Source organism: Ruegeria sp. S263 (genome assembly GCF_056780525.1).
Map to the genome: position 1 here is coordinate 516,445 of NZ_JBQUVJ010000003.1, position 56,109 is coordinate 572,553.

At 55.2% G+C, this 56,109-nt stretch carries 55 protein-coding genes (2 of these 55 cut by a window edge); 42 read left to right on the forward strand and 13 right to left on the reverse strand.

The window, feature by feature from the left end; genetic code table 11:
* The 4 genes in view from ACT2B1_RS21025 to ACT2B1_RS21040 are tightly spaced (at most 42 nt apart) and all read right to left on the reverse strand, a layout consistent with a single transcriptional unit that may run on beyond the window.
* Positions 1-460, reverse strand: the start of a protein-coding gene (locus ACT2B1_RS21025; RefSeq protein ID WP_481669119.1) for a malonate--CoA ligase. The gene continues 1,064 nt to the left of window position 1, outside the view; 460 of the gene's 1,524 nt are visible here — the first part of the coding sequence; its start codon is at positions 458-460; its stop codon lies beyond the left edge, outside the window.
* Positions 457-1,755: a malonyl-CoA decarboxylase gene (locus tag ACT2B1_RS21030; protein ID WP_171239199.1), complete on the reverse strand. Its 1,299-nt coding sequence runs from the start codon at positions 1,753-1,755 to the stop codon at positions 457-459. Before ACT2B1_RS21030 ends, ACT2B1_RS21025 begins: the two co-directional genes overlap by 4 nt.
* A 1-nt stretch (position 1,756) precedes the next feature.
* Positions 1,757-2,422 carry a GntR family transcriptional regulator gene (locus ACT2B1_RS21035; RefSeq protein ID WP_171239198.1) on the reverse strand — a complete coding sequence of 222 codons (666 nt, stop codon included), beginning with the start codon at positions 2,420-2,422 and terminating at the stop codon, positions 1,757-1,759.
* Positions 2,423-2,464: 42 nt separating this feature from the next.
* On the reverse strand, positions 2,465-2,851 hold the full coding sequence (locus ACT2B1_RS21040; protein ID WP_171126194.1) for a YciI family protein: 387 nt from the start codon (positions 2,849-2,851) through the stop codon (positions 2,465-2,467).
* 84 nt (positions 2,852-2,935) lie between these two features.
* Here ACT2B1_RS21040 and ACT2B1_RS21045 point away from each other — a divergent pair, with 84 nt between their 5' ends.
* The 9 genes from ACT2B1_RS21045 (at position 2,936) to ACT2B1_RS21085 (ending at position 10,792) form a co-directional block, all read left to right on the forward strand.
* Complete coding sequence (locus ACT2B1_RS21045) at positions 2,936-3,820, forward strand: fumarylacetoacetate hydrolase family protein (RefSeq protein WP_171239197.1); 885 nt, start codon at positions 2,936-2,938, stop codon at positions 3,818-3,820.
* Positions 3,817-4,482 carry a malonic semialdehyde reductase gene (locus ACT2B1_RS21050; RefSeq protein ID WP_171239196.1) on the forward strand — a complete coding sequence of 222 codons (666 nt, stop codon included), beginning with the start codon at positions 3,817-3,819 and terminating at the stop codon, positions 4,480-4,482. The genes ACT2B1_RS21045 and ACT2B1_RS21050 overlap by 4 nt, the downstream gene beginning before the upstream one ends.
* 147 nt (positions 4,483-4,629) lie before the next feature.
* The gene (locus tag ACT2B1_RS21055; protein WP_171239195.1) at positions 4,630-5,703 is read left to right on the forward strand and encodes a C4-dicarboxylate TRAP transporter substrate-binding protein; all 1,074 of its coding nucleotides are present in this window, start codon (positions 4,630-4,632) and stop codon (positions 5,701-5,703) included.
* 30 nt (positions 5,704-5,733) lie between these two features.
* Positions 5,734-6,285 (forward strand): TRAP transporter small permease subunit, encoded by a 552-nt coding sequence (locus ACT2B1_RS21060; protein WP_171239194.1) that lies wholly within the window; start codon positions 5,734-5,736, stop codon positions 6,283-6,285.
* Entirely contained in the window at positions 6,282-7,586 is a 1,305-nt protein-coding gene (locus ACT2B1_RS21065) for a TRAP transporter large permease (protein WP_170385124.1), read from the forward strand. Before ACT2B1_RS21060 ends, ACT2B1_RS21065 begins: the two co-directional genes overlap by 4 nt.
* A 10-nt stretch (positions 7,587-7,596) precedes the next feature.
* On the forward strand, positions 7,597-8,463 hold the full coding sequence (locus ACT2B1_RS21070; RefSeq protein ID WP_171239193.1) for a dioxygenase family protein: 867 nt from the start codon (positions 7,597-7,599) through the stop codon (positions 8,461-8,463).
* Between the two features lie 12 nt (positions 8,464-8,475).
* Positions 8,476-9,291 carry an amidohydrolase family protein gene (locus ACT2B1_RS21075; RefSeq protein ID WP_481669120.1) on the forward strand — a complete coding sequence of 272 codons (816 nt, stop codon included), beginning with the start codon at positions 8,476-8,478 and terminating at the stop codon, positions 9,289-9,291.
* Positions 9,288-9,665, forward strand: coding sequence for a FixH family protein (locus ACT2B1_RS21080; protein WP_171239191.1), 378 nt, complete (start codon positions 9,288-9,290; stop codon positions 9,663-9,665). The genes ACT2B1_RS21075 and ACT2B1_RS21080 overlap by 4 nt, the downstream gene beginning before the upstream one ends.
* Positions 9,666-9,673: 8 nt before the next feature.
* Positions 9,674-10,792, forward strand: coding sequence for a cytochrome-c peroxidase (locus ACT2B1_RS21085; protein WP_171239190.1), 1,119 nt, complete (start codon positions 9,674-9,676; stop codon positions 10,790-10,792).
* Here the strand turns inward: ACT2B1_RS21085 and ACT2B1_RS21090 are convergent.
* The gene (locus tag ACT2B1_RS21090; RefSeq protein WP_171239189.1) at positions 10,779-11,942 is read right to left on the reverse strand and encodes a pyridoxal-phosphate-dependent aminotransferase family protein; all 1,164 of its coding nucleotides are present in this window, start codon (positions 11,940-11,942) and stop codon (positions 10,779-10,781) included. The genes ACT2B1_RS21085 and ACT2B1_RS21090 overlap by 14 nt on opposite strands.
* Before the next feature lie 134 nt (positions 11,943-12,076).
* Here ACT2B1_RS21090 and ACT2B1_RS21095 point away from each other — a divergent pair, with 134 nt between their 5' ends.
* A complete protein-coding gene (locus tag ACT2B1_RS21095) occupies positions 12,077-14,953 on the forward strand; it encodes an FAD-binding and (Fe-S)-binding domain-containing protein (RefSeq protein WP_481669121.1) in 2,877 nt (958 codons plus the stop codon).
* Positions 14,954-14,962: 9 nt separating this feature from the next.
* Positions 14,963-15,637, forward strand: coding sequence for a GntR family transcriptional regulator (locus ACT2B1_RS21100; RefSeq protein WP_171239187.1), 675 nt, complete (start codon positions 14,963-14,965; stop codon positions 15,635-15,637).
* 42 nt (positions 15,638-15,679) lie between these two features.
* On the opposite strand, the gene ACT2B1_RS21105 is transcribed toward ACT2B1_RS21100, so the two are convergent.
* The 5 genes from ACT2B1_RS21105 to ACT2B1_RS21125 are packed head-to-tail and all read right to left on the reverse strand — an operon-like array spanning position 15,680 to position 20,422.
* The gene (locus ACT2B1_RS21105) at positions 15,680-16,756 is read right to left on the reverse strand and encodes an Ldh family oxidoreductase (protein WP_171239186.1); all 1,077 of its coding nucleotides are present in this window, start codon (positions 16,754-16,756) and stop codon (positions 15,680-15,682) included.
* A complete protein-coding gene (locus tag ACT2B1_RS21110) occupies positions 16,746-17,618 on the reverse strand; it encodes an ABC transporter permease (protein WP_170383463.1) in 873 nt (290 codons plus the stop codon). Before ACT2B1_RS21110 ends, ACT2B1_RS21105 begins: the two co-directional genes overlap by 11 nt.
* The gene (locus ACT2B1_RS21115) at positions 17,615-18,424 is read right to left on the reverse strand and encodes an ABC transporter ATP-binding protein (protein ID WP_170336353.1); all 810 of its coding nucleotides are present in this window, start codon (positions 18,422-18,424) and stop codon (positions 17,615-17,617) included. The genes ACT2B1_RS21110 and ACT2B1_RS21115 overlap by 4 nt, the downstream gene beginning before the upstream one ends.
* Positions 18,421-19,449: an ABC transporter substrate-binding protein gene (locus ACT2B1_RS21120; RefSeq protein ID WP_171239184.1), complete on the reverse strand. Its 1,029-nt coding sequence runs from the start codon at positions 19,447-19,449 to the stop codon at positions 18,421-18,423. The genes ACT2B1_RS21115 and ACT2B1_RS21120 overlap by 4 nt, the downstream gene beginning before the upstream one ends.
* 58 nt (positions 19,450-19,507) lie before the next feature.
* Entirely contained in the window at positions 19,508-20,422 is a 915-nt protein-coding gene (locus ACT2B1_RS21125) for a fumarylacetoacetate hydrolase family protein (protein WP_371808203.1), read from the reverse strand.
* 141 nt (positions 20,423-20,563) lie between these two features.
* On the opposite strand from ACT2B1_RS21125, the gene ACT2B1_RS21130 reads away from it, so the two are divergent.
* From ACT2B1_RS21130 to ACT2B1_RS21145, 4 genes are all read left to right on the forward strand, one after another.
* Entirely contained in the window at positions 20,564-21,244 is a 681-nt protein-coding gene (locus tag ACT2B1_RS21130; RefSeq protein WP_170611065.1) for a FadR/GntR family transcriptional regulator, read from the forward strand.
* A 194-nt stretch (positions 21,245-21,438) separates the two neighbouring features.
* Positions 21,439-22,122 carry a fumarylacetoacetate hydrolase family protein gene (locus ACT2B1_RS21135; RefSeq protein WP_171239183.1) on the forward strand — a complete coding sequence of 228 codons (684 nt, stop codon included), beginning with the start codon at positions 21,439-21,441 and terminating at the stop codon, positions 22,120-22,122.
* A 60-nt stretch (positions 22,123-22,182) separates the two neighbouring features.
* A complete protein-coding gene (locus ACT2B1_RS21140; RefSeq protein ID WP_171239182.1) occupies positions 22,183-23,718 on the forward strand; it encodes an acyl--CoA ligase in 1,536 nt (511 codons plus the stop codon).
* A 4-nt stretch (positions 23,719-23,722) separates the two neighbouring features.
* A complete protein-coding gene (locus ACT2B1_RS21145; protein ID WP_171239181.1) occupies positions 23,723-24,700 on the forward strand; it encodes a 2-dehydropantoate 2-reductase in 978 nt (325 codons plus the stop codon).
* Positions 24,701-25,199: 499 nt separating this feature from the next.
* Here ACT2B1_RS21145 and ACT2B1_RS21150 read toward each other — a convergent pair whose 3' ends face one another.
* Positions 25,200-25,874, reverse strand: a complete 675-nt coding sequence (locus tag ACT2B1_RS21150) for a TetR family transcriptional regulator C-terminal domain-containing protein (RefSeq protein WP_254428729.1) — start codon at positions 25,872-25,874, stop codon at positions 25,200-25,202.
* A gap of 88 nt (positions 25,875-25,962) precedes the next feature.
* Between ACT2B1_RS21150 and ACT2B1_RS21155 the strand changes: the two genes are divergently transcribed.
* The 12 genes from ACT2B1_RS21155 to ACT2B1_RS21210 all read left to right on the forward strand — a co-directional run bounded on the left by ACT2B1_RS21155 (position 25,963) and on the right by ACT2B1_RS21210 (position 39,452).
* Positions 25,963-26,832, forward strand: a complete 870-nt coding sequence (locus ACT2B1_RS21155; RefSeq protein WP_170549885.1) for an ABC transporter permease — start codon at positions 25,963-25,965, stop codon at positions 26,830-26,832.
* A complete protein-coding gene (locus tag ACT2B1_RS21160; protein WP_170752062.1) occupies positions 26,829-27,617 on the forward strand; it encodes an ABC transporter permease in 789 nt (262 codons plus the stop codon). The genes ACT2B1_RS21155 and ACT2B1_RS21160 overlap by 4 nt, the downstream gene beginning before the upstream one ends.
* Positions 27,614-28,711: an ABC transporter ATP-binding protein gene (locus ACT2B1_RS21165; protein ID WP_170752059.1), complete on the forward strand. Its 1,098-nt coding sequence runs from the start codon at positions 27,614-27,616 to the stop codon at positions 28,709-28,711. The genes ACT2B1_RS21160 and ACT2B1_RS21165 overlap by 4 nt, the downstream gene beginning before the upstream one ends.
* Positions 28,712-28,730: 19 nt before the next feature.
* A complete protein-coding gene (locus ACT2B1_RS21170) occupies positions 28,731-29,792 on the forward strand; it encodes an extracellular solute-binding protein (RefSeq protein WP_234899375.1) in 1,062 nt (353 codons plus the stop codon).
* Positions 29,793-29,852: 60 nt separating this feature from the next.
* Complete coding sequence (locus ACT2B1_RS21175) at positions 29,853-31,916, forward strand: oxidoreductase (protein ID WP_481669122.1); 2,064 nt, start codon at positions 29,853-29,855, stop codon at positions 31,914-31,916.
* Positions 31,913-33,145, forward strand: coding sequence for an aromatic ring-hydroxylating oxygenase subunit alpha (locus ACT2B1_RS21180; protein WP_171125941.1), 1,233 nt, complete (start codon positions 31,913-31,915; stop codon positions 33,143-33,145). The genes ACT2B1_RS21175 and ACT2B1_RS21180 overlap by 4 nt, the downstream gene beginning before the upstream one ends.
* A complete protein-coding gene (locus ACT2B1_RS21185) occupies positions 33,138-34,700 on the forward strand; it encodes a trimethylamine methyltransferase family protein (protein ID WP_481669123.1) in 1,563 nt (520 codons plus the stop codon). Before ACT2B1_RS21180 ends, ACT2B1_RS21185 begins: the two co-directional genes overlap by 8 nt.
* 52 nt (positions 34,701-34,752) lie before the next feature.
* Positions 34,753-36,057 (forward strand): aminotransferase class III-fold pyridoxal phosphate-dependent enzyme, encoded by a 1,305-nt coding sequence (locus ACT2B1_RS21190; RefSeq protein ID WP_481669261.1) that lies wholly within the window; start codon positions 34,753-34,755, stop codon positions 36,055-36,057.
* Between the two features lie 383 nt (positions 36,058-36,440).
* The gene (locus tag ACT2B1_RS21195) at positions 36,441-37,784 is read left to right on the forward strand and encodes an arylsulfotransferase family protein (RefSeq protein ID WP_481669124.1); all 1,344 of its coding nucleotides are present in this window, start codon (positions 36,441-36,443) and stop codon (positions 37,782-37,784) included.
* A 15-nt stretch (positions 37,785-37,799) separates the two neighbouring features.
* A complete protein-coding gene (locus ACT2B1_RS21200; RefSeq protein WP_481669125.1) occupies positions 37,800-38,051 on the forward strand; it encodes a hypothetical protein in 252 nt (83 codons plus the stop codon).
* 8 nt (positions 38,052-38,059) lie between these two features.
* The gene (locus ACT2B1_RS21205) at positions 38,060-38,437 is read left to right on the forward strand and encodes a hypothetical protein (protein WP_481669126.1); all 378 of its coding nucleotides are present in this window, start codon (positions 38,060-38,062) and stop codon (positions 38,435-38,437) included.
* Complete coding sequence (locus tag ACT2B1_RS21210; protein ID WP_481669127.1) at positions 38,418-39,452, forward strand: sulfotransferase; 1,035 nt, start codon at positions 38,418-38,420, stop codon at positions 39,450-39,452. Before ACT2B1_RS21205 ends, ACT2B1_RS21210 begins: the two co-directional genes overlap by 20 nt.
* Positions 39,453-39,835: 383 nt before the next feature.
* Here ACT2B1_RS21210 and ACT2B1_RS21215 read toward each other — a convergent pair whose 3' ends face one another.
* Positions 39,836-40,708 carry an amidohydrolase family protein gene (locus ACT2B1_RS21215; protein ID WP_171124874.1) on the reverse strand — a complete coding sequence of 291 codons (873 nt, stop codon included), beginning with the start codon at positions 40,706-40,708 and terminating at the stop codon, positions 39,836-39,838.
* The gene (locus ACT2B1_RS21220; RefSeq protein WP_171124872.1) at positions 40,705-41,718 is read right to left on the reverse strand and encodes an ester cyclase; all 1,014 of its coding nucleotides are present in this window, start codon (positions 41,716-41,718) and stop codon (positions 40,705-40,707) included. Before ACT2B1_RS21220 ends, ACT2B1_RS21215 begins: the two co-directional genes overlap by 4 nt.
* 151 nt (positions 41,719-41,869) lie before the next feature.
* Between ACT2B1_RS21220 and ACT2B1_RS21225 the strand changes: the two genes are divergently transcribed.
* The 15 genes from ACT2B1_RS21225 to ACT2B1_RS21295 form a co-directional block, all read left to right on the forward strand.
* The gene (locus ACT2B1_RS21225; RefSeq protein ID WP_171124870.1) at positions 41,870-42,916 is read left to right on the forward strand and encodes an ABC transporter ATP-binding protein; all 1,047 of its coding nucleotides are present in this window, start codon (positions 41,870-41,872) and stop codon (positions 42,914-42,916) included.
* Between the two features lie 74 nt (positions 42,917-42,990).
* The gene (locus ACT2B1_RS21230; RefSeq protein ID WP_171124868.1) at positions 42,991-44,202 is read left to right on the forward strand and encodes an ABC transporter substrate-binding protein; all 1,212 of its coding nucleotides are present in this window, start codon (positions 42,991-42,993) and stop codon (positions 44,200-44,202) included.
* Positions 44,203-44,269: 67 nt separating this feature from the next.
* Positions 44,270-45,292, forward strand: coding sequence for a carbohydrate ABC transporter permease (locus tag ACT2B1_RS21235; RefSeq protein ID WP_171124866.1), 1,023 nt, complete (start codon positions 44,270-44,272; stop codon positions 45,290-45,292).
* 1 nt (position 45,293) lies between these two features.
* Complete coding sequence (locus ACT2B1_RS21240; RefSeq protein ID WP_171239175.1) at positions 45,294-46,448, forward strand: carbohydrate ABC transporter permease; 1,155 nt, start codon at positions 45,294-45,296, stop codon at positions 46,446-46,448.
* A 127-nt stretch (positions 46,449-46,575) separates the two neighbouring features.
* Positions 46,576-47,106 (forward strand): ester cyclase, encoded by a 531-nt coding sequence (locus tag ACT2B1_RS21245; protein WP_481669128.1) that lies wholly within the window; start codon positions 46,576-46,578, stop codon positions 47,104-47,106.
* 10 nt (positions 47,107-47,116) lie between these two features.
* A complete protein-coding gene (gene hisD, locus ACT2B1_RS21250) occupies positions 47,117-48,448 on the forward strand; it encodes a histidinol dehydrogenase (RefSeq protein WP_171124860.1) in 1,332 nt (443 codons plus the stop codon).
* On the forward strand, positions 48,445-49,500 hold the full coding sequence (locus ACT2B1_RS21255; protein WP_481669129.1) for an ester cyclase: 1,056 nt from the start codon (positions 48,445-48,447) through the stop codon (positions 49,498-49,500). The genes hisD and ACT2B1_RS21255 overlap by 4 nt, the downstream gene beginning before the upstream one ends.
* The gene (locus ACT2B1_RS21260) at positions 49,497-50,261 is read left to right on the forward strand and encodes an SDR family NAD(P)-dependent oxidoreductase (protein WP_171124856.1); all 765 of its coding nucleotides are present in this window, start codon (positions 49,497-49,499) and stop codon (positions 50,259-50,261) included. Before ACT2B1_RS21255 ends, ACT2B1_RS21260 begins: the two co-directional genes overlap by 4 nt.
* Positions 50,261-51,304, forward strand: coding sequence for a LacI family DNA-binding transcriptional regulator (locus ACT2B1_RS21265; RefSeq protein WP_217351012.1), 1,044 nt, complete (start codon positions 50,261-50,263; stop codon positions 51,302-51,304). Before ACT2B1_RS21260 ends, ACT2B1_RS21265 begins: the two co-directional genes overlap by 1 nt.
* Complete coding sequence (locus tag ACT2B1_RS21270; protein WP_171124854.1) at positions 51,301-52,290, forward strand: nuclear transport factor 2 family protein; 990 nt, start codon at positions 51,301-51,303, stop codon at positions 52,288-52,290. Before ACT2B1_RS21265 ends, ACT2B1_RS21270 begins: the two co-directional genes overlap by 4 nt.
* A gap of 154 nt (positions 52,291-52,444) precedes the next feature.
* On the forward strand, positions 52,445-53,404 hold the full coding sequence (locus ACT2B1_RS21275) for a cupin domain-containing protein (protein ID WP_171124852.1): 960 nt from the start codon (positions 52,445-52,447) through the stop codon (positions 53,402-53,404).
* A complete protein-coding gene (locus ACT2B1_RS21280) occupies positions 53,401-53,757 on the forward strand; it encodes a class I SAM-dependent methyltransferase (RefSeq protein WP_171124850.1) in 357 nt (118 codons plus the stop codon). Before ACT2B1_RS21275 ends, ACT2B1_RS21280 begins: the two co-directional genes overlap by 4 nt.
* 74 nt (positions 53,758-53,831) lie before the next feature.
* The gene (locus ACT2B1_RS21285; protein WP_171124849.1) at positions 53,832-54,956 is read left to right on the forward strand and encodes a cobalamin-independent methionine synthase II family protein; all 1,125 of its coding nucleotides are present in this window, start codon (positions 53,832-53,834) and stop codon (positions 54,954-54,956) included.
* Positions 54,953-55,648 carry an alpha/beta fold hydrolase gene (locus tag ACT2B1_RS21290; protein WP_171124848.1) on the forward strand — a complete coding sequence of 232 codons (696 nt, stop codon included), beginning with the start codon at positions 54,953-54,955 and terminating at the stop codon, positions 55,646-55,648. The genes ACT2B1_RS21285 and ACT2B1_RS21290 overlap by 4 nt, the downstream gene beginning before the upstream one ends.
* Positions 55,645-56,109: the 5' portion of an RraA family protein gene (locus ACT2B1_RS21295; RefSeq protein ID WP_171124847.1), read on the forward strand. The gene runs 231 nt beyond the window's last position; the window shows 465 of its 696 coding nt (coding positions 1-465); it begins with the start codon at positions 55,645-55,647; the stop codon falls past the right edge of the window. Before ACT2B1_RS21290 ends, ACT2B1_RS21295 begins: the two co-directional genes overlap by 4 nt.

Genomic DNA, 56,109 nt, shown 5'->3' on the forward strand with positions numbered 1-56,109 from the left:
CCGGAGCGCGATCCACGGTTTCGAATACGCAGGGCTGCGCGTCGGCCTCGCTGCTCAGGCTAGGGTAAACGCCGCCGAGTGTCCGCAGCTTCGCCCCAGACCGAGCCGCCAATTTTCCGACTTCAATTTCGTCTCTGCTATCGCAAACGATCATCGAAGGTTGGGCATCAGAGATGAAATAGTCCAACTCTGCCAATGTGTAGGCAGTGTTAAGCGGCAGATAGACTGCACCTGCCTGTACCGAAGCGGCGTAGAGGGCAATCGTATCGGCCAACTTGGGCGCTTGCACAACGATGCGATCGCCTGGTGAAACGCCGTTGTTTTGCAAAACATGCGCGACCTGCGCGGTGCGCTTCAAAAACGCGTCATAGGACACAACCTGGTCATCGTCGAGTTGCAGGAACGGAGCCTCGTTGCCCTCATGCCGGGCAAACAGGCTGTCGTATAGAGTGTTGGTCACGCGGTATTTTCCCTTGGCTTGGTCGCAAGCGCAGCGGTTGAGGCCGCGCGAACAGAACGCGAGGCTTCGATCGTCGCATGTGTCGCGAACTCTTCGTGATGACGTTCTGTTTTGTTTAAATCGTACAGGTAGTTCACCATCGCACCGCCGGATTGTGATCGTCCGTTCGGTGACAAATCGGCTTCGGCGTGCAACTCGTGCAACTCGGCACCGTTTCCGAGGTGAAAGCGGGCCACGGGATCCAACGGCATCCCATCCTCGCGCTTGGCGAACAACAGGTACCGGGCGGCCATTGCGCGCAAATCTTGCGGCGAGGTTGTTGCCGCAAGTACGGCCTCGGCGGCGTGGCCGTGCTCAGGATTGTCTGTTTCGCCCTCTAGCCAACGGTTCAGTCCCGGTATCGGCGACAAGGTCACAAATGTATCAAGCCCCTCAAGTTCTCGCGACAGCTCAGTTACAACCTGTTTGATCAACAGATTGCCAAAGCTGATACCGGTTAAACCTTTCTGGCAATTCGAGATAGAGTAGAACGCCGCGACTTTCGCTTGTTCGGTTTCGATCGGTTCCCGATCTTCGGACAAAAGCGCATCGATTGCGTCTGGAACTTCAGCCGTCAGAGCAACTTCGACAAAAATCAGCGGCTCATCTGGCATCGAAGGATGGAAGAATGCAAAGCAACGACGATCCGGCGGGTAGAGCCTGCGTCGCAGATCATCCAGATCGTTGATTTGATGGACCGCTTCGTAGGCAACGATCTTGTCCAAAACGCGGGCAGGGGTATCCCAACTGATTTGTTTGAGGACAAGAAAACCCCGATTGAACCAACTTCTCAGCAAATGAACGAAATCAATATCTGTTCGTTTGAGCTCGGGGTTGGATTTAAGAAAGCGCAATAGGTCAACGCGCATTGCTACGAGTTCTTGTGTCGCGCCGGATGGTTGGTTCAATCGGCGCAACAACTCTTGCCGTTTGGGTTCCGCGAATTCGCTAAGCTTTTGATATAAATTGACACTTCTGTCGTTGGCATAGAGGCCTGCCGCTTCGGCAAGCTGATCCGCGTCTAGCTCAAGTTGGTCATTCAAATAGGCAAAAAACTCCAATTTCTCGGGGTCTTCTAAGGTCTGGTACCGATCAAGAATTGTGGAGGCGAGGGTGAAGCCTGATACTTCGCCTTCGGCGGACAACAAGGCCTCACAAAGCTCTGCAATGGATCGATAGTCATCGTTGCCGCGCTTTTTGCCGGGACGATCGAACAGCTGATTCAGCAGATCGCCCAGAAACCAGTTCCGCTGCATTTCAGGACTCCATCTGACTGCTCAGGTACTTACCCGTCCGGCGGTAGTGGTTGAGCAAGTGCCGGGTCGCGCTGTCTGCATCGTGGTCGAGTGCGGCATCCAGGATTTGCTGGTGTTCGGCAGCGATATCGCGCTTTTTGTAACTGGGCCCTCCCGCCGCCAGATAACGATAGCGAATGTTGAGGTCATAAAGCTGCGAGCAATACCGTAGCAGCAACGGCAGTTTTGCATTTTCCAACAAGGCCATATGAAACACTTTGTGGGCGTCTTCGAAGTCTGGTGCACTTTTGTGACTGGCCTTTTTCATATGGTGATGCCGCAAAACAAGCCTGTCCTCCCAAGCTCCATCTGCTTTAGCGATGGAAGCGCGCAGCGCTGTTTCCTCGAGGTTGCATCGGAGCAACAGTATTTCCTCGAAGTTGGATTTGCTGACTGGCGCCGCCCGAAATCCGCGCTGATCAATCCGCTCGACCAGCATGTCAGACGTCAGGAGGCTAAGCGCCTCCCGAACCGGGCTTGCGCCCGTATCCAGAAGGCCACGGAGTTGTTCGATCTTGAGCTTCTGTCCGGGCGGCAACTCGCCTGTGAGGATCATATCGCGCAGCCGTCGATACGCACCATGAGTGGCTGATTTCTCTTTGCCCTCGGTATCAAGCATGACGTCCATATCCGACTTTTCCTCTTTGAATGCGCAATCTTTGAAGTGCTTTTAACTGAGGGCGCTTGTTCCGGTCGATAGGCCGACTGTCAGGTTCAGTGAGCCTTCGTTGATCATCCAGCGCCGAAGAACAAAACTGCGCGCCCCGCTTTTATGCATCGGGTCGTCCTCGGCTAGATTTCGAGCGGCCTCAAGGCTGTCGGCGCGGTAGATGATCAGGCCCATTCCCTGCATATGCTCACCGGTTTCATCCGACATTGGTCCGGCAAAAGCCAGCTGACCCGAACGTTCAAGCTGCGCCTGATATGCCAGGTGATCAGGAAGTGACGCCTTCACGTCTTCGGGCGCTTTGGCAGGCGTGCTGTGTGCAACGTAAAGCTCCAAAGCAAGTGCGCCGCGGCTCTGTGCTTCTGATTTGTAGTCTGCCCAGGCAACCATCTGCGCCCTCCAATAAAATCGATATTAATTGACATATGGCAAAATAATCGGCAAAAATCAAGCAAACTGATATGGATGATGAAAATGAAATACCTAGTGGGAGAGACTTTGGAAGGTACCGCGGTGTTTGCCGTGAACGGCGAAAAAGCAGTAAATTTAACTGCTTTGGACTCTGGTGTCGGCACAGATCTGATGGGGTTGATTGCCGATCCTGGTTTGAGCGACTCACTGGCCGATAAAATCTCAGCAGCGGTGCCTGTGCCAGTCTCGACTATCACGCCGGCATTGCCGGTGGCCGCCCCCGGTACCATTGTTTGCATGGGATTGAACTATACCGACCATATCAAAGAAGGTGGATACGACATTCCCGAGTACCCCACGCTGTTCATGCGCGGAAAGAACTCAATCATGGCGGCTGGCAAACCCATGGTGCGACCGGCGGCTTCCGAGCATTTCGATTATGAAGCGGAATTGATGCTGATCGTTGGGAAACGCGGTCGCCATATCTCGGAAGAAAAGGCGCTGGATCATGTGTTTGGTTATACCGTTTTCAACGATGGGTCGGTGCGGGACTATCAGCGCAAAACGGTTCAGTGGACGCCGGGTAAGAACTTTGACGACACGGGCGCAATTGGCCCCTTCACCGTGACTCAGGATGAGTTGCCCGAAGGCGCTTCGGGCCTCAAGATCGAAAGCCGCGTTGGCGATGAGGTTCTTCAAAGTTCGAACACCGCCAACATGATCTGGGGTGTCCGCCAGGTGATCGCGACAATTTCGGAATTCATGACCCTGGAACCGGGAGATCTGGTTGCATTGGGAACACCGCCGGGCGTGGGCCACGCCAAAAAACCCGACCCTCGCTGGTTGAAGCCGGGAGAAACCGTTGAGGTCGAGATCGAAGGTATCGGCGTCTGTTCCAGCCCGATCGTGGACGAAAAAGACAATAGGTCAAAGGTGGCAGCAGAATGAGCGCACCGACCGGGGCAGAGCTGGAGGCACTTCGCGCCAAGGCGCAGCAAGATCATCGCGATCTGCGCGCGCGCATTCCTCGTCTGTCGGATGACGCAATCGCCTTGATTCTGCGCGAGTCCCGGTCGCACTATGCGTGGACAAACAAGCCGGTTTCCGACGCGTTGCTTGAAGAGATTTACGACATCACGATCAACGGCGCGACCAGTATGAATACACTGCCTGCGCGGTTCATTTTCGTGAAAAGTGCCGAGGGCAAAGTGCGGCTTGCCAAGTCTTTGAAGCCAAAGAACGTGCCAAAGATGATGGGCGCGCCAGTCACGGCCATAATTGCCTACGACATGGAGTTCTGGAAGGAACTGCCCTTCCTTTTCCCACACGAAGATCGTCGGCCGTTGTTCGAAAACAATCCCGATTACGTTGCCGATACGGCGTTTCGCAATGGTACGCTTCAGGGCGCCTACTTCATGATCGCGGCACGGGCCGTTGGGTTGGACGTTGGTGCCATGTCAGGCTTTTCGAACAAGATTGTCGACGAGGAGTTCTTTGCAGGAACCACCCTCAAATCGAACTTTCTGTGCAATCTAGGTTACGCCGATGAAACGGGTTTGTTTCACAAACTGCCGCGATTTCCGTTCGACAAGGTTTGTTCTTATGCATGAGGAAATGACGCAAGTGGGCGGCCAATCGGCCAAGTACTTTGCCGTCGCAATGCTGCGCAAATCGGTTGGTGTGGAAAGGACTGACTGCCGGGGTTCAAGGCGAACAAATAAAGGGCAACAAGATCAAACTTTCTGGGAGGAGAGATAATGAAAAACTGGATCAAGTGCAGTCTGCTGGGTGTTGCCGTGGCAAGCACTATGGCACTGTCAGTCGCAGCGGAAGAGACCATTTCAGCTGTCGTAATTGATGGTTACCCAGACCGGGCCTTGTGGGTGAAAGAATTCACAAACTTCTTTATTCCTGAAGTGGATAAGCGGTTGGCCGAGTCCGGCAATTACAAGATGAACTGGCAGGAGAACTATGGCGGTTCTATTGTAAAACCCAAAGGTGTTCTGGAAGGCGTACAGTTGGGTTTGGGCGACATTGGTATCGTCACAACCATCTTCCATTCGTCCAAGCTACCCAGCCAGGGGATCTCGGGCTCGACACCATTCGTCGCGTCGGATGCTCGCGCAGTGGCCAAGGCGGTCGACGAGATCGCGCGAGAATATCCGGCGATGCAGAATGAGTTCGCTGCGCAAAATCAAGTCTATCTGGCGACAGGCGTTGTGCTCGACACATATCAGATGTTCTGCTCAGAGCCGGTCGAGAAAGTTGCAGACCTTGAAGGACGCAAGATCGCGGGTGCTGGTCTGAACCTGCGCTATCTCGAGGGTATCAAGGACGCGGCGGGCGTACGCGGAGGCCTCACTGATTTCTACAACATGGTTCAAACCGGCCTTGTCGATTGCGTAATGATTTGGCCGGAAGCTTCCAAGACGTTCAAAATCGTCGAAGTGGCCCCTTACATGTTGAAGGCAGACCTTGGTGCGGTGAATACAAAAACAGTCACCGTCAATGCCGACTACTGGGCGAGTCTGCCCGATGATGTCAAAGAAGTACTACAGGCCGTGGCTATCGACTACCGTGACCACGTGGCAGGTATTGCAATGGATCGAGCCGCTGCGTCGCGAGATGCATTTGTAGAAGCTGGCGGATCGATCATTGAAATCTCGGACGAAGACCGCGCTGCGTGGGCAAATGCGATGCCCAATGTTGCGCAGGAATGGGCCGCCACGCTGAATGAGAACGGCGAGCAGGGCACAGATATGCTGGCCGCTTATCTCGGCAAGCTTCAGGATGCTGGTTTCACTGGTGTGCGGGACTGGACGGCCGAATAATCGTTCGGCGACCCGAGAAAGGGGCCAGACATGCTGAAGACCGCAGTTGCCGTCCTGTCGCGGGTCGCCAATTCGCTTGCTATCGCCGCCAACGCATTGGGTACGCTTGTCGTCCTTGCGTTGGTGGTCATCCTGAATGTCGACGTCATAGCGCGCGGCCTGTTTTCGGCCCCATTGCGTGGAACCTATGAGATGGTTCAGTTCTCGGTCGTGATGATCGTTTTCCTGCAGTTGGCCGACGTGGTCAGGGTGGACCGGCTGACACGTTCAGACGGGTTCCTGAACCTGATGCACCATCGTCGCCCCGGCCTGACGGCCAACCTCAGGCGGATCATCAATGCGATCTCGGCGATCTTCATGGGATTGATCGCCTATGTGACCTTTCCGGAATTTCTTCATATGTGGGAGACGCAGGACTATTTCGGAGTGCCCGGTCTTTTCACATTACCATGGTGGCCGGTCAAACTGGTCATCGCGTGCGGGACTGCGCTTGCCTGCGTGATCTTCCTGCTCAAGGTCGTCACGGCGCAGGACCGCCCGCAACTTGTCCGCACCCCCGAGCATGACGAGGCCGCAGAATGACTCCGATCGAGATTGGCCTGATCTCGGTCGTTGCAATCGTTTTCCTGATTTACGCAGGCGTCTACATCCCGATTGCGCTGGGCGTCGTGTCGTTCGTGTCGATCTGGCTGATGCGGGACAACTTCACACTTGCGCTGAACCTGCTGAAAGTAGCGGTGGGCGACAGCGCGATGGAGTACAGTTTCGCGACCATCCCGTTGTTCACCTTTATGGGTCTCATTGTCTCGAAGGCCGGGTTGGGCAAGGACATCTACGAAGTCATGACCATGCGGTTTCGCAAGGTCAAAGGCGGCATCGGCATGGCAACCGTCGGAGCCAACGCCGTCTTTGCAGCCGTAACCGGGTCTTCAATAGCCTCCGCTTCCGTGTTCACCAAAGTCTCGGTTCCTCAGATGATGGCGCAGGCTTACAACCCGCGCTTTGCTGTCGGGGTGGTCGCCGGGTCTTCGGTCTTGGGTATGATCATCCCGCCTTCGGCCATGCTGATCATCTATTCCTTTGTCGCCGAACAATCCGTGGGCGACATGTTCCTGGCAGGCGTCATTCCGGGGATCATGCTGGCCATTGCCTACGTCGCCGCGATCTGGGTTATGGGCCGTTTTACACCAGCTTTTGTTGGCGGCCGGGTCGTGGAAGACACCGAATGGATGTCCGGCCGTGAGGTCGCGTCGAAAACCTTGCCGACACTGTTCATTATCACAGTCGTGCTCGGCGGGATTTACACAGGGTGGCTAACCGCAGTCGAGGCCGGTGCAGCCGGGGCGCTGGTTGCGCTTATCATCGCTGTGGCGCGCAAATCCATGACGCCCAGAGCCTTCTGGGACGCCCTGCTGGAAACCGGCCACATTACAGCGGCGATCCTGTTCCTGATCACTGCGGCTTCGATATATAGCCGGATGCTGGGGCTGGCCGGGTTGCCCAATCAGTTGCAGGACTTGCTTGCTGGGAATTCGGCGTCCTTCTGGACGATCATGCTGCTTTACGTCCTGCTGATGTTGTTTCTGGGAACACTGCTGGACACGGCGTCAATCATTCTGATTGTCGTCCCGCTGTTCCTGCCCATGGCCGAAGCCCTTGATATGTCCCTGATCTGGTTTGGCATCATCACCGTTGTCGGTGCTGAGATAGGGCTTTTGACGCCACCTCTGGGGATTTCCTGCTTTGTTATCAAGTCCACGATTAACGATGACCGGATATCACTAAAGGATGTGTTCATGGGCGCGCTGCCCTTTGCGTTTGTTATGCTGATCGTCCTGTTCATTCTGATCGAATTCCCGATCCTCAGCCTTGCCCTGATTTAAGGAGACCCAGATGCGCTCTGTCACCAAAGACAATATCACCGACGTGTTCATGGGATACCTGTCCAAAGACACCGATCCGAGGATGCGAGAAGTCATGGGGTCTCTGGTCAAGCACCTGCATGACTTTGCCCGGGAAACCAACCTGACGCATGAAGAATGGCGCGCCGGAATCGCGTTTCTGGAAGGGTGTGCCGCAGTGGAAACAGAGGACAGGCATGAATTCGTGCTGGCCTCGGACGTGCTGGGCCTATCGTCGCTGGTGGATATGCTGCATTCCAGCCCGGATGCGACCAGCTCGTCCGTATTGGGCCCGTTTCACGTCTCTGGCGCGCCTGCTTTGCCTATCGGTGGCGACATGAAACGCGACTACGGCGGGCCGGTGCTGCTTGCAGAGGGCGTCATACGCGATACCGAAGGCAATCCGATTGCCGGGGCCGAGCTTGATATCTGGCAAACGGCCCCGAATGGCCTTTACGCCAGTCAGGATGAAGAACAGGACACCTACTCTTTCCACGGGCTGATGACAGTTGGTGACGATGGCAGATACGCGTTCACCACAGTAAAGCCAGTTGAATACACTGTGCCGTCTGACGGGCCAGTTGGCGATATTCTGCGTGCTTGCGGTCGCCATCCGTGGAGGCCCTCACACCTGCACTTTATCGTCAAAGCCCCCGGCTATCGCTCACTCGTGACCGAGATTTTTCCGGAAGACGATCCCTATCTGGATCAGGATACGGTCTTTGGTGTTCGAGACGATCTGGTGATGACGTATGTTGAACGACCAGCTTCGGAATTTCCCGATGACATGGCACTTTCTGGTAGGATCACTGAACCTTACCTGCACGTGAATTTCGACGTCACGCTTGCTCGGGACTGAACGCTATGGAGGATGCTTGAAGTGCTAAAATACATATTCATTGTATATGCAGCGCTAGTCAGCGGAGTGGCCATCGCCGATGAGCGACCGATTTTCGATGCGCATATTCACTACAGCCATGATGCCGTGAAACTGGTTCCGCCCGAACAAGTGGCCAAAATCCTGCGGGATGCAGGCGTGCGGAAAGCCCTGGTTTCCAGCTCGGACGATAGCGGAACGCAACTGCTTTTGGCTGCAGCGCCGGACATCGTTGTTCCGGCACTTCGTCCCTATCGTCGTCGCGGTGAGATCAACACCTGGATGCACGACGAAACAGTAATCGATTATCTGGAAGCAAATCTGTCGAAGAACGACTACGAAGCCATCGGCGAGTTTCACGCCTATGGGGACGATGTCAAAACGCCGGTTATCCAGCGTATGATCGCACTGGCGAAGGAACGGAACTTAATTCTGCACCATCACGGTGATCGCGACGCGGTTGACCTGATCTTCGAAACCTGGCCGGAGGCTCGGGTACTGTGGGCACATTCTGGCTTTGACGATCCAGGAAAGGTTGTCGACGCTTTGAATGCGTATCCCCGGCTTTGGGCCGATCTGGCGTTCCGTTCCGACATGGTCTCGCGGGGCCGTGTCGATCCGGATTGGCAAGCTGCGTTCGAAGTGCATCCTGATCGGTTTATGGTCGGTACCGATACATTTGCGCCGGAGCGCTGGTATTACGTCGGCCCGCACGCAGATTTTTCACGCGAATGGCTGGATTTGCTTCCAGACCAGATAGCGGACAACATTGCCTATGCCAACGCAGAACGATTGCTGGCAACAAAATGATCCGCTGGCTCGTCTGGTTTCTGGTATCTTCCGGCGCTGCCGTCGCTTGTGAGGCGACCGGGCAACGGATGGGTTCGGAAATTCAGAACGCGCCTGCTGTGCATTTGACCGTCAACGAAATTCCGTTGGCTCAACCGTTTTCAATACTCCTCACTGTGTGCAGCGAAATTGCCGTGAGTGATATGCGCGTCGATGCAATCATGCCTGCTCACCAACACGGGATGAACTACCTTCCAGTCGTCACTGCAAAAGGCGACGGTGTGTTCCGTGTTGATGATATGCTGTTTCACATGCCGGGAATGTGGGAGCTTCAAGTGGACGTCGAATACAAAGGGCAATCGGTATCCTACACCTTTGACATTGCGCTGAAATGAAGTTGTGGGTGACAGCTGCGCTAGTCTTACTGACGAGTTCGGTGCGTGCAGAAGTCCTATTGTCAGAAGACGAAATCCAACAAACGCTGTCCTTTGGGCCGTGGCCACCATCATTCCAACCTGATCCAAGCAACAGGGTTTCAAACGATCCCCGAGCGATTGCGCTGGGCGCAGCGCTTTTCGACCATCCGGTGTTGTCGATTGATGGTGCATTTGCCTGTGCAAGTTGTCACGACCCCCAGCAGGCACTCACCAACTCCGAGGCACGAACATTCGGTCGCGTGATTTTGGATCGGAATACGCCATCACTGCGAAATCTGGCAGGTCTGCGATGGTACGGGTGGGGCGGAAAGAGCGATAATCTGTGGGCTGCCAGCTTGCATCCGATCATTGAAGAACAAGAGATGGCGCACAGCAAAGAAAGCCTAATGAGAGCCATTTCCGAGAGTACGTACATTGAAGATTTTGAGGTCATTTTTGGCGATGTTCAAAGCCAAGACACAGAGCAGGTCTTGGTAAACATTGCCAAAGCCCTATCAGCTTATCTGGAAACGCTGGTAACCGAGCGGACACAATTTGACGATTTTCGCGACGCGTTGGAGCGCAGCGATCTGGCAGAGGCTGCGAACTACCCCGAAGCTGCCCAGCGAGGGCTTCAGCTCTTCTTGGGGCGCGGGAATTGCGCGTTCTGCCATAATGGCCCGAGATTTTCCAACAACGAATTCCACGACGCGGGCGTGCCATATTTTCTGAGTGAAACCGAAGTCGACGATGGCCGGTTCGGAGGGCTGAACTTCTTGCTCTCCAGCCCTTACACATTGGACGGAGACTGGACTGACGATCCGGAAAAGCAAGGCGCGTGGGCGGTCCGAAATGTACGAAGGAGCCATTCCGATTTTGGAACCTTTCGTACGCCCAGCCTTCGAGGTGTGGCCGAAACCGCCCCCTACATGCATGACGGCAGCCTGGATGATCTGGACGCCGTGGTCCGACACTATAACGAAATTGATATAGAAAGGCTTCACGCCGATGGCGAAGCCATACTCTCTGAACTAAATTTATCCGAGCAGGAGATTGCAGACCTGGTTGAGTTTTTGGAGACTCTGTCCGGCGTTACGCGGCCTTGAGATACTCCAATGCAGCCTGAGTACCGCCTTTAGTGTGCGGCACGCCGCTTTTTGCGAGTCCCATTTCTACGCCTGAGAGTGTGCCCATCAACATCAGGTCGTTGAAATCGCCCAAGTGACCTATTCGGAATACCTTGTCGGCTACTTTGGATAGACCATTTCCGAGTGAGATATTATAGTGCTCCAGCGCCGTCGCACGAAAGGCATCAGCAGAATGCCCCTCAGGCACTTTGACAGCGGTCAGTACGCCTGACTCCTGACCTTGGCGGGCACACAATACCTCAAGCCCCCATGCTTGCACGGCAGCTCGAGTCGCGGCTCCGTGGCGGGCATGACGAGCGAATACGTTCTCCAGCCCCTCCTCGTGCAACATATCGATGGCCTCATTCAATCCATAGATAAGATTGGTGCCAGGGGTATAAGGGAAGAACCCTTTCTGGTTCGGCTCGACCATATCCTGCCAATTCCAATAGCTGCGTGGCATGGTCACGGATTTTGAATGTTCCAGAGCACGATCGCTCACAGCGTTGAAGCTGAGACCCGGCGGTAGCATCATCCCTTTTTGCGAACCGGAGACACAGACATCTACGCCCCATTCGTCAAACCTAAGATCGATCGATGCAAGGCCAGAGATTGAATCAACCAAAAGAAGGGCAGGGTGTTTCGCCGTGTCTATTGCCCTGCGCACTTCCTCAATAGGCGAGACTGACCCGGTAGAAGTTTCATTGTGGACGACGCATACCGCCTTGATCTCGTGCTGACTGTCCGCGCGCAAGCGGTCTTCTATCTGATTGGGGTCCGCACCGCCACGCCAATCCCCTTCAATCAACTCTGGCTGTAACCCTATTTTTTCAGCCAAGTTGCACCACATGTATGCGAAATGTCCTGTTTCGTACATGAGAACATTTCCGCCCGGCGACACTGTGTTCACAAGCGCAGCTTCCCACGCGCCTGTACCGGATGAAGGGTAGATAAAGACGTTTTGTTCTGTCTTGAAAATTGTTTTCATCCCAGCGAGGGCTTTGTGGCCTACTTCTGCAAAATCTGGCCCCCGGTGATCGATGGTCTGCATGCTTATGGCCTTCAGGATGCGTTCCGGCACGGCACTTGGCCCTGGGATTTGCAAAAAATGTCTGCCCGCCTGGCGCATCTGAACTGATCCTTCCGCTGGCGCCGAAACAGTGGCGCAATTACCTATTGGCAAAAGTTAATTATGAATTCATTATTCAGTCAACGGTGAAGTGAAGCTTCTAATTGGCTAGTTGGGAAGGGAAGGCGAACCCGATGCTTGAGAATGGATCGTTGCATCGCCGACTGATGTCTGACGTCCAAGGCGAGGTGGTGGCTGACCCGGCATCACGCGCACGATACTCGACTGACGCTTCGATCTATCAGATGATGCCGGACGCCGTGGTCATGCCCCGAAACAAAGAGGACGTGCAGGCCGTGATGTCTGTAGCGCGCGACGAAGGATGCTCCGTTCTTCCGCGCGGCGGCGGCACATCGCAATGTGGGCAAACGGTCAATCAAAGCGTTGTCTTAGACAACACCAAGCACTTGAATCGTGTTCTTGACGTGGACGTTGAGAACCGTGTCGCGCGTGTTCAGCCCGGCGTTGTTCTGGATCAGTTGAACCAGTCACTAAAGCAATATGGCTTATGGTTTCCCGTAGACCCCTCGACCGCGTCGCGTTGCACGCTTGGAGGAATGGCCGCCAACAACTCTTCTGGTGGAAAATCCCTGCGCTACGGGATCATGCGCGATAACGTCCGTGCAATAAGTGCAATCCTCAGCGATGGTATGGAAGCACGGTTCAGCGCCGATACGACGGCATCTGGCGATTATGCCGATCTTGTTGGGGACATGCGTGCTCTGGGGCGTCGCGAGGCTGCGGAAATTGACGCCCGGTTTCCCAATCTCCAGCGTCGTGTGGGCGGGTATAACATCGATGCGCTTGTCGGCAACGATGTCAACATGTCTCATTTGCTGGTGGGGTCAGAAGGCACTCTGGCCTATTTCGCTGAATTGGAACTGAACCTTGCTCACTTGCCGGGCGAGAAAGTTGTCGGCGTGTGTCATTTCCCGACGTTCCGTGCTGCGATGGAGGCAACACAGCACCTCGTGGCGCTCAAGCCGCAGGCGATAGAATTGATCGACGACACCATGATTGCGTTGGGGAGAGATATCCCATTGTTCCGCAGTACGATTGAGGCGTTTGTAGAAGGCAGCCCTGAAGCGTTGTTGTTAGTGGAATTTGCTGAGGGTAGCGCTGACGCCAATGCTGCAAAGCTGGTCGAGCTATCGCAACTGATGGGAGATCTCGGGTTTGATTTCAGTGGGACTGAAAACCGTTGGGGCGGGGTTGTATCAGTTACTGATACCAAACTGCAAAACTCGATCGCCGAATACCGAAAATCCGGGTTGAACGTTATGATGTCGATGAAGGAGGCCGGCAAGCCGATCTCTTTTGTGGAAGATTGCGCCGTCCCGTTGCCTGATCTCGCCGATTATACCGCTGGCCTGACCGAAATTTTTACCCGGCACGGCACAAAAGGGACATGGTACGCGCATGCCTCAGTCGGGTGTCTCCATGTTCGTCCTGTCCTGAACATGCGGCAGGACAAAGACGTCCGGACAATGAGGGCGATTGCCGAAGAGACCTTTGATCTAGTCAAGAGATACAAAGGGTCTCATTCAGGCGAACACGGTGATGGGATCGTGCGATCAGAGTTTCATGAAAAGATGTTCGGCCCTCGTATCGTTTCCGCGTTTGAACAGGTTAAGGCCCGGTTTGACCCTGCTGGGCTAATGAACCCCGGCAAAATCGTGCACGCGCCTGCCATGGATGATCGCCGCCTATTCCGCTACAGCCCGGACTACTCAGTTCCTGTATTCGAAACGGCGCTGGACTGGTCCGCTTGGCCGGGTGCCGGAGGAGGATTTCAGGGTGCCGTCGAGATGTGCAACAACAACGGTGCGTGTCGCAAGCTCAAGGGCGGAGTAATGTGTCCTTCCTTCCGTGCGACGAGAAACGAGCGTGATGCCACACGTGGGCGGGCAAACACGTTGCGTTTTGCCATCAGCGGGCAGTTGCCGGGTGGTTTAACTTCAGACGCAATGCAGGACACGATGGAATACTGCGTGTCTTGCAAGGCTTGCGCGCGTGAATGCCCGACTGGCGTCGATATGGCCCGCATGAAGATCGAAGTACTTTCAGCAAAGCGCAAAAAAGACGGGCTGACATTGGCTGAAAAATTAATAGCTTATCTGCCGAGATATGCACCAAAAGCTGCAAAAGTCGCGTGGTTATTGAATGCTCGGAACAAAATTGGGCCCTTGCGTACGCTGTTGGAGAAACCAACTGGAATTTCGGCGCGACGTGACCTGCCAGTGTGGTCCTCCGACCCGTTCCGGGATGTCGAGGCCCAAGACACAGATCCGCAGGTGCTTCTGTTTGCCGATGTGTTCAACCGATATTTCGAGCCAGACAATCTGCGCGCCGCTGTCCGGGTTCTGCGTGCGCTAGGGCTTCGGGTTGCCATAGCAAGAGATGACCAAACAGGAAAGTCGCTGGATTGCGGGCGCACTCTTTTGGCTAAGGGTTGCGTGGAAGAGGCGCGTCACGAGGCACAGCGTGTGATTGACGCGACGCGAGAAGCAGCTGCACAGGGCATACCGGTAGTCGGTCTCGAACCTTCTTCTATCCTTACATTCCGGGACGAATATTTGGCTCTTTGTCCGGGGCGGGATGCGGAGTTGCTATCCAAAGCCTCTCATACCTTTGAGGAGTTTCTGGCCAAACAGCCGGATCTGCCTCTCAAATCGGTAGATCGCCCCATTTATGTGCATGGTCATTGCCACCAGAAAGCACACGATGCGGTTACACCGATGCTCAACTTACTTAAGCGTATTCCCGCATCACAGGTTCACATGATCGAAAGCAGTTGTTGTGGTATGGCCGGGGCGTTTGGATACGCGCCCGGCACTATTGATGTCTCGATCAAGATGGCGGAACTCGACCTGTTTCCAGCTTTGGAGGCGGCGCCTGCGGATGCAATTGTTGTGGCGGATGGAACATCATGCCGCCACCAAATCGCCGAAGGTACGCAGCGCCAAGCGATGCACGTCGCGCGCCTGCTGGATATGGTCCTTGAATATTAGGATGTGGATATGAACCTGACGGATAGCATTAATCGCCCGACCCTACATGAAGAGTTGGTCGAACGCTTGCGTAATCTTGTCGTCGAAGACGTTTTGAAGCCGGGTGAGAAAGTGCCCGAGAAACAGCTTTGCGACTCATTGGGTGTTTCCCGGACACCATTGCGAGAGGCCCTAAAGGTTCTTGCATCCGAAGGCTTTGTGGTGCTTCAAGCCAACCGGGGTGCCCGTGTCGCGAGTGTTACGAGGGAAGAATTGGAAAACACGTTTCCAGTGCTCGCAGCGCTTGAGCAACTGGCGGGGGAAATAGCGTGTCAGCAAATGGACGTTGCGGAAATTCAACGGATTGAAAGTAGCCACAAGGATATGCTGAGCGCGTACGAAGCGCGTGATCGACAGGCGTACTTTAAAGCCAATCAAGACATCCATCAGGCACTTATAAAGGGTGCGCGAAACGACATACTGGAAAACCACCATAAGCTTTTGGCCGCACGGGTCCGCCGTGCACGTTTTTTGGCCAACTTGTCGGACGAGCGTTGGGCACAGGCAATTGACGAACATGAAACCATGATGGAGTTGCTCAAGGCCCGAAATGCAGATGGGCTTGGTAAGGCAATGAAACTTCACATGATGAACAAACTTTCGGCGCTTGTAAAAGAGCTGAAGCCAGAAGTGACGCCTCGCTAAAACCTGGTAAAAAGTGCAGTCCGGCTTCCCTCAGATATGCCGCTAGTCAGTGTTAACATCAGGAAACGGGGGAGTCAGTCCACAGTCCAGGGCGAGACTGTTGAGGTCTCGGCAAAGAGCGGAGTTGAGGCTTACACCGTCTTTGCGACGGGCCTCAGCTGCAGCCGTTTTTCCGTCTCCGGGCAGGCGTACCGGGTCATGACCGGGCAGGGGGGCGGATGCGCGCATTTCGGAGAAGACGCGGGCTGCATTCGAAGCAAAGTCTTTTTCCATTCCAAAGGCCGCCGGATCAAGCGCCATTACGAATTGCCCTGTGTTTGTGGGTGAGGTTGTGTCTGATGTGAAGTTGACTACGTCAGAGCCGAAGGCAGCGCCGTTCAAGACTCCGGACATCAACCCTATGGCCACGGAAAGGCCGAAACCCTTCGGACCTCCGATCGGCAAAAGAAACCCTTCTGATTTGCGGGCAGGGTCCGTTAACGGATTGCCATCACGCCCAACCATCCAACCTTCGGGCATAGGTTCGCCTTGCTGCAACAGGGTCTTGATCTTACCCATCGCGGCAACTGTCGTCGCCATATCAAACACAAACGGGTCGGGGCCAACGGCAGGCGCAGAGAAAGCGATAGGATTGGTGCCAAGAAGCAAGTCGCTTCCGCCATAGGGTGGAACGTGGTTAGCACTGCCCACCGCTGCGGCCATGCCAAGCATTCCAGCTTCGGCTTGTGGGCGCACATAAAGTGCCAAAGGTCCAGCATGATTGCCGCGCCGAACACCGACCCATCCGATACCTGCCTCTTTCGCCTTTTCTATCGCAAGATCTCGCGCCGCCGACATAGCCAAATGCCCAAGGCCGTCATCGCCGTCAATCAACGCGGTCGCGACAGACTGATGTATGACGGTAACGTTTGGTTTGGCGTTGCACCCGCCTCCGGCCAATCGGGCAAGATACTGGCGCAAGCGAAAGACTCCATGGGTGCCATATCCGAATATGTCGGCCTCAACCATCGTCGAGGCCACCTGATCTGCATCCGCTTTTGGAACACCTCGAGTTTCGAGCGCGCTCGCCACAAATTCACGCAAGATCTGGCAGTTTATTTTCACTGGCTCAGAAGTCATCTCTGCCAACCTGCTCTTTGTGCCAGAACACCAGTTTTCGCTGTGTCCAAACCACCGTCGCAAATACAGCGAGACCAACGAGACTTAGGTACAGGATCAAGGAGAACACGCGCGGAGTATTGAGCTGCGATGCCGCAACACGGATCAACTCACCAAATCCCTTACCGCCCCCTAGGAACTCTCCTGTGATCGCGCCTGCCATAACACCAACTGCTCCGATTTTAAGGCCGGTGAATATCTGCGGCAGACCGGTTGGCAGCTTCATCTTGATCAATGTCTGCATCCGGCTGGCGCCCATCGTCTTGAACAACATGCGCGCGTTTTCGTCGGCGGCGTGAAGTCCGGCCGCAGTCCCAACCACGATTGGAAACGTCGCGATAAAGGCCGCAAGTGCCACCTTGGATTCAATGCCGAAACCCAACCAAGCCACAAAAAGAGGAGCGAACGCGACTTTCGGCATCGTATCGATAGAAACCAAATAGGGCATTACTGCCTTCTCGCCAAAGGCTGTTTCGCCAACCAAAACACCCAGCGAAAATCCGATCGCGATTGCCAGCGCAAAACCATAGATGACCTCTTTGATGGTAATCCACAGTGCCCCAAGCATGTAGCCGCCGGTCAAAAGGTTTTGCCCTACGAAGATCATATCTTTGAGGGTCTCCATCGGCGTCGGTAGAATGATCGGAGAGACCAGCCTAAGGCTGGTCACAATTTGCCAAGTTCCGACAAAAACCACGAAGACAAAGGTCATCGCCAGCCAGCGAGGAACCGAGTCGATAAAGTGAACCTTCTGCTCCCATACAGTGTCTTCTGAGGGGGCAGCGTCTTTTACGGAAGGTGAGTAATTCTGAACTTCGCTCACATTTCTTCTCCCTTATCAAGGAGGCTGCGAATGTAGTCTACGATAGCGCCGAATTTGGGTGTCGTCATCATGTCGAGTGTTCGTGGGCGTGGCAGGTCGACCTCAACGATTTCAGCAATCCTGCCTGGGCGCGGTTTCAAGACGACGATTTCGTCAGACAAAATAACAGCTTCCTGAATTGAGTGCGTCACAAGAAAAGCAGTCGCATCCTGTTCCCTGCAAATCCGCTGCAATTCCATGTTCATCATGTCGCGTGACAACTCGTCGAGCGCGCTGAACGGTTCGTCCATCAATAGCACGGCTGGTTCCGTGATCAGCATTCGGCAGATCGAAGCGCGTTGTGCCATACCGCCTGACAATTCGTTCGGATATACGTTTTCGAACCCTTGCAAACCTACGATGTCCAAAAGTTCGTGCGCCTTGGCCATAGCTTGCTTGGCCGCCGCTTTTCCATCGCGGATCTCAATTGGCAAGACGATGTTTTCCACCGCTGTTTTCCAGGGGAAAAGCGTCGCTTGCTGAAACATCATACCGATGTCCCGGCGGGTCCCAGTGACTGGTTGCCCCTGAAGGATTACACGCCCTTTGGTGGGCGGGATCAGACCCGCCATGATCTTTAGTAGAGTTGACTTGCCGCACCCGCTGGACCCGATGACAGATGTGAAGCTTCCTTTCCGAAGCGTCAGATTGATGTCCTCGAGAGCGACAACAAGATTGCGTGCATAGGTCTTGCTTACATGGGTCAACTCATAGACCGGCGTGCCCAAAGGCGCGCCGGAAAACTCATGTGTGACTACAGCGTTCATTTGCTGACAGCCGCGTTTCCGATGGCAGCAAACTCGTTGGTCCAAGCAGCGCTCAGGTCATCCAACGGCCCTGGGATTTCGCCCCCTGCAACAAGTGCGTCTTGCCATTCCTGCCAAACTTCGGCGGGGTACCATCCCAGGCCATTGCTCGGATCCGCCGCGATAGTTTTCGAGCGTACGGCATCGAACAGTGCTGACTGGAACTCCTTGTCCTCGCCTTCCTGCGGGTTGCCATCCGCCAAATGCTTCAAAACAGCTTCACGGTTGGCATCATCCAGTGCAAATGCATGACCACGTGTGAACGCGCGGCTCCAAGCTTCGACCAATTCACGGTCGTTGGCGATTGTGTCAGCCATTGTGGCGATGCCGTTACCGAAGAAACGCCCGAACTCCGCAGGCGTGATGTCACGCACCGCCATTCCGCGCTGGTTCAGAATTGCCGTGTCAGCCGTCGAAGCAGAGTAAGCGTCGATTTCGCCGTTTAGGAAAGCCGCGGTCGCCGGGCCACCGTCGCCGACGGTAAGGAAGGTAAAGTCTTCACCCTCTTTCATGCCTGCTCCGGTCATCACGTTACGTGCAAAGCCTACTTCTGCGCCATCGGCCGTACCTGTTCCGATAACTTTACCTCGAAGCTCTTCAACACTTTGGATGTCAGAGTCTTCTGGCACGGCTATGCCAAAGTTGCTGCGTGCCGCAACGTTGTAGATGTGTACGGCATCTACATCCCGCGACCGTGCGGCAATTAAGGGGCCAGGACCGGGGCGACCGAAGTGAGCCTGTCCGGCGGACAATGCTTGAAGCACGGCTCCTGAGCCGTTGATCGCCTCGACGGTCACATCCAACCCTTCATCAGCGAAATAACCTTCGCCGATGGCGACAAAAACCGGAAATGAATTGATTGCCGAAGGGCTTGGCTGCACGAAGGTAATTTTACGCAAGTCCTGCGCAAAGCCCTGTGTTCCTAGTGCTCCTGCTACCGGAACCGCCGAAAGCAAGGACGCTGTGAAAGTCCTTCTGTTCATCATTTTAGTCTTCCTCCCTTGCATGGTTGGCAACCCGCAGATTCAGCTATGCAGGAGCCACTTAAACGACGCGCACGGTATTCCTGAGCGTGCCGATTTCTGAAATTTCACAAACCACAGTGTCCCCGTCTTTCAGGAACTGTGGTGGGTCCATGGCGTATCCGACACCAGACGGTGTTCCGGTCGCGATTACGTCGCCAGGTTCCAGGGTCATACCTTCTGAAAGGGATGCGATCAGCGTTGGAATGTCGAAAATCATGTCCGACGTCGATCCGTTTTGGCGCTGTTCGCCGTTGACTGTTAATCCGATTGATAGAGCGTGCGGATCGCTGATTGTATCAGCGGTCACTATGCAGGGGCCCAATGGGCAAGACCCATCTAAACCTTTGCCTTTGAAATACTGCCCACCATGTCGGCGTTGAATGTCGCGTGCGGTGATGTCATTGAGGATCGTATAGCCGTATACATGGTCGTATGCGTCAGCCTTGGCTATGTTTCGCCCCGGTTTTCCAATCACAACTGCCAGTTCAACTTCATAGTCAATGGCTTGTGAGACCGAGGGGAATATCAGAATGTCTGCCTCTGGCGCCACAATCGATGTCGGCGGTTTTGTGAAGAAGACCGGATGTTCTGTTACGCCAATTTTTTGGTTTTGGGCACGTTCGCCCTCGGCGATGTGTTCAGCATAATTGCGCCCGACACAGAAAACGTTCTTACGCGGGGAAGGAATTGGTGCCAGAAACGGCACGTCATCCGGGACCAGTGCGTCGTTTAGATTACCCGTTTCGGCCGATGAAACGAGGGTTTTCAAAACGCCAAGCGTTTCTTTTCCGCCTGCGATCAGATGCTGCATTGAACCTGCGTCCAGCGCTTCGCCAAGCACTTGCGCTGCGCGCAAAACGTCCAACTTGCCGCCATCGTTTAGTATTGCCACGCAAACGGCGTGGCCCTCTACGGAAACAGTTGCTAACCGCACTCGGCACTCCTCCCTCGTGCTTGTGTCAAGACGTGGTCACGGATCCTGTCCGGCGACTCGTTTCTTGCTTTCCTCTTGCCCTTGAGTTTTTTCCGACTTGGCGTTTCAATCAATCAACCAATCGCTAAATTGGGTGGAGATATGAGTGCACCAACCGAACTCGCGCACCGCGTACGCGACCTGATTAACAATGCCGGATACAGGCATAACGACAGGCTCCCACCTGAACGTGAGCTGTGTTCAAAACTTGGGACCACTCGCAATCAGTTGCGAAGAGCGTTGGCAGAGCTTGAGGCCCAGGGGCTGATCTGGCGTCATGTGGGGCGGGGAACATTTGTTGGATCCAGGCCGGTTCTCAACCTCACCGATGTAACTTATTTGGGCAACCAAATTAAACCTGAGCAGGTTGTATCCGTTAGATTTACGATCGAGCCGCAGCTTAGCCGCCTCGCAGCGCTCCATTCCACACGTTCCGATCGAGAGCAAATGAGGCTATGCGCGGACAAATGTCGTACCGCAGAGGATTGGCGCACGTACGAAGCTTGGGACAATAATTTGCATTACGCTATAGCCCGCTCCACTCGTAACCAACTCTTTTTATACTTCTTTGAGACTTTAAATTCGGTTCGAAGATCGATTGTTTGGGGGCAGCCACGCGAAACTTTAAAGCCCGCAGAAGACTATTCCAGCTTTAGCGAACATGATGTGATCGTGTCTGCCATAGCAAAGGGCGACTGTGAGCTTGCGGCCAGTGCCATGGTGGATCACCTGAAATCGGTTTATTCGCGGGTGCTGCCTACGAGCATCCAGTCCGACAGCTGAAGTAGCGCTGGTGCCCAACCAATTCGGGAAATGGTCGGGGCAGATTGTAGCCGTTGGTCTTGCAAAACAGCCTGAATTTTGGCGATGACTTGGTAAGCCGCCGCGTCCGTTTGAATGTGGCGTAGCATCGATCGGAAGGTAACTGACCGTTCGGAAATCCGATCTTTGGCAGTCAAGCGTTCAGGAGGAAAGCGATGTCCGATCATGTAATTCCCGCGCCGCAGGTGCATGTCATACCCGTATCGGGGGGCGGCACGTTCCCTGTCCGGCGTGTCTACTGCATTGGGCGAAACTACGCGGCGCATGCAATTGAAATGGGCCATGACCCGAACCGGGAACCTCCATTTTTCTTTCAAAAGAACCCAAACAATTTGGACCCTTCAGGGGAATTCCCGTACCCTCCGCACAGTTCCGACGTGCACCACGAAGCAGAAATGCTTGTTGCGCTCAAGTCCGGCGGCACGAATATCTCGGTGGACGATGCATTGGATCATGTCTTTGGGTACGGCCTTTCGCTTGATATGACCCGTCGCGACCTGCAAGGGCAGATGAAAAAGATGGGCCGCCCGTGGGAAATTGGGAAAGCGTTTGAGCGCTCGGCGCCATGCGGACCAATTCACAAGGCATTAGAGGTCGGGCATCTCGACAGAGGTCCGATTACTCTGACGGTGAATGGTGAAGTTCGGCAAGAAGGCGACTTGAACCAGATGATTTGGAAAGTCCCCGAGATGATCTCGTATCTGAGCGACTACTTCGAGCTTGCGGCCGGGGACGTTATCCTTTCAGGGACACCTTCTGGTGTTGGTCCCGTCAACCGAGGGGATGTTATGGTCTTGGCCGTCGACAAGCTGGGCAGCCTGAACGTACGCGTGACTTAGAACCTGCTGCGACGAGCTAACATTGCGAAAGAAACCGATGCTTGTGTAAACGGATAACAGATGCCCCATTTAGTCGTTGAATTGATTGCACACCATGCAGACACGGCAAATGCCATTGGCGCTCCTGGCCAGCCTTGGTTGAGCTACCTTGGTTTGCGCGAGCATTGCGCGAAGGTCAAAGAGGATCTGCATCAGATCGGAATAGGGCGCGGCGACAGGGTGGCAATTGTGTTGCCTAACGGACCAGAGATGGCGACGGCATTCATATCCGTCGCCCAAGTGGCGACGACGGCGCCTTTAAACCCTTCTTATACTATCGAAGAATATGTATTCTATCTCAAAGACTTGAAAGCCAAGGCTCTTGTAGTAAGCGAAAACGAAAGTGGCCCAGCCGTGCAAGCGGCGACTGAACTGGGTGTGGCCGTCTTGCGGATTTCTAGCGATAGTTCTAGTCCAGCTGGACAGTTTTCCGTTTTGGCCTGTGACCCAATTGGAGTGGCTGATACATCAGCGCCGGGTGAAGATGACGTCGCCCTGATACTCCATACATCAGGAACAACGTCGCGCCCCAAGATCGTTCCTTTGACGCAGGCCAATATCTACTCGTCGGCACGGAACGTGGCTTCGTCTTTGAAGCTGACAATCGATGATCGTTGTCTAAGCATCATGCCGCTGTTCCATATCCATGGGTTGATCGCAGCAGTCGCGGCTTCTTTAGGCGCCGGATCGCAAATTAGCTGCGCCCCTGGGTTCAACGCTCTTAGCTTTTTTTCACAGGTCGCTGAGGTTGATCCGACATGGTACACGGCGGTTCCGACAATGCACCAAGCTATTCTCGCCCGAGCCGCCCGAAACCAATCAGTCATTGAGCAATCGCGCTTGCGTTTCTTGCGGTCGTCTTCCGCGTCGTTGCCCGCGCCGGTCATGGAAGAGTTGGTGGCGACATTCAATGCGCCTGTCATCGAGGCCTACGGTATGACTGAGGCCACGCATCAAATGTGTTGCAACCCGCTTCCTCCACAAAAGCAAAAGCCCGGATACGTCGGAGTAGCAGCGGGCCCTGAAGTCAGAATTGCAGACGAAACGGAAAATGTATTGATCGCTTCGCGGGATGTCGGAGAAATCGTTATCAGCGGTCCGAACGTGACCCCTGGGTATGAGAGCAACCCGCAGGCAAATGCAGACAATTTCTTTGAAGCGGATGGAAAACTCTGGTTTCGCACCGGTGATCAAGGGTCGTTCGACGAAGAGGATTATCTGCGACTGACTGGACGCCTTAAGGAGCTTATCAATCGAGGTGGAGAAAAAATAAGTCCACTTGAAGTTGACGCCGTGCTTCTAAGCCATCCGGACGTTGCTCAGGCAGTTTGTTTTGCGGTTCCCCACGAGAAACTGGGCGAAGATATAGCGGCGGCGGTGGTGCTCTCAGAAGGAGCGACGATTGAAGGTCAGGACGTCCGGGATTTTGTTGGCGCACGGCTCGCAAAATTCAAGGTGCCGACTTCAGTGGTTATTCTCGAAGAGATACCAAAAGGTGCGACTGGTAAGATACAAAGGATTGGGCTGGCCGCTAAATTGGGACTGGCAAAGGCTTAGACACATGAAAGTTTGCATCTTTGGTGCCGGAGCTATCGGAGGTTACGTTGCCGCGAGGCTCGCGCAGACTGACGTCGACGTCAGTGTCGTTGCACGTGGCCCACATCTGGCTGCAATGCAAGAAAAAGGGCTGACTCTCCAAGAGGATGGGCAGGACCCAATCAACGTGCCAATACGCGCCTCGGACAATGCCGCCGATCTCGGCCCCCAAGACTATGTCTTTATCACACTGAAAGCGCATTCCGTTCCAGCAGTTGTGGACTCGATCCAGCCACTGATTGGGGATGAAACGACAATAGTGAGCGGAGTGAACGGGGTACCCTGGTGGTATTTCCACAAGCTGGGCGGTCCATTCGAGGGGACGAGATTGTCATCTGTAGACCCGGGAGACGCGCAATGGAACGGTTTCGGACCGGATCGTGTGCTTGGGTGTGTTGTTTATCCGGCCGCGGAAGTCATTGCTCCGGGATCGATCAAGCATGTCGAAGGCAATCGTTTTTCTTTGGGTGAGCCCGATGGCACTAAATCAGACCGTGCCTCCAACCTTTCGGCTGCATTGTCCACCGCCGGGTTGCGCGCGCCCGTAAGACCAAGAATACGGGACGAAATTTGGCTGAAGCTATGGGGCAACTTGTCGTTCAACCCGATTTCCGCACTTACCCACTCTACACTTGATGTCTTGTGTACTGATGAAGGTTCACGCTCCGTGGCACGTGGAATGATGCTAGAGGCTCAGGAAATCGGTGAAGAACTGGGGGTTAGGTTCCCGATTGATGTCGAAAAGCGCATTGACGGAGGAGCGGCTGTCGGAGCACACAAGACCTCGATGTGGCAGGATTTGGAGCTGAACCGACCTATGGAAATTGATGCCTTGGTCACTTCAGTACAGGAATTGGGGCAACTGACCGGGATCGCAACACCCACAATCGACACTGTTGCATCACTGATAAAACTGAGGGCAAAGGTCGCGGGTCTTTACTAAGATTCTGCTGGCGATCATCTGAAGAGATCAGTTCTGAGCGGGCGGGGAGCTGAATAGCGATCCGGCGCTACAAAACGCAGATCTTTCAAGCGTCTTGTCAGAAGAACTTTGCTTGGGCGGGGCAGGAGTTTTGCTTGCTTTTGCCCATGCCTAGACCTGCCTCTTTCAAATTCTTAAAACCAATCTCGAGATCATCCACCTTTCGGTGATGCTGTACATCCGCTTTGTCCGCAGAGCAGTCGTTGATGCAATACGCAGCGAACGTCTGCTCTGAGCCCAAAGGCGACTTAGGCTACGGGCGCAGCATTTGTCGTTTTGGGCGGAAAGCGGTCTTTCGCTGCACGTGCAATGGAAACCTTTCTTCGGGGGAAAGCGGGCGTTGGATTTCGTCCAATGCACGGGGGTGTTGCATTTAGACGCCAGGGAATTCGCCAATACCAGCAGTCGGCTTTCCAAGAACATGCTGTTTTTCTGTCTCAAATCTGAGCGTCCCGAAATCTCACAATTTAAATTTTTCGGGGAAAAGTCCGCACAAGAAACGTCTGATAAGATCAACAGAGCGTCGTCGTGAAAAACCCTGCATATCTGTTAGGTAATTGACCCACATACCTTCCAGCAAAGCCAGCGTTCCGGCAGTGGCATCGTCCACCAAGTTTGGGTCACGCTCGTTTTTTTGAGCTATCTCCTTAAACGCAAGCCGCAATGTCTCGACAAGTTTTTGATCCTGAGTGCTGCTGTAGCGGGCAATGCCTGGGTGTGAGCTCGCGATGCCGCGAAATGCATGCCAGATTTTTGTACTTCTTGGATTGAGCAGTGCTTCGGACAGATCCGCCTCGATCACAGCCATCACTCGGTCTTCGGGCGATGCATCCGAGCCCAGATCGGTCATTTTGTCCATCTCGGAATAATATTGGGCACTGAAATGCTGGGCTGCTGCCGTCAGCAAATTGTCCTTCCCGCCGAAATGCAAATGGATCATTCCGCGTGACAAACCAGAACGCTCGCAGATGCAGCTGACCGTCGTCTCGGTGACTCCAATATCCGCGATAGAGTCCAGAGTCGCCTTGATCAGAAGTTGCTTACTGGCATCTGGATCACGTTTCGAGCCACGTTTTCTTCCTCTAACGTTTTCCACTTTATTCAATAATTCCATTTCCTTGATGGCATCACTCAAGTCTTTCTCACAGGAAGATTGACACGAAAGACCGTTCTGGCGCAACATTTAATGGACGATCGTCCATTAGTGACTCGTGAAAATCCGGATGGGAGTTTGGGTAATCTTTCGTAGCGAAGCATCCCGGGGCTATACCCTCAGCGCACCAGCCACGGCTTATGTGGGCTTTCTGGTGGCGGCTCCGTTGTTGATCTTGATCGCCTATTCGTTCTGGACGCAAACCTACGTAACGCTCGACAAGACGCCGACACTAAAAAACTATAGCGACGCGTTTGCTGATCCTCTGGTTAGACACTTAATGCTAAGGTCGATCTGGATTGCCGGAGCAGTTACAGCAGTTACTGTCGCACTGGCATATCCCATCGCTTATTTCATCGCGATGAAGGCCCGTAAAAAGACCATCTGGCTTCTGCTCATCACCATTCCATTCTGGTCTAGCTACCTCCTGCGTGTATTTGCGTGGAAACTCATCCTGGGGTTCAACGGCGTAATGAATTCTGCACTGCTGATGCTTGGTCTGATCGACGAACCGCTCGACTTCCTTCTCTACAATGAATTTGCAGTCGTGCTGACGCTTGCCCATGCTTGGGCGCCATTTGCGATCCTGCCGATCTATGTCTCATTGCAGAAGATCGATCCGAGCTTACTAGAAGCCGCCACCGACCTCGGTAACAGCCCTTTTCAACGCTTCATGCGGGTGACGCTGCCACTAACCATCCCGGGGATCATTGCTGCTTGTCTGATCATATTTATTCCCACGGTAGGTGACTATGTGACCCCGGCACTGGTTGGCGGGTCGGATGGAAAGATGATCGCCAACCTTATTCAGGTGCAGTTCGGGGCCGCCAACAACTGGCCACTCGGCGCCACCCTTTCACTGATCGCGATGCTATCGGTTGGCTTTGTCGCTATAGTGTTTGTAATTACCGCCACCCGGCTAGGGAGGCGGATAAGATGAGACGCCCTTCGACCCTGACAGCCTACGCCTTTCTGTATTTGGTTTTTCTTTACCTGCCGGTCCTTTTTCTGCCCTTGTTTTCATTCAACAGCGGCACAATCGTTGCCTTTCCCATCAAGGGCTGGACGCTGGACTGGTATCGGAAGCTGGGCGAACAGGATACCTTGATCCAGGCCCTTTGGAATTCGCTTGGCGTCGGCACCGTCGTGGCACTTCTTTCTACCGCTATGGGATTGTTCGCCGCCCGCGCCTTTGTTCGGTACCGTTTTCGGGGTCAGCGTGCTGCCGAAGGTCTGGTGATGCTGCCTTTGGTTATACCGGGCATTATCGTCGCTTCTTCAATGCTGGTTCTGTTTTTGTTTATCGGTCTTAAGCCGTCTTTGCTGACCGTCGTTCTGGGTCATACATTTCTTGCGCTGCCGTTTTCCGTCTCGATCCTGAAGTCTGCGTTTGATGACTTCGATGCGTCGCTGGAGGAAGCATCATACGATCTAGGTGTCGGCGTGTTCGACACCTTCCGCCGCGTGACGCTTCCGGTCGTTTCCCCGGGTATCGTCGCAAGTTTGCTGGTCACTTTCACAGTCAGCTTCGACGAGTTCGTGCTCGCCTTTTTCCTGTCCGGCAACCAACCAACCTTGCCAGTCTACATCTGGAGTCAGATTCGTTTCCCCGCCAAGCTTCCAAACGTTTTGGCCTTAGGCTCTATCCTGCTGCTTTCATCGGTTCTACTTTTGGTGCTGGCCGAGTATTTCCGGCGCCGCTCATCCGCATCAGGGGTCCAATGACAGAAAAAAACATCATCGAACTCAGGGGCGTCGAGAAACGCTATGGCACTTTTCTTGCGGCTAGCGGGATCGACCTCGATCTCAAGGAAGGCGAGTTTTTCTCACTCCTCGGCCCATCGGGATGCGGCAAAACCACGGTATTGCGGATGATCGCTGGTTTCCAAGAGCCGACCAAAGGCACCGTACTGATCGACGGTCAGGATATGGATGGTGTGCCTGCCAACAACCGCCCGACGAACATGGTTTTTCAGAGCTACGCCATCTTCCCGCACCTGAATGTTGGAAACAACGTGGCTTATGGATTACGTGGCAAGGCCCCCAAGGCCGAAATCGACCAGCGTGTGGCCGAAGCCTTGGAAATGGTCGAGCTGGGCGGTCTTGAGGATCGCGGCGCAAGTGAGCTGTCAGGCGGGCAGCGGCAAAGGGTGGCGCTCGCCCGTGCGCTGATCATGCGACCCAAAGTATTGTTGCTGGATGAGCCCTTGTCGGCCTTGGACAAGAAGCTGCGCGAGCAGATGCAATTTGAAATGCGTAATCTGCAGCAATCGCTGGGTATCACCTTTGTGATGGTCACACACGACCAATACGAGGCGATGACAATGTCTGACCGCATTGGCGTGATGTTCAATGGGCGGCTAAAGCAGGTGGATACGCCAACAACGCTTTACGCCCGGCCCTGCGATCAGCAGGTTGCCAGTTTCATCGGTGAGATGAACATTTTGCCTGCCCAGTTGCTTGAGGAAAATGGCGATACGCTTTCAATCGACGCGAAGGCCTTTGGCCAAATGGAGATTGAAAAAAACCCCAACGTCGCAACCAGCGCCCGAGATATGAACATCGGTATTCGACCCGAACAATTGGAAATCACCTCTGAAAAACCCGAAGACTATCCATCAACTGTTCAGGGCAAAGTCAGCAACGTCGCTTTCTATGGCGAGAACATTCACTACCACATTCAGGTTGCGGAAACCGACAAGCCGATCTCGGTCTCGGTTCCGAACTACTTTCACACGGTTGATTTCAATCGCGGCGACGCAGTTTGGCTGGGAGTCCAAAGCGCCAGCGTGATCGATCTTGGCACTGACACAGAATAAGACAATGGGAGGAAAAAAATTGAAACTTCAGGGAATTGCGGCCTTCGCATGTGCGACGGCAATAAGTACAGGAAGCGCCAGCGCCGGTGGAGCTGATCTGACGGTATTTGACTGGTCGGGATATGAAGACCCGGGATTCTTTGCCAGCTACATGGAAAAATACGGGAATGAAGCACCGAGCTATTCCTATTTCGGTAGCCAGGAAGAAGCCTTTACCAAGCTAAGCTCCGGATTTACAGCTGATTTAGCGCATCCTTGTTCCGACGCGGTCAGAAAATGGGTCGCAGCCGATCTGATTCAGCCGCTGGACGAAAGCAAGCTGACCAATTGGGCGGATGTGCTGCCCGAGATCAAGGAGGTCGACGCCATCGTTCTGGACGGCCAGCTTTACATGTTGCCGTTCGAATGGGGGAACACGGGCCTTATCTATCGCACCGACAAGATCTCGGGGGACGATATCTCACTGCAATTGCTGGCCGACCCGGCTTATGCCGGTAAGATCGCTATCCCGGATGCCGCATCATCTGCTTATGCGTTAGCGGCGCTGGCTACTGGAAATGCTGACGACTACACCAACTTGAGCGATGAGCAGTTCAAGGAAGCGTCTGACTTCCTGCGCTCGATCCACCCGAACATGCGCTTTTACTGGTCCGACGCAGGTCAGTTTGACCAGGCCATGACCAGCGGCGAGATCGAATTCGGTTGGGCCTGGAACCAGTCAGAACTAAACCTGATCTGGAATGAGGTGCCTGCCGCGATGATGCGAGACGTCGACAAGGGTATCGCGACCTGGGCGTGCGGCTACGTGCATCTGAAATCATCCACGACACCGGTCGATCAGGTCTATGATCTGTTGAACGCGCTTACCGACCCGGCCAGCGGTCAGTACATCATCGACAACTGGGGCTACCCGCATTCGAACGCAAAAGCGTTCGAAGTTGCCGATCAGGCCAACATCGAAGCCTATGGTTTCTCCGATCCAAAAAGCTTCTTCGAGGGCAGTTTGTTCTTTGATGCGGTGAACCCCGAGCTTGAGGCAAAAATGCTGGCGGAGTTTGAACGGATCAAAGCCGGCTTCTGATTCAACAGTATCTCCGGGGCCAACCAGCCCTGGAACACAAACACAGGAAAACGCGTGAACATGTCAGACGCGAACCCATATGCTATGCTCTTGGAACCGGTTCAGATCGGGCCAGTCACTGCCAGGAACCGCTTCTATCAGGTGCCTCATTGCACCGGGCTGGGGCACCTCCGACCAAGGGCGGATGCTGCCGTTCGTGGAATGAAGGCCGAAGGCGGGTGGGCGGTGGTTTCCAATCAGGAGACCGAGATTCACCCGACTTCTGACCTTTCTCCTTACGCCGAAGGGCGGCTATGGGACGCGCGCGATGTGCCCGCGTTGCGGCTGATGACAGACGCAGTGCATGCACATGGTGCGCTGGCGGCTATCCAGCTGGTTCATAACGGCAATCATGCGCAAAACCTGCTTACCCGCGCCCCGGTTCTTGCACCTTCCGAAATGTCTGTCGACACTACACACCCCAAGCAGGCGCGGGCTATGGATAAAGCCGACATTCGGGAATTTCGCCGTTGGCACCGCGAGGCCGCCTTGCGCGCGAAAGATGCCGGATTTGACATCATTTATGTGTATGCCGGGCACAACATGACATTGGCGCAACATTTCATGCTGCCGCATATGAACCAGCGTAGCGATGAATATGGTGGGTCGCTCGAAAATCGCGTGCGTCTGACACGTGAACTGCTGGAAGACACTCACCAAGCCGTGGGCGACAGCTGCGCTGTGGCGTTCCGTTTTGCTATTGATGAGATGATGGGTGCCGGGGGCATGCAGGTAGCAGAAGAAGGCCGCGCCGTTGTCGAGCTTTTGGCCGATCTTCCTGACCTATGGGATGTGAATGTGGCTGACTGGTCCAATGACAGTGCCACGACTCGTTTTCAGCCAGAGGACGGATATCAGAACGCGTTTCTGTCCCACGTTAAACAGATCACCCAAAAACCTGTGGTTGGTGTCGGTCGCCTGACATCCCCCGACATGATGCTGTCGATGGTCAAAAAAGGAATTGTCGACCTTATCGGTGCCGCGCGGCCATCCATTGCGGACCCTTTCATACCAAAAAAGATCGGGGAAGGCAGGATCGACGAAATCCGCGAATGCATCGGCTGCAATATCTGCGTGTCGTCGGACAATCTGGGTATCCCGATCCGATGCACTCAAAACCCTACGATGGGTGAGGAATGGCGACGCGGTTGGCACCCCGAGATCATCGCGCCGAAAAAGAGCAACGCGGATACTTTGGTTGTTGGCGGTGGCCCTGCCGGTCTTGAATGCGCCATGCAGTTGGCAAGGCGAGGATATCAGGTGACCTTGGCCGAAGCGTCAGCCGAATTGGGCGGGCGGGTTACGAAGGAAAGCAAACTTCCCGGCCTCGCAGCTTGGTCCCGCGTCGTCGACTATCGTCTGCATGATTTAAAGCAACGCGGCAACGTTCAGCTTTTCACTGACAGCAGGCTTGATGGCGATCAAGTGGCAGAGCTGGGCGTCGAACACGTCTTTGTGGCCACCGGCAGCCTTTGGCGAACCGACGGCATGGGCCGTAACACCCAGCGCCATGTGCCCCAGATCGAGCAAAGCGCCAATGTGCTGACGCCTGATGACATAATGAATGGTGTTCTACCGCCTGATGGCCCGGTCATGATCTATGATGACGATCATATCTATCTGGCAGGAGTGATCGCCGAAAAACTGGCGACGGCAGGATACCAGGTGGTCTTTGTCACGCCGGAGAATTTGGTTTCAGCTTACTCCATCAATACTTTGGAGCAGCCTCGCATTCAGGCCCGTCTGATGGAGCTTGGTATCGACATTCGTTGCAATCAGGTGCTGACGGCGGTTCAAGGTGACATGGCCCGCATCGGTTGTGCCTTTACTGGTCGCGAAATGGATATTCCATGTGCCTCGACAATTCTGGTCACTGAACGTCAGCGTGAGACGACGCTATATGACAGCTTGCGCGGGCTCAGGTTGAAAACCGTCGAACTTATTGGCGATGCCGCTTCTCCAGGGCTGATCGTCGACGCAGTCTTCGCGGGCCACCGCGCGGCCCGTGATTTTGAACGCCCCAAGGCAGAAGCAGACCAGGATTGGTTTCGCCGCGAGATAATCGATTTGGAGGAAACGAGATGAACAGCCGACCGTTTGAGTTGGATGCGCTGATAGCCTCGCACCAGTACGGCCACGCCCTGCCGCGCGAATTCTATACCTCCCAAGACATCTATAACTATGACATCGCCCGGGTCTGGAACCGCAACTGGCTTTGGGCAGGTCACGTCAGTCAAATCCCAAGCCCCGGTGACTACTTCCTGTTAGACTATGGCCCGGAGAGCATTATCGTTGTTCGCGACCGCGATGGCGACATTCGTGCTCATTTGAATGTCTGCCGCCATCGCGGATCTCGCGTCTGCACTGAACAATCCGGCAACGCCCGCGTTCTTGTTTGCCCCTACCACGCATGGACATATGAGCTATCAGGAAAACTTCGTGCAAGTCACAATATGGGGGAACAATTCGACCCGTCAAAGTTTGGGCTTCTTCCCGTTCAGGTGAGTGTCTTCAAGGGCCTGATCTTTGTCTGTGCCGATGCAAACACCCCATCACTTGATCCTGTCCTCAGCAAACTTGAGCCACTCGTCGAACCCTATGGCCTGAACGATTTGAAAGTAGCGCATACCGCGTCATTTCCTGTTCCCGCGAATTGGAAACTAGCGGTTGAGAACTACCTTGAATGCTACCACTGCGGGCCAGCTCACAAAGAGTATTCTCGCTCCCATAGCTTGAAATCACCGCAAGACATGGCTGGTTTGGTCGAACCGCTAAAGGCTAGGGCTGTAGAAGCCGGGCTGTCACCCAATGAATTGACTCTTGTCGGCGACGCTGCGCTGACCCCATTTACCAGCGGGTACTATCGTCGCTATCCGCTTTACCAAGGCTACAAAACCGGCAGCCAATCGGGCGAGGCACTTGCACCATTGCTTGGAACGCTCAAAGGCTTCGACGGTGGCGCAACTGACTTTGATATTGGTCCGTTGAATTGGTTCCTGATTTATTCGGATCACATGGTCGGCTACCGCTTCATTCCACGAGGCTTACAGGAAACCGACATTCAGGTGGTCTGGCTGGTTCGCGCTGACGCCGAAGAAGGCGAAGACTACGACAAAGAAGACCTGACCTGGCTTTGGCATGTCACATCTTTGGATGACGAACGCATCATTCGCCACAACCAGTCCGGCGTAAATTCTCAATACTTCCAACCGGGCCCCTTGGGCGAGATGGAAACCTCGATCCAGGACTTCTACGATTTCTATTTCAACATGATCAGCCCGGACCCAGAACAAAGGATGTCCGGTCATGGCTGAGGCAAAATCACGCCGTCGCGGCGGCGGCGGACGCGCCGCGCGCATCAAGGTTCAACAGGCTACCACGGGCAATGAGGCCGTACCTGGAGGCCTAAGTGGCGGCCGCTATAAACCGCTGACCCAAGCAGATATGGAGAACATCCATCAAGCGGCCTTAACCGTTGTGGAAAACACGGGCGTTACCGACCATTTCCCGGAATTGCTTGATCTGGCGCTTCCCAAAGGCGCAGTTTTGAATGACCTCAATAGGCTGTGCTTCCCCCGCGCCCTTATGGAAGACATCCTGGCGGCTGCCGCCAGAGAGTTTTATGTCTATGCCCGCGGTGAGCGTGCAGGCAAAGACGACATGCATTGCTCGGCCGAGAGTGTCTATTTCGCCAACTCTGGCACCGCCGTCACAACCTTCGATTCCGAGACCAAGTCCTATCGTCCATCGGTTCTGCGCGACGTTTATGATTTCACCCGACTAGTGGACCGCTTGGACAACATCCATATGCTGGGCGACACAGTTTTGGCCACCGACGTGACCGATGATTTCGCTCACGACATGAACACCATATATGCGATGCTCGCAGGCAGCCAAAAGCCTGCCTGTCTGACCTTTCGCGACCGCAGCCATATCCCGCATGCCATCCGCATGTTTGATTTGGCTCACGGTGGTGAAGGGGCTTTCATGAAGAAGCCAAGCGTCATATTTGGCGGCTGCCCAATGGTTTCCCCCTTGCGGATCGGCAAGGAGAACATGGAAATCCTGATTGATACTGCCAAACTTGGTCTAACTGTCGATCTGGCCGTGCCTCCTCAGGCCGGGGCCACAGCCCCCGCGACGCTTGCGGGAACACTGGTGCAAACCGTGGCCGAAACGCTGGCCTGTGTTGCCATTGTAAACCTCATCACACCGGGCTGTCCGGTCTGCTTTGCCGCCTGGCCCTTCATCACAGACCTGCGTAGCGGATCGTTCACCGGCGGCAGCGGTGAACAGGCTCTCATCGGGGCGGCAGCCATTCAGATGGGCAATTTCTACGGCCTTCCCACATCCGTTGGCGCAGGCATGACCGATGCAAAAATACCCGACGCGCAATACGGGTTGGAAAAAGCACTGACCTTCACGCTTGCCGCCCATGCCGGTGCCAATCGTCTGTGCGAGTTCGGCGGTATGATGGGTAGCCTGATGGGATGCAGCTTTGAAAGTATGGTCATCGATGACGAAGCGGGTGGTATGATCCTGCGATCGTTGCGCGGGATAGAGGTCACGGATGAAACCATGGCGGTAGATGTGATCCACCAGTGTGCCATCGACCCAGGTCATTTCCTCGGTAACCCTCACACGCTGAACTATATGAACACCGAATTTGTCTACCCGCGGCTCATGGATCGTGAGCGTACAGATACATGGGAAAACGAAGGCAAAACTGATCTATTGGACCGCGCCCGTGACAAGGCCAATTCCATTCTCGACAGCCATTTCCCCAACTACTTCGGCGCCTCAGACGCTCAGGTGCGCGAAGAGTTCCCAATTGTGATGAGCGCAGAAAGCATGGCCCGCCGTGGATAACTCTAACGCCAAGCACTGGGACAACGACCATTTCCTGCACCCGTGGGAAGGAATGGCAACTTTGGGCAAAAGCGACCGCACTTTTATCGAAGGTGCCAGCGGCATCCATGTGGTTAACGAAATAGGCGAACGCTTGATCGACGGACCAGGCGGGATGTGGTGCACTCAGATCGGTTATGGGCGAGAGGAGATGGCCGAGGCCATGGCTGAGCAGGCTCGAAACCTCGCCTATTTCTCTCCCTTCAACAACGCCAACTCAACTGCCGCGCTGTTCGCACGCGAAATCGCCAAACGTGCGCCGGGCGACTTGAACAATGTCTTTTTTACCACCGGCGGTTCGACTGCGGTGGATACGGCCATCCGCTTTGTCCACTTTCGAAACAACCTTTTGGGTCGGCCCGAGAAAAAGAAGATCATTTCAAGGCAAAAAGCCTATCACGGAAGCACTTATCTGGCGGCCAGCGTCAGTGGAAAAGAGCGTGACAGGCTTTGGCTAGACAAGGCGGATGACCTCGCACATTTCCTGCCCGACGTGAATCCGCTCTACCGTTCACCTGGTCAAAGCGACGAGAGTTTTCCAAAGGAGAAAATTTCCGATCTTGAAAACGCCATTGTAGCTCTTGGCCCCGAAAACGTTGCCGTTTTTATCGCCGAACCGGTTCTGGCATCTGGCGGCGTGATCGTGCCGCCGAATGGATACCACAAAGGCTGCCTAAACATCTGCAAGAAGTATGATGTTCTATATATCTCCGACGAAGTGGTGACGGCATTTGGGCGATTGGGCCATTGGTTTTCGTCAGATGCTGTTTTCGGCATTCAGCCTGACATAATCACTTGTGCCAAAGGAATGACATCTGGGTATGCGCCGATGGGTGCCGCGGTTATCTCTGACCGATTGATCGCAGACGTTGGAGGAAAAGATGCGACCTTCTCAAATGGCTACACCTATTCTGGTCATCCGGTTAGCGCGGCTGCGGGTTTGAAGAGCATTGAGATCATAGAGCGGGAAAAACTTCTCGAACACGTTCAAAAGGTCGCTCCGGTTTTTCAGGATCAGCTGCAGCATTTGCGACAGATTGATATCGTTGCCGATGTGCGCGGGATGGGGTTGATGGGATGCGTACAATGCTCAGTCGATGGTGATCCCCGGAGTGATCTGGGATGCGACTACGAGATTGGCGGCCAGATCGATATAGAATGCCAAAAACGTGGGTTATTAGTTCGACCTATTATCAACATGTGTGTTCTTTCACCGCCCCTTATCATCAGCGAAAGTGAAATTGAGCAGATGTTTTCTATCTTGCGCAAGGGGCTTGAAGCGACACGAACGTGGCTTGGCGGAATCAGTGAACAATGAAGAGCTTGCGCCACTGTTGCGGATGTCCGCAGACCGGTATGCCACCGCAGCATTTGAATTCCGTCCTAAATGTCCGCAACGGGCCGTTGTCACACATCCCGACAAAATGACTTATCGGCAGCTTTGTCCGCAGAGCAGACATTCGCCGCGATTGAGTGAATGACTGCTTCGAGCCCAAAGCGGAAGTTACCAAAGGCAGGTTAGTGGCGCATTGGAACTTCGATGACTTTCCATTAGCACACACCTCTGAAAGCAACCGTTTCATGTCCATTCGCCCCTAAACTTAGAGGAATTTCCACAATAACTGGAAATGCTTTGCCAGAAACGGCCAGAAGCCGTAACATGAGCCTGCGCTAGCAGCAACTCACGTTTGGATTTTTCATGTGCGATTGATAGCCTTTTTTGGTCTATTTTACTTGGTGGCGATGTCTTTTTTTGCTTGGGGCTTCGCAGCCGGGCGCTATATGTTCCCGCCCGCAAGGGTTATGGCTTCGGTTAAAAATGAGATAAGCTCTTTTGTAGCTGGCGACTCCACCGAGAACACAAGTGTCATTCAAAAACTGAGAAATGATCTTGGTGGAAGACCAGAGCGCATGATCCGGACGTTCAGCCCGAAGGACAGGTCCGTCTATTTTGAGGTAGAAGTTGCTGGTCTGAAATCCAGGCGTAATCAACCAAGGCTCATGCTTTCTGCGAATTCAGCCGATTTTCATCGGATTTTAGTAGGCGCTTTTGATTTCGAAGACGCGTTCTGGGGCGCTATTCTTTTGGATCCTAACGGCAAGGTAGTCCATTCGTGGAAACTGAATGGGGAGATTGAACAGCTCAGCGACCAGCCCGACACCTTGAAAAACGCCTATGGCATTGCAGTTTTGCGCGACGGTTCCATAATTTACAACTTACAGGAACGCGGCGGCGGATTGATCAAACGGTCCTATTGTAGTGAGCTTGTTTGGACAAAACCGGGTGAGTTTCATCATTCCGCTGAACCGACCGAGAATTTTGAAGCCTTATGGACGCTGGGCGGCGCTCAGCGTGATATGCATTCCGTTCTTATTTTGCTCGACGCGTCGACCGGGGAAACTATAAAGGAAATCAGCATGGCTGATGTTGAGAAGGCAAACCCGGACATTGCGATCTTAAATCTCTTCCGCGGACAGCCCAGCGGCACAGTACATCCAACGCATTCGAATGATTTGGAACCGCTGCCAAGTCATCTGGCTGAGGCCTTCCCTATGTTTGATGTGGGTGATCTTGTGCTCAACTACCAAGCAACCAATCTTGTGTTCGTTGTGGACCCGGATGAACTGAAGATAAAGTGGTGGCATCTGGGAGCGGTGGATGGCGGCCACGATCCAGATTGGCAGGCAGACGGGACAATCGTGGTGTTCGATAATCGTTTCAGAGCTGAGCAGCGAGGTATTCCGGCTTACTCGCGGATCGTTGCGATCGATCCGGTCCACAACAAATTTGACGTAGTCGTTGACGGTGAAGATTTTGACTTCTACTCCCAATTCAACGGTCGCCAGCATGTGACCGAGGCTGGTACTGTTATCATATCTAGTTCCACGCAGGGACGCATATTTGAAGTTGACCGTGCTTCAGGCGATGTTGTGTTTGATTTCATCAACGCGTACGATTGGGAGAAAGGGATCACGCTACATGTAAGTGAAGCATTTGTTGTGAAGTCTGATACCGCTGAAGCTTGGCTGGAAAACGAGTGCTAAGAATGGAGCGCAAATATGAAGGCATCCAATTTTTTTTCATTTAGTTGTTTGCTTGCGATTTCTACTGCTGCATTTATTTTGTCGGCGGGTACAGCGCAGGCGTATGTCGGACCTGGGCTTGGCTTGGGTACTATCGCCGTTGTTCTTGGTGTTATCGGATCCATCTTCCTGGCGATATTCGCAATTATTTGGTATCCGGCCAAACGAATGCTCAGAAAGCGTCGAGCAGCTAGAAGTGAAGGTGAATCCGACAAGGAAGCGAAATAGGTCGGGCAATGACATGGCTTTTTGCGGTATTGGCCAGCGTTTTCTTTGTTGAAACAATATGCAGGTTGCCATTCTCTGAAACACTGGCTCGGTTCAACGGCACGATTGGACGCGTCAGCAGAGTGATGCGTTCAGGCAATATCTCGGACCATTGGAAAGAGAAGTCCTTACCTCGCTACGCGATGAGGATTCTTTTGTCGTCAGTCGTGCTTTTTTTGATCATTTTGACCGCTTTTGTTCCAGTGCTGGTGTTAAGCTATATTGGCCAAGTACTTGAAATTAATTTCTTGTCGTTTGTCGCCACGTGGCGTGGCATGGTTTTCATGACGATCTGCAGTGTCGGTTTTGCAAAATTGCGCGGTTCCTATGTCAGAAAAAAACTATAACGCGGCTTCGAGATTTTTGCACCGAATTGCACTCAGCAAGCCTTTGGCGGAGCTATCATTCGACATGGATCAATTGTTGGTAAAATCCAATCTTGACGGAGTAAAGAACGAAAGACATGTCTTCGTTTCCGGGCTGGCGAGGGCCGGAACGACTGTGCTGATGCGTAGCTTGCATGAGACCGGGATGTATCGCTCGCTGACGTACAGGGACATGCCCTTTGTTCTGGCTCCCAACCTGTGGAGCAGGTTAATGCCAACAAAAACTCGCTTCAAATCTGCTTCAGAAAGGGCACATGGCGACGGAGTCTATGTCGACTTCGATAGCCCGGAAGCCCTTGAAGAAGTCTTTTGGCGCGTTTTCTGCGGTGATAGTTACATTCTCGCCGACCGGCTCGTCCCTATGCGTGTCACAAAAGAAACGAAAACGGCCTTTGTGAGATACGTTGCCAACATTCTGGCTTCCGACAAACGTACGCGGTACTTGTCAAAAAACAACAACAGTATTCTTCGACTTCAGGCACTTGCCGATTGCTTTCCACGCGCGGCACTTCTTGTTCCGTTTCGCAACCCTTTACAACACGCAATCTCGTTGCTTCGGCAGCACCTGCTATTCACAGAAAAACATGCAAAAGATCCATTCTCCCTCGATTACATGCGCTGGCTCGTTCACCATGAGTTTGGCATGGACCATCGACCGTTTAAATTCAAAGAAGAGACAAAACCTGCCGAACTGGCAAATGAAACACTTACGGTGGATTATTGGTTGAAGCTGTGGCGAGACACGTACCAGTACCTGATTGCACAAGCCAATGCCTCTTGCGTATTTGTCTCATACGAGCGGATCTGCGAAGATACTGCAAACGTGTGGCCTGCGCTTTGCGAGCATTTGGAGTTGTCATCTGGAGACATACCTGACCTTTCCTTGCGCGAGTCTCAAAACGAAATCGATTGTTCTGCCCAACTTCTTTCGGACTGTACCGAATTGTATCAAATCTTGTCAGAGAAAGCGCTGTGAAACTGTTGGCGCGGGCGAAGTTGTCCTACATCCCGCAGCATTTTTTGAATCATGGCATCAGCACTAACGCCTTTGATCAGCGATCCACCCCTCACCTCAGCGAAATCGCTTTTACGGCCGAGACACGCGTTAAAAGTTTAACTCGATCGTTTTTCTTTTCTTAAGCTAAGTACGTCCATCGGTTTGAAAGTCAGCATACGACTGTTTTGTCCGCAAAGTAGACGTCTAAGCAAGTTGCAGCGAATGACCGGTTAGAGCCCAACTGGACCTTGCTTCTTGGCGCAGCATCCTCCTCAATGGGCGGAAAGCGGCCATTCGCTGCGGCTGCAAAGCTGACACTCTTGAAACTACGCGGAAGCCTTTTAGTTCGCGTGCGTCCTACCCTAATCGATGTAGTAAAAGTGCCTTGATGAGTTGCAGAAAACGTCGGTGTGGTTCTCCCTCGGGATAAGGAGTTGATATCGATGAGCAAGCTCTTCGTAAGTAGACGAAAGGCTATCAACCGGAAAATTTGATCCGAACATGCAACGATCTGCGCCGAATTTTGACAAGCAGGTCGAAACGATGTGGGAGACGCTTTCTGCGCTCCAGTTGTGGTCAAACATCCCGAGGCCAGAAAGCTTACAATAGACCTGTGGCAGGTTCGACAGTGCCGTCAGCGCGTCCGCCCATTTCTGTATCCCCGTTGCGGACCGGTCATGGGGCGAGCCAGCATGGCAGAGCGCGATCTGCGTATCCGGGGCCTTCGCAAGCACACTTGCGGTTTGTTTCATCAGCTCGGGCAACAGTTGAAGATCAAAGGACAAACCGCGCTCGCCCAGTTGCCTCAGGCCAGACAGGAACCTTGGGTCCTGAAGCAGCGCATTCGTGCCCGTTTTTGCATCCTCTCCCGGGGCGCGGCCAATGATTTGACGCACGCCGCGCACAGACGGCAACGTTTGGAGGCGGTCAAGCTGTTCGCTCAAATCACCAGCAGTCAGGTCGCAGAAAGCAATCTGAACCAACGGCCAATCCGGGGACTGATCGGCCACTGACTGCACCCATTGCGCCTCGGCCCAAGGATCGGCTGCGCCGACCTGAACGTGAACCGATGCGGTGAAGCCTTGAGCCTGGGCATCTGCGCGAAACTCCGGCAACAGATAGTCCCGTTGAATCGAGGCTGGGTCGCCGAAAAAGCGGACGGCACCTTTTTCCATGAGCCAGGGATAGGTTACGGCCGTAAGGTCCCACAGATGGTGGTGCGCATCTATTCTCATGGTGTTTCGATTCCTGTGGTGCGGCCCAGAATGTCTACCCCTTGCCCTTTCCAGAAATGCAGCAAGTCGATGAAAATCCAATTCTCGGCCAGCTTGTCGCCTGCGCGGCGATAGATATCAATCACCCTGAACTCACCGGGTTTTCTGGTGGCTGGCATCCCCATAAACCCACCCGAAGGAATTGCAGTGAAATTGGGCCAACCAAAAAAGCCGCCATAGTGCCCCTCGGCCAAACGGCAGATATGGCTGGTTTTTGTCCGGTCTGTGAAAGTGGCCCGGAAGGGGCCCGAATGTTGCCTTGCGTATCGGTCGATTGAGTAGGTCGCGCCAATCCCCTCTGGGCCCCACCAGATCATGTCATCATGCCAGGCTCGGGCCAGTTCATCCTCAATAGATAACCCGCTGTCCCATTGGCCGAGATCCGATATCATTGCGTTGATGACTGCTAAGGTCTTTTCGCCCTCGTCGACAGGTTGTTTGTTCCATAGCAGACCGTCATGGGTCATTGGTCCGGGCTGAACCAGATGCGCCGCCGTTTGTGGTGGAAAGGGGTTCTGTCCGGCCTGAACCATCAGATGCGGTATATCAAAATACATTGCCGTTTCGACAATCCTGTCACCGACAATTTTGTAAAATGCGCAATAGCGCAGGAAAGCCAACTTGCCAGTGGGGCGGATGCCCAGCCACGGCTGGTCGAACAACCCCATCAGATGCCCCATGGATACAACCCAGACATCCGCATCGTCCCGCAGCGAGTTTTGCCCTGCAAATAGGATATCTATGCGGTTTTGCAGCCGTGTCAGGCTGCTTTTCAACGGTTGCCAGAAATACCGGGCAACTTGGTTGGCACCGATGATCTGGTTGAAGGGATGAAAGCCGCGCCACAGCAAATCAGGGGCGCAGAATTGGCTCAGGACATTTGAGGTTTCTTCCTGTGTCGCGGTTTCCAGCGCGTTGTGAAATGCAGAGACAAGGCTTTTTTCTGTCTGAAAGGTCACGGTATTTACCATTGCGATCAAGTTTTACGGTTGGTTTACAGCCGTTGTGAGTCGGGTGTTCCGCGCATTCTTGCATACGTATGCAAAAATGTCTTGCCAGAATTGATAAGTGCATATTACAGTTTTGCAAACGTATGCAAAACGAATCCTTGCAGGGGGCATCATGGCGGAAATTCAATTGCGCAACGTCGGCAAGCGCTGGGGCTCGTTCGTTGGGGTTCATAATTTCGACCTGACAATTGCGGATCGTGAGTTTCTGGTTCTGCTGGGGCCGTCGGGCTGTGGCAAAACCACGACGATGAGGATGATTGCCGGGCTTGAAGACGTGACCGAGGGTGAAATTCTGGTTGATGGCAGAGTCGTCAACGATCTTGAGCCCAAGGATCGGGACGTGGCGATGGTGTTCCAAAGCTACGCTCTGTATCCGAACATGAACGTCTATGAAAACATCCGCTTTCCTCTGAAAGTGCGCGGGATTGATCCCTCGACCCATGACGAAAAAGTTCGCCAGGCCAGCGCGATGGTGGAATTGGATGACTTCCTACATCGCAAACCTGCCGAACTGTCTGGTGGACAGCGTCAGCGCGTGGCGTTGGCCCGCGCCATCGTGCGCGAGCCGAACGTGTTCCTGATGGATGAACCGCTGTCCAATCTGGACGCCAAGCTGCGGGTTTCGACGCGGGCGCAGATCAAGAACCTCAGCCATGAACTGGCGGTGACGACGATCTATGTGACCCACGACCAGATCGAGGCGATGACGCTGGCTGACCGCGTTGTCGTCATGAAACAGGGCGTAGTTCAGCAGGTCGGCAGCCCGACCGAGATTTACGACCGGCCTGCCAATACATTTGTCGCCAGCTTTATCGGCTCGCCTGCGATGAACCTCATGGACGGAGAGGTGTCGGGCGGTGTGTTCCGCGCCGAGAACGTCCAGATTCCGGTCGATGCCCCCGATGGCCCCCTGACCTTGGGTTTCCGGGCCGAAGACGCGGGCCTTGCCGAAGGACAGGGCGAAATTACGGCTCCGATCTACACGCTCGAACTGCTGGGTGACGCGACCATGATCTCGGTCCGCGTCGGTGGTGCGCTGGTGTCCGTGAAAGCCGACAAAGCATTCCGCGCCGAGATCGGCGAAAGCGTCTCGTTCTCGGTGCCGAAAGACATCTGTCACCTCTTTGAAGCTGAAAGCGGTGCGCGGATCGGGGCATAGCCCCACAACAGCCCAACCGGGCACACAACCGGTCCGGACGTCGACGACGGACCGATCCTGACAGGGAGAAACGCATGAAACTCAAAACAATCCTCTTGGCCGGTGCCATGTCCTTTGCCGCCGCAGGCGCGTGGTCGGACTGTGCCTTTGAAAACGATGTCCCGCTAAAGTCGCTCTCGGCCGGGTTTGAAGCCTGGAAAGCCGTGACCGACGCGATGGCCGAGTGCGGCAATTTCAGCGCCTCGCTCGATCAGGAATTCCGCGAAAAACAGCCCGAAGCGTTTGCGGCTGATCCCGCGCTCTACCAGATTGGCGGCGTCTCGAACGCCACGCTGGTGCCGCTGCTGAACGCGGGCACTATCCGGCCGCTGGATGATCTGGTTGAGAAATACGGACAGGACCTTCTGCCGAACCAGTTGATCAAGGTGGACGGCAAAACCATGGCGATTGCTATGATGGTGAACGCGCAGCACCTGATGTATCGCGACGACGTTCTGGCCGAGCTGGGCATCGAAGAACCCAAGACCTATGCCGACGTTCTGGCCGCAGCCGCCAAGATCAAGGAAGCGGGCGCCATGGACTATCCGATTGGCGGTACGTTCAAGACCGGTTGGAATCTGGGTCAGGAATTCGTCAACATGTACCTTGGCGAAGGCGGCCAGTTCTTTGGCGACGGCAACATGCCCGCGATCAACAACGAACAGGGCGTAGCCGCGCTTGAGACGATGAAGGCCATGACCGAGTTCATGGACCCGGAATATCTGGTGTCGGACTCGACCTATGTTCAGCAGCAGTTCCAGCAAGGCAAGATTGCGATGGCGAACCTTTGGGCCAGCCGCGCGGCTGCCATGAACGACGAAGCCGAAAGCCAGGTGGTTGGTAAGGTTACGATGGCCGCAGCCCCGATGGGATCGGCTGTTCCTGCGACCACGATTTGGTGGGACGGTATCGTGCTGGCCTCGAACATGAGCGATGAAGAGGCCGACGCCGCCTTCCGTGTCGCACTGGAAGGTATGGATGGTGACATGGTCAGCGCCAACAACGACACGGCGGTCTGGCTCAGCACTGCGTATACCCCGGGCGATCTGGCCGCCGGTGCCGCGGCCTCGGCCGAAGGTGGCGCCAAAGCCTATCCTGCGTCCGGTCCGATGGGCATCATGCACACCTCTCTGGGCAATGGTCTGGCGGACTATCTGACCGGTGCCAAGGATGCGCAAACCACACTGGCCGACATTGAGGCGGATTACATCACCGCTGCGAAAGAGGCTGGTCTGATCAGCAACTGATCCTCTCTGGGGAGGGCCCTGCGCCCTCCCGCTTTTTCCACCCGAGAACCATGAGAAAGGCAGAGCCATGAATTTCCGGACATTTGCCGCCTTTGTCGGCCCCTCTGTCTTTATGATGCTTCTCTTTATCGCGTTCCCGCTGGTCAGCGTGTTCAAGCAGAGCTTTTACGTCACCCAGCCGATCTATGAGACGGTTGAGAAGGAAACCTGCACGCCGGGCTTTCTCACGCAGACCTGCGTGACCGAGCTGGTGTCGCAGCCGAAACTGGATGAACACGGCGAGATTATCACCCAGACCCAGTATGTCGGATTGCAAAGCTACCGTAACGTGCTAGAGCCCGAGCGAGCTTGGCGCGCGATCAGCGACGGGAATTGGCAGGTTCTATCCACGATCAACTTCTGGAAAGCGCTGCGCTTCACGCTGACCTTCACGCTGATCACGCTGCCTTTGGTGGTCGGATGCGGTCTGGGTATCGCGGTTTTGATCAACAATGCGGCCCGGTCGATACGAGGCCCCGTGATCTTTATCTCGCTGCTGCCCTTCATCATCACGCCTGTGATCGGCGTCTTGTCGATCAACTGGCTGTTTCGCGGCGACGGGATCATGACAGCGTTGATCGAATGGTGGTTGAACCGCGACATCGCGTTGTTTGCCCAGGCGTGGACGATCGAAATCCTGATGATGCTTTACCGCGTCTGGCACGTCGCGCCGTTTGCCGCCATCGTCTTCTATGCGGGTCTTCAGACCGTCAATCAGGACAGTCTGGAAAGCGCCGTCATCGACGGGGCAACGCGCTGGCAGCGGATGAAGTACATCGTGATCCCGCATCTGATGCCGCTGATCATCTTCGTGTCGATGATCCACCTGATGGACAGCTACCGGGTGTTTGAAGAGATCGTCGGCTTCTCGAGCCAAGGCTACGTCATCTCGCTGCAATGGCTGACCTTCGATTATCTGACGCCGGATCAGGCGGGTAACCGGTCGATCAGTCGGGCCTCGGCCAACTCGATGTTGACCATGATCGGTGTTGTCATCCTGCTTATCCTGCCGCTGCGCCGTACATGGCGCGATCACAAAGGAGGCCACTGATATGTCCTCACGCGCGCTTCGCCAGCCTTTCAGCCTGCGGCTGACCTCGAACATCTTTCTGGCGCTTTGGTGCCTGATTGCGGCCTTCCCGATCTTCTGGATCGTGGTGATGAGCTTCAAGTCACCCGTCGATGCCTTTGACAGCAACGCGCTGAACGTGATTTTTGGCCCCGCGACCTTGGGCGTCGGAAAGGGATTGTCCCTGCTGGATATCATTCTGGGTATCGCGATGATCTGGGGAACGATCACTCTGGCAACCAAAAAGCTGCCGTCGATGATCAAATCCTACACCAAGCCCAGGCAGGAGTGGTTTGGCTGGCTGATCGGCGTGCTGGCTTTGCTGGTTGGCTTCCTATTGCTGTTTTTTGTTGTACTTCCCGCCATTCTGAATGTGCTGAATCCAGTATTCGGTCCTTTGGGGCGGGACGTGCTGGGCCTGACCACCGAACATTACAAAACGGTCTGGATTGACCGGGGGTTCTCGAACAACTTCAAGAATTCTCTGATCGTTACGACCGGGGTGGTTACCGTGTCCCTGACCGTCGGAACGCTGGCCGGGTACGGTCTGGCACGGTCCGGGTCCACGCTGGCATTCTGGATTCTGATTGTGGCTTTGGTGTTCCGCGCACTGCCGCATTCGGTTCTGGTTGCGGGCTACCTGCCAGTTTTCATCAATTCGGCCGAATGGCTCAGCCCCATTCTGGGGGAAAACGCGCCGACCCTGTATGGCAAACCCTTCGCGGTCATCGCGGTTCTGGTTGCGATCAACCAACCCTTTACAATCTGGATGCTGCGGTCCTTCTTCCAGAATATCCCTGCCGAACTGGACGAGGCCGCCCGCGTCGATGGGTGCAGCCATTTTCAGGCGTTCCGCCGTGTGATCATGCCGGTGATGTGGCCGGGGGTCATCACAACCGGACTGTTCAGTTTCCTTCTGGCCTATAACGACTTTCTCGTCACCGCGCTGCTGCTGGATGCACAAAACCAGACGATGGTTCCCGCTATCGTCGGCATGTTCAACCGTGAGACCACGACCACCGATCAGGTTGTCGCCGTGGCCGCCGCCGTGTCGATCACCGCGCCGCTGATCTTCCTTGTCCTGATCTTCCAGCGTCAGATCGTCAGCGGTCTGACAGCAGGGGCGGTGAAAGGCTGATGAGCAACCACGCCCGCCATAACGCCATGTCGCGCCACCCGGCGCTGAACAGGATGCCCAGAGATTTTCTGAGTGTCGGGGGTCACGCCCCCAACACCACTCTCTGGCAACCTGAAAGGATATGGAAATGAAAGGTTCGCGCCCCGAACAAGCGGTTTTGACCCGTGACACTGACCTGAGCAAAACAGACGACACGCGCCGGGTTATCGAAACCATGGTGGATGGTCTGAATGACCATCGCATTGACGACATTGGCGAGTTTTTCGCGCAGGGCTTTCGCTGGATGGGCAATCAGGGCTGCGGCACGAAGACCGGCCTGCAGGAATTCCAGAACAACTGGCAGCGCCCGTTTCAGGCGGCGTTTTCCGACAAGGTCTGCATTGATGAGGCCCGCCTTTACATGGGGGAATGGGCTGCCGCCTTCGGCCGTCAGGAAGCAACCCATTCCGGCGAGTTTCTGGGCATCGCCGCGACAGGAAAGCGGGTCGAGATCCGGTACATGGATTTCTGGAAAGTCGTCGACGGCAAGATTGTCGACAACTGGGTGAACGTGGATTTTGCCCATGTCGCAGCCCAACTGGGCGTTGACCTGTTCAACGGTAAGGGCTGGGAAGCATTTGACCGAGGGGAAGAACTTCCACCTCGGCCCGAAAACTGAGGATTGAAAAATGGCAATCGAGTATCTCAAACGCGGTAAATCTGACGCTGACCGGGCCGAAGATGACGCCAAAACCCGTGCCGTGGTCGAAGCGACGCTGAAAGACATTGAAACCCGCGGCGATGTCGCCGTGCGCGAGCTGAGCGAGAAATTCGACAATTATTCACCGGCCTCGTTCCGGCTGTCGCAGGACCAAATCGAAGACCTGATCAGCCAGCTTTCCGACCGTGAGCTGGCGGATATCAAGTTCGCCCAAGAGCAAGTGCGTAACTTTGCGCAGGCGCAACGGGATTCGATGCTGGATATCGAGGTCGAAACCCTGCCGGGCGTTATACTGGGCCACAAGAATATCCCTGTGCAGTCCGTTGGTTGTTACGTTCCCGGCGGTAAGTTCCCGATGGTGGCTTCGGCGCATATGTCGGTGGCGACGGCGTCCGTTGCGGGGGTTCCACGCATTATCGCCTGCACGCCTCCGTTTCAGGGCAAGCCAAACCCTGCGGTCATCGCGGCCATGCATCTGGGCGGAGCACACGAAATCTATGTCATGGGCGGCATTCAGGCCATTGGCGCAATGGCGCTTGGCACTCAGACAATCAACCCCGTTCATATGCTGGTCGGCCCCGGCAACGCCTTTGTCGCCGAAGCCAAACGCCAGTTGTTTGGCCGTGTCGGCATCGACCTGTTCGCAGGCCCGACCGAAACCATGGTGATTGCAGATGAAACCGCGGCCGATGCGGAACTGTGCGCGACCGACCTGCTGGGTCAGGCTGAACATGGATATAACAGCCCCTGCGTGCTTTTGACCAACTCGCGCAAACTGGCCGAGGAGACTTTGGCCGAAGTTGATCGGCTGCTGGACATTCTGCCGACGGCGGACACCGCCAAAGTGTCGTGGGCGGAATATGGCGAGGTCATCGTTTGCGAAACCTATGACGAGATGCTGAAGGTGGCCGACGACATTGCCTCGGAACATGTGCAGGTGATGACGGATCGTGACGATTGGTTCCTTGAGAACATGACCTGCTACGGGGCGCTGTTCCTTGGGGCTCGCACCAATGTGTCGAACGGGGACAAGGTGATTGGGACGAACCACACCTTGCCCACAAAGAAAGCAGGGCGATACACGGGCGGTCTTTGGGTCGGCAAATACCTGAAAACGCACTCGTACCAGAAGGTTCTGACCGACGAAGCGGCAACTCTGATCGGTGAATATGGCTCGCGCCTGTGCATGCTGGAAGGGTTTGTGGGGCACGCGGAACAATGCAACGTGCGCGTTCGCCGGTATGGGGGCATCAACGTGCCATACGGAAAGGCCGCGCCGTATAGGGATGCGGCGGAATGAGTGACCAGCACAGTCTGCACAAAGACCTGATCGCCCCGCTGAGGGCAGCGATGTACGACTTTTCCGAAGCCGGGGTGCGTCGCGTCCTGGTTGATCTTTGTGCGCCCGATGCCTTGTTCCGCCTGTGTCATCCGTTCGGAGACATGACCGGCAGCGAAACCTACTACGATGGCGTTTACAAGGGCTTGCTGACGGCGTGGCCCGATCTGGAACGGCGCGACTATATCGTCATGGCCGGACCGGATGAGTTTGGCGCTGATTGGGTCGGTTGCGGCGGGTACTACACCGGCACCTTCACCGGACCATGGCTGGATATCCCGCCAACAGGTCATCAGGTCACGATGCGGTTCCACGAATTCTATCGGTTCGTGGACGGTAAAGTGGTCGAGATGCAGGCGCTTTGGGACATTCCCGAGGTGATGATGCAGGCAAATGCGTGGCCCATGGCCCCCAGCCTTGGCCGCGAATGGCACGTGCCCGGTCCTGCGACCCAAGATGGGTTCGTGCCCGGCCCCTATGATGCGGCCAAGGGCAAGGAAACCTGTCAGCACATCATCGACATGCTGGAATACCTCAAGAAACACCCATCAGAGGGCGGTCCCGAAGTGATGGAGATGGAGCGGTTCTGGCATCCCCGCATGAACTGGTACGGCCCGTCCGGGATCGGCACAGGGCGGGGTATTTCCGGGTTCCGCAACTGGCATCAGATCCCCTTCCTGAATGGCATGCCAGATCGCGGGCAATATGTGGATGACATCACCTATCACTTCTTCGGAGATGGAGAGTATGCGGCCGTCACTGGTTGGCCCAACATGATCCAGACTGTGACCCATGACGGCTGGATGGGCATTGCGCCTTCAGGCAAAAAGATCACCATGCGCAGCCTCGATTTCTGGCGTCTCGAAGACGGCAAAATTCGCGAAAACTGGGTGCTGGTCGATCTTCTGGATGCTTTTCGGCAGCTTGGCGTTGACGTCTTTGCCCGTCTGCGGGAATTCAATAAGGCCCGCAATCTGGGCCGTATCGAAATACCTGACGGAATGAGCCAATGACAGACCTGCCCCGAACGCCATCCTTTTCCCTGAACGGCAAAACCGCTCTGGTGACCGGAGCGTCATCGGGCATCGGGCAGGGATGTGCCGTTGCTCTGGCCGAGGCCGGGGCACATGTGGTGTGTGCGGCGCGCGGGGCAGATCGGTTGCAAGACACGGTGGCCGCGTTGCAATCGAACAGCTGGTCCGCAGAAGCATTGGTCGTGGATCAAACGGATCTGGAGGCGCTGAAAACCCTGTTTGCGTCCCGTGTGTTTGACGTCGTCGTCAATTCCGCGGGATTGGCGCGGCACAGCCGGGCGACCGAGACAACGCCCGAGGATTTCGACGCGGTCGCAAATCTGAACCTGCGATCCGCGTATTTCCTGTCGGCCTATGCAGGCAAGGCTTTGATCAACGCGGGCAAACGCGGCTCGATCGTCCATATCTCAAGCCAGATGGGTCATGTCGGCGGGATTGACCGGGCGGTCTATTGCGCGACCAAGCACGGGCTGGAGGGTATGGTTAAGTCGATGGCCATCGAATGGGGCAAACAGGGCGTACGGATCAACACCGTGTGCCCGACCTTCATCCGCACGCCGCTGACGCAATCGACCTTCGACAATCCCGAACGCGCCGCGTGGATCATGGACATGATCAAGCTGGACCGCGTGGGCGAGGTCGAGGACATCATGGGTGCCGTGCGCTACTTGGCGTCGGACGCGTCGGCGCTTGTGACCGGCACCTCCATGTTGATTGACGGCGGGTGGACGGCAGACTGATGGCTGAGAAAATTACATCCCTTCAGGTCGCGCAGCGCGCAGGCGTCAGCCAGTCCGCCGTCAGCCGCGTCTTCACGCCCGGAGCATCCGTCAGCAAGAAGACCGAGGAAAAAGTGCGCAAAGCCGCTGAGGAGTTGGGATATCGCCCAAACGTGCTGGCCCGCGCCATGGTCTCTGGCAAAAGCCGCATCATCGGTTTGGTGGTCGGTTATCTGGACAACTACTTTTATCCCGAAGCGTTGGAGAAACTGTCGAACGGTTTGCAGGAGCATGGCTATCACGTTCTGATATTCATGGCCTCTCGGTCGGCTGGCAACATAGACGACGTGATGGAGGAGATTCTGGATTATCAGGTCGACGGCGTCGTTCTGGCCTCGGTCCCGATGTCTTCCGATATCGCGACGCGGTGCCAGCAGGCAGGTGTCCCGGTTGTCCTGTTCAACCGTAGTCAGGATATCGAGGGGATCACTACCGTCACGTCGGATAACTACGCAGGCGGCCGAAAGGTGGCCGAGTTCCTTCTGGCGGGTGGGCACGAACGGATCGGCTATATCTCGGGGTGGCAGGGCGCCTCGACTCAGCGTGACCGCGAGGCGGGTTTTCGGGCGGTGTTGTCCGAAGCGGGTCGATCCGTGTTTGCGGTGCAGGACGGGATGTTTCACACCGAAAACGCCCAAGCCGCTGCGCGTCAGATGTTTGATGTAGACCCCGACGAACGCCCCGACGCGGTATTTGTGGCCAACGACCACATGGCATTGGCCGTGATGGACGTAATCCGGTTTGAACTGGGGTTGCGCATCCCCGAAGATGTCTCGGTCGTTGGTTATGACGACGTTCCTCCGGCTGGATGGCCAGCGTATAACCTGACAACGATCCGACAACGGGCCAATCTGATGGTCGCGGAAACCGTCGCGGCCCTGCTGGACCACATTCAAAATCCCGATGCAGCCGAGCCACGCAAGGTCGCGATTGACGGCCCGCTGGTCGTGCGAACCTCGGCGCGGCTGCCGCGGGGCTGGACTCCACAAAGGACAGAAACATGAAGGGCTTTGATCCGAAATTCCGGGATTTCCCGGACTATATCGTCGGTATCACCAAGGAAATCTGGGAAGATCGCGGTATCGCGACCTTGCACGACTACTACGGTGAGGACATCGTGGTCCGGTCGCCCGGTTCCGTCGTTTTGGGGAACCAGAACGTGATCGGCGCGACCATGGCGACCTTGGCAGAGTTCCCGGATCGCCAGCTTCTGGGCGAGGACGTGATCTGGTCCGGCACCCCGGAACAAGGCATGCTCAGCTCTCATCGCATTCTGTCCACGGCCACACATTTGAGCGAAGGCGTCTATGGCAAGCCCAAGGGAAGCAGACTGCAATACCGGATCCTCGCGGATTGTCATGCGAAAGATAACAAGATCGATGACGAATGGCTGATCCGGGATCAGGGGGCGATCGTCCGTCAGTTGGGCTGGGATCCCAAGGGCTATGCGGCCGATCTGATCGCGCGGGAAAGCGGCCCTGAAAAATGCGTCCGGCCCCTGACCCCATCCAACGATGTCGAAGGTCCCTATAAGGGAAAGGGAAACGACAACGCGTGGGGCCAGCGCCATGCCGATCTGCTGACCCGGATGATGAACGCGGATATGGGCGCGGTCGAGCGTGACTATGACAGGGCCGTGCAATCCGAATACCCAGGTGGTGTGACAGGGCATGGGTGGGATCCGGTTGACCGGTTCTGGATGTCATTGCGTGCCGCGATGCCCAACGCCACGTTCACCATCCATCACCAGATCGGGCGCGACGATCCCAACATGCCGCCGCGCTCGGCCCTGCGGTGGAGCCTGCACGGAACCCATGACGGTTGGGGCACATTTGGCGCGCCGACAGGGGCCGAGCTTTATGTTCTTGGCATCAGCCATGTCGAGTGGGGAGAGCTGATTGGCGGCGACATCAGGGTTCGGCGCGAGTGGACCCTGTTCGATGAAACCGCTGTTTGGAAACAGGTGCTGCTGGCCACAGGGGACGTGTAATGCCGCAAAGCCTTGCCTTGCTCGACACCAGCGAAGGAACCCGGCGACTGCATTGTCACCGGGCGTCTTTGCGGGCAAGGCGGCTGAACAATCGTCCTCCGGGCGCAATGGGTTCGATCGACCTGCCGCACTGCTATTCGTTTCGGAGACTATCATGAGCACAATACAACACCGCATCGTTCGCTATGGCGAACTTCGGCCCTGCAAAACCGCCTTTATCGACGCCCACACACCGGGATCGGACCAAAAGGAAAACTTCACGATCATCGGCGGCGGGGTGTCCGAGTCGCCTGATCAGCACGTCCACATCACCGATAAGATCGGGTTCAACATTGGCGCGGCGGGACAGCCGCCCAAGTGCCGCAACTCGCTGCACAGCCATACAACTGCCGAGGTGTTCTTTGTTGCCAAGGGCTGTTGGCGCTTTTTTTGGGGTCGCTATGGGACAGCGGGCGAGTTCATCGCCGAAGAGGGTGATATCTTCAACATTCCCACGGGTATCTTCCGTGGTTTTGAAAATGTCGGCCAGGACTACGGCATGATCATGTCGATCCTTGGCGGGGATGATGCAGGCGGCGGGGTGACATGGGCTCCGCAGGTGATCGAGGACGCGCAGGCGCATGGGCTGATGCTGGGTGACAACGGGGTTCTTTATGACTCCAAGAAAGGGCAGGAACTGCCTCACAACGTGCATCCTATGCCGGTGCTGACCGACGAACAGTTGAAAGACTACCCTGAGGTTCCGGTCGAAGATGTGGTTGGCAAATACGTTGCTCGTTACTGGGACCTGATGGCGCTGTCAGCCAATAAACCGGCCCAAGTGATCGGTGAAAACGGTCTGATTAAGGATAAGCCCGGGTTCGAGGTCGACTTCCTTGGGCGTGGATCTAGTGTGACCGATCCGGTTGTCGCTGAGAAACCGGTTGTTCTGATGCCCGCAAGCGGACACTGGCGGGTTTCGGTCGAGGGGTTTGAAACCACAATATCAAATGGGGATACTGCCTTGGTTCTGCCGGGGGAACGCTATAGCGTTGAACCGTCGATGACCGGGCAGGCGGGTCTGTACCGGATCAAGGCGACTGACGACCCGGCAGGAGCAACCTGGACTGGATGATCGCGGATCCCGAAGATACCCACGCCGTCTACGAGCGTCAGGCCAAGGCTTATGACGATCAACGGTCGCGTGAGCGCTGGCCAAATGCTGATTGGCGCCAGGCGGACGGGCGTACTTTTGAGTTGGATCAACTTTTCGATGGGATCATTGCCTGGAACAATTTCTCCCACCTGACTGCAGACCAACAAAAAGAAGGTATCGCCCGCATGGCGCGCCATGGTGGAATGTTGTTGCAGACCGTTGGCCCCAAAGCGGGGGTAGAGCACGGCACGGTTGGAACAGAAAGCGTTTATCACGCCTCGTTGTCTCCGACCGGCTATCCCGTGTGCCTTGATAAAGTGGTCTGCGTATGACTGGGCTCCTTGCAAAGAAAAAGGAAACCGAAAGCCACAGCGTGCTGATGGCGCGAAAGAATTAGGAGGGCTCAATGTCGGTCCAGACTACTCATGTCGGGTCTTTGCCGCGTTCGCAGGACGTGGTGGATTTCATCTTTGCCAGGGAACGGGGCGAACCCTATGACGTAGCCGCGTTTGATGCCTGCATGTCCGACGCCGTAACTGAAACGGTGAGCAAGCAAGTTGAAGCCGGGGTGGACATTGTTAGTGACGGCGAGACCTCAAAGATTTCATACGCGACTTACGTAAAGGACCGTTATACAGGCTTTTCCGGTGACAGCCCGCGTAACGCCCCCGCCGACCTGAAAATGTTCCCCGGCTTCCTGCAACGGTTGGCTGATGACGGTGGCACACCACAATACGCGCGCCCCATGTGTACCGGAGAGGTGCGCTCGAAGGGGCAGGGCGAACTGGAAAAAGATATAGCCAATCTCAAGGCCGCGATGACGCAGCATGGGGTGAAGCGCGGGTTTATGAACGCTGCGTCGCCGGGCGTGATCTCGCTTTTCTTGCAGAACGATTTCTATTCGACGCGAGAGGCCTATCTGGCCGCCCTGGCCGATGCGATGAAAGAGGAATACGAAACTATCGTTGCTGCCGGTTTGGACTTGCAACTGGATTGCCCCGATCTGGCCCTGTCTCGCCATATGCTGTTCACTGATTTGTCTGATGAGGAGTTTGTCAGGATCGCCAACATGCATGTTGAGGCCCTGAACCATGCGCTGCAGAACGTGCCGCAGGATCGCGTCCGGGTGCATATCTGCTGGGGTAACTACGAGGGTCCGCATTGCTGTGATATTGCGATGGACAAGGTTTTCAGCACGCTGATGGCCACCAAGTCGCGTTATGTCCTGTTCGAAACGTCCAACCCGCGCCACGCGCATGAATGGACCGTATTCCGCGACCGTAAAGCCGAAATCCCCGGTGACAAGGTTTTGGTGCCGGGCGTGGTCGATACCACCACCAATTTTGTCGAACATCCAGAGCTTGTCGCCCAACGGATCGACCGATTCACCAGCATCGTCGGTACGGATCGTGTGATCGCAGGCAGCGATTGCGGCTTTGGTACTTTCGCCGGGTTCGGCGCGGTGGACCCGCAGATTGCCTACGCCAAGCTCATCGCACTGTCCGACGGCGCAAAGCTGACCAGTGCATGACGCCGCTTATCTTCTTACCGGGCATGATGTGCGATGCCCGCCTCTTCGGTCCTCAGATCCAGGCTTTGTCGGGCAGGGTGCCCGTGATGACCTTCCCATTGAGCCAGCACGACGATGTAGAGGCGATGGCGGCCGATACCCTGAATCATGCGCCACCAAACTTCGCCCTCGCTGGCCTGTCCATGGGCGGTATCGTGGCGATGGAGGTGGTGCGTCAAGCACAAGACCGGGTCACGCAATTGGCTCTGCTCGACACCAACCCGCTGGCCGAAAAGCCCGAGGTCAAAGCCCGCCGCGCGCCGCAGATGGCGGCTGTAAGTGAGGGTCGACTATGGGATGTGATGCGGGATGAGATGAAGCCCAACTACCTTGCTGACGGTCCCCGGCAAGGGGCTATTCTTGACCTGTGCATGGCAATGGCAACCGATCTGGGCCCGGATGTGTTTCTGCGCCAGTCGCAAGCGCTGATGGGCCGTCCAGACCAATGCGCGACCCTTTCATCCTACGCGGGCAAAACACTGGTCCTGTGCGGGCGTGACGACGGACTTTGCCCGGTTGAACGTCACCAGATGATGCATGACCTACTGCCGCAAAGCACGTTGGAGATCGTCGACGGGGCAGGTCACTTGCCCACACTGGAAAAACCCAAGGAAACCACAGCGGCCTTGATCCGCTGGCTGGAGGACACATGACACCATCCCTATTGTCTCTGCTTCGCAAGGTCGACACGCCCACCGTCTGCAACGCCATTGAGGTGGCGCAGGGCAAACGCGGGTTTGACCGGTTCACGCGTGGCACCATGCTCAGTTCGGCACCGAACGAACCGGCAATCGTCGGCTATGCGCGCACCGCTAAAATTGCAGCGGTCCATCCGCCGACCGAGCCGCAGGAGGTCATCAAATGCCGACGCATGGCCTATTATAAATATATGGCCGAAGGCCCAAACCCATCAGTCGCGGTGATTGAGGACGTGGATTACCCGGACTGCATCGGAGCTTATTGGGGTGAGGTCAACACTACGGTTCACAAAGGCTTTGGCATGTCTGGCGTGGTGACCAATGGTGTCATGCGCGACCTCGGAGACCTGCCCGAAGGTTTCCCAGTTGTCGCCGGTTCGATCGGGCCGAGCCATGGTTTCGTCCATGTCCGCGAG

What these genes read in the sequence shown, in the direction of transcription:
- ACT2B1_RS21055 (WP_171239195.1), top strand. Translation starts at nt 4,630, where the DNA reads ATGAAAAACTGGATCAAGTGCAGTCTGCTGGGTGTTGCCGTGGCAAGC.
- ACT2B1_RS21145 (WP_171239181.1), top strand. Translation starts at nt 23,723, where the DNA reads ATGAAAGTTTGCATCTTTGGTGCCGGAGCTATCGGAGGTTACGTTGCC.
- ACT2B1_RS21140 (WP_171239182.1), top strand. Translation starts at nt 22,183, where the DNA reads ATGCCCCATTTAGTCGTTGAATTGATTGCACACCATGCAGACACGGCA.
- ACT2B1_RS21080 (WP_171239191.1), top strand. Translation starts at nt 9,288, where the DNA reads ATGATCCGCTGGCTCGTCTGGTTTCTGGTATCTTCCGGCGCTGCCGTC.
- ACT2B1_RS21155 (WP_170549885.1), top strand. Translation starts at nt 25,963, where the DNA reads ATGGGAGTTTGGGTAATCTTTCGTAGCGAAGCATCCCGGGGCTATACC.
- ACT2B1_RS21190 (WP_481669261.1), top strand. Translation starts at nt 34,753, where the DNA reads ATGGCAACTTTGGGCAAAAGCGACCGCACTTTTATCGAAGGTGCCAGC.
- ACT2B1_RS21280 (WP_171124850.1), top strand. Translation starts at nt 53,401, where the DNA reads ATGATCGCGGATCCCGAAGATACCCACGCCGTCTACGAGCGTCAGGCC.
- ACT2B1_RS21040 (WP_171126194.1), bottom strand. Translation starts at nt 2,851, where the DNA reads ATGGTTGCCTGGGCAGACTACAAATCAGAAGCACAGAGCCGCGGCGCA.
- ACT2B1_RS21115 (WP_170336353.1), bottom strand. Translation starts at nt 18,424, where the DNA reads ATGAACGCTGTAGTCACACATGAGTTTTCCGGCGCGCCTTTGGGCACG.
- ACT2B1_RS21030 (WP_171239199.1), bottom strand. Translation starts at nt 1,755, where the DNA reads ATGCAGCGGAACTGGTTTCTGGGCGATCTGCTGAATCAGCTGTTCGAT.
- ACT2B1_RS21180 (WP_171125941.1), top strand. Translation starts at nt 31,913, where the DNA reads ATGAACAGCCGACCGTTTGAGTTGGATGCGCTGATAGCCTCGCACCAG.
- ACT2B1_RS21100 (WP_171239187.1), top strand. Translation starts at nt 14,963, where the DNA reads ATGAACCTGACGGATAGCATTAATCGCCCGACCCTACATGAAGAGTTG.
- ACT2B1_RS21205 (WP_481669126.1), top strand. Translation starts at nt 38,060, where the DNA reads ATGACATGGCTTTTTGCGGTATTGGCCAGCGTTTTCTTTGTTGAAACA.
- ACT2B1_RS21175 (WP_481669122.1), top strand. Translation starts at nt 29,853, where the DNA reads ATGTCAGACGCGAACCCATATGCTATGCTCTTGGAACCGGTTCAGATC.
- ACT2B1_RS21230 (WP_171124868.1), top strand. Translation starts at nt 42,991, where the DNA reads ATGAAACTCAAAACAATCCTCTTGGCCGGTGCCATGTCCTTTGCCGCC.
- ACT2B1_RS21065 (WP_170385124.1), top strand. Translation starts at nt 6,282, where the DNA reads ATGACTCCGATCGAGATTGGCCTGATCTCGGTCGTTGCAATCGTTTTC.
- ACT2B1_RS21290 (WP_171124848.1), top strand. Translation starts at nt 54,953, where the DNA reads ATGACGCCGCTTATCTTCTTACCGGGCATGATGTGCGATGCCCGCCTC.
- ACT2B1_RS21200 (WP_481669125.1), top strand. Translation starts at nt 37,800, where the DNA reads ATGAAGGCATCCAATTTTTTTTCATTTAGTTGTTTGCTTGCGATTTCT.
- ACT2B1_RS21095 (WP_481669121.1), top strand. Translation starts at nt 12,077, where the DNA reads ATGCTTGAGAATGGATCGTTGCATCGCCGACTGATGTCTGACGTCCAA.
- ACT2B1_RS21035 (WP_171239198.1), bottom strand. Translation starts at nt 2,422, where the DNA reads ATGGACGTCATGCTTGATACCGAGGGCAAAGAGAAATCAGCCACTCAT.
- ACT2B1_RS21165 (WP_170752059.1), top strand. Translation starts at nt 27,614, where the DNA reads ATGACAGAAAAAAACATCATCGAACTCAGGGGCGTCGAGAAACGCTAT.
- ACT2B1_RS21135 (WP_171239183.1), top strand. Translation starts at nt 21,439, where the DNA reads ATGTCCGATCATGTAATTCCCGCGCCGCAGGTGCATGTCATACCCGTA.
- ACT2B1_RS21260 (WP_171124856.1), top strand. Translation starts at nt 49,497, where the DNA reads ATGACAGACCTGCCCCGAACGCCATCCTTTTCCCTGAACGGCAAAACC.
- ACT2B1_RS21255 (WP_481669129.1), top strand. Translation starts at nt 48,445, where the DNA reads ATGAGTGACCAGCACAGTCTGCACAAAGACCTGATCGCCCCGCTGAGG.
- ACT2B1_RS21215 (WP_171124874.1), bottom strand. Translation starts at nt 40,708, where the DNA reads ATGAGAATAGATGCGCACCACCATCTGTGGGACCTTACGGCCGTAACC.
- ACT2B1_RS21090 (WP_171239189.1), bottom strand. Translation starts at nt 11,942, where the DNA reads ATGCGCCAGGCGGGCAGACATTTTTTGCAAATCCCAGGGCCAAGTGCC.
- ACT2B1_RS21210 (WP_481669127.1), top strand. Translation starts at nt 38,418, where the DNA reads ATGTCAGAAAAAAACTATAACGCGGCTTCGAGATTTTTGCACCGAATT.
- ACT2B1_RS21105 (WP_171239186.1), bottom strand. Translation starts at nt 16,756, where the DNA reads ATGACTTCTGAGCCAGTGAAAATAAACTGCCAGATCTTGCGTGAATTT.
- ACT2B1_RS21285 (WP_171124849.1), top strand. Translation starts at nt 53,832, where the DNA reads ATGTCGGTCCAGACTACTCATGTCGGGTCTTTGCCGCGTTCGCAGGAC.
- ACT2B1_RS21270 (WP_171124854.1), top strand. Translation starts at nt 51,301, where the DNA reads ATGAAGGGCTTTGATCCGAAATTCCGGGATTTCCCGGACTATATCGTC.
- ACT2B1_RS21045 (WP_171239197.1), top strand. Translation starts at nt 2,936, where the DNA reads ATGAAATACCTAGTGGGAGAGACTTTGGAAGGTACCGCGGTGTTTGCC.
- ACT2B1_RS21265 (WP_217351012.1), top strand. Translation starts at nt 50,261, where the DNA reads ATGGCTGAGAAAATTACATCCCTTCAGGTCGCGCAGCGCGCAGGCGTC.
- ACT2B1_RS21120 (WP_171239184.1), bottom strand. Translation starts at nt 19,449, where the DNA reads ATGATGAACAGAAGGACTTTCACAGCGTCCTTGCTTTCGGCGGTTCCG.
- ACT2B1_RS21070 (WP_171239193.1), top strand. Translation starts at nt 7,597, where the DNA reads ATGCGCTCTGTCACCAAAGACAATATCACCGACGTGTTCATGGGATAC.
- ACT2B1_RS21275 (WP_171124852.1), top strand. Translation starts at nt 52,445, where the DNA reads ATGAGCACAATACAACACCGCATCGTTCGCTATGGCGAACTTCGGCCC.
- ACT2B1_RS21225 (WP_171124870.1), top strand. Translation starts at nt 41,870, where the DNA reads ATGGCGGAAATTCAATTGCGCAACGTCGGCAAGCGCTGGGGCTCGTTC.
- ACT2B1_RS21060 (WP_171239194.1), top strand. Translation starts at nt 5,734, where the DNA reads ATGCTGAAGACCGCAGTTGCCGTCCTGTCGCGGGTCGCCAATTCGCTT.
- ACT2B1_RS21160 (WP_170752062.1), top strand. Translation starts at nt 26,829, where the DNA reads ATGAGACGCCCTTCGACCCTGACAGCCTACGCCTTTCTGTATTTGGTT.
- ACT2B1_RS21185 (WP_481669123.1), top strand. Translation starts at nt 33,138, where the DNA reads ATGGCTGAGGCAAAATCACGCCGTCGCGGCGGCGGCGGACGCGCCGCG.
- ACT2B1_RS21245 (WP_481669128.1), top strand. Translation starts at nt 46,576, where the DNA reads ATGAAAGGTTCGCGCCCCGAACAAGCGGTTTTGACCCGTGACACTGAC.
- hisD (WP_171124860.1), top strand. Translation starts at nt 47,117, where the DNA reads ATGGCAATCGAGTATCTCAAACGCGGTAAATCTGACGCTGACCGGGCC.
- ACT2B1_RS21130 (WP_170611065.1), top strand. Translation starts at nt 20,564, where the DNA reads ATGAGTGCACCAACCGAACTCGCGCACCGCGTACGCGACCTGATTAAC.
- ACT2B1_RS21075 (WP_481669120.1), top strand. Translation starts at nt 8,476, where the DNA reads ATGCTTGAAGTGCTAAAATACATATTCATTGTATATGCAGCGCTAGTC.
- ACT2B1_RS21220 (WP_171124872.1), bottom strand. Translation starts at nt 41,718, where the DNA reads ATGGTAAATACCGTGACCTTTCAGACAGAAAAAAGCCTTGTCTCTGCA.
- ACT2B1_RS21240 (WP_171239175.1), top strand. Translation starts at nt 45,294, where the DNA reads ATGTCCTCACGCGCGCTTCGCCAGCCTTTCAGCCTGCGGCTGACCTCG.
- ACT2B1_RS21235 (WP_171124866.1), top strand. Translation starts at nt 44,270, where the DNA reads ATGAATTTCCGGACATTTGCCGCCTTTGTCGGCCCCTCTGTCTTTATG.
- ACT2B1_RS21050 (WP_171239196.1), top strand. Translation starts at nt 3,817, where the DNA reads ATGAGCGCACCGACCGGGGCAGAGCTGGAGGCACTTCGCGCCAAGGCG.